53 protein-coding genes (1 of these 53 running past the window's edge) are annotated in these 57,671 nt (G+C 43.5%); 52 read left to right on the top strand and 1 reads right to left on the bottom strand.

Annotation, left to right across the window (positions count from 1 at the left end):
• The 12 genes from AC1DBT_RS04145 to AC1DBT_RS04090 all read left to right on the top strand — a co-directional run.
• A protein-coding gene (locus tag AC1DBT_RS04145) for an SGNH/GDSL hydrolase family protein (protein ID WP_480018709.1) crosses the window boundary here: on the top strand, positions 1-1,622 show its 3' portion. Its footprint begins 376 nt before the window's first position; only the last 1,622 of its 1,998 coding nucleotides appear in the window; the start codon falls outside the window, past its left edge; the stop codon is at positions 1,620-1,622.
• Complete coding sequence (locus AC1DBT_RS04140) at positions 1,582-2,820, top strand: deoxyguanosinetriphosphate triphosphohydrolase family protein (RefSeq protein WP_480018708.1); 1,239 nt, start codon at positions 1,582-1,584, stop codon at positions 2,818-2,820. The genes AC1DBT_RS04145 and AC1DBT_RS04140 overlap by 41 nt, the downstream gene beginning before the upstream one ends.
• 29 nt (positions 2,821-2,849) lie before the next feature.
• Positions 2,850-4,277, top strand: coding sequence for a replication-associated recombination protein A (locus AC1DBT_RS04135; RefSeq protein ID WP_480018707.1), 1,428 nt, complete (start codon positions 2,850-2,852; stop codon positions 4,275-4,277).
• A gap of 68 nt (positions 4,278-4,345) precedes the next feature.
• A complete protein-coding gene (locus tag AC1DBT_RS04130) occupies positions 4,346-5,074 on the top strand; it encodes a hypothetical protein (protein WP_480018706.1) in 729 nt (242 codons plus the stop codon).
• Positions 5,075-5,175: 101 nt separating this feature from the next.
• Positions 5,176-5,553, top strand: coding sequence for a hypothetical protein (locus AC1DBT_RS04125; protein ID WP_480018705.1), 378 nt, complete (start codon positions 5,176-5,178; stop codon positions 5,551-5,553).
• Positions 5,543-6,403: a SigB/SigF/SigG family RNA polymerase sigma factor gene (locus tag AC1DBT_RS04120; protein WP_480018704.1), complete on the top strand. Its 861-nt coding sequence runs from the start codon at positions 5,543-5,545 to the stop codon at positions 6,401-6,403. The genes AC1DBT_RS04125 and AC1DBT_RS04120 overlap by 11 nt, the downstream gene beginning before the upstream one ends.
• A 220-nt stretch (positions 6,404-6,623) precedes the next feature.
• Entirely contained in the window at positions 6,624-9,272 is a 2,649-nt protein-coding gene (gene alaS, locus AC1DBT_RS04115; RefSeq protein ID WP_480018703.1) for an alanine--tRNA ligase, read from the top strand.
• A 5-nt stretch (positions 9,273-9,277) separates the two neighbouring features.
• A complete protein-coding gene (gene ruvX, locus AC1DBT_RS04110; protein ID WP_311431082.1) occupies positions 9,278-9,703 on the top strand; it encodes a Holliday junction resolvase RuvX in 426 nt (141 codons plus the stop codon).
• Positions 9,694-10,974: an endolytic transglycosylase MltG gene (mltG, locus tag AC1DBT_RS04105; RefSeq protein WP_480018702.1), complete on the top strand. Its 1,281-nt coding sequence runs from the start codon at positions 9,694-9,696 to the stop codon at positions 10,972-10,974. The genes ruvX and mltG overlap by 10 nt, the downstream gene beginning before the upstream one ends.
• Entirely contained in the window at positions 10,975-11,475 is a 501-nt protein-coding gene (locus tag AC1DBT_RS04100; RefSeq protein ID WP_480018701.1) for a YqeG family HAD IIIA-type phosphatase, read from the top strand. It abuts the gene before it with no gap.
• A 4-nt stretch (positions 11,476-11,479) separates the two neighbouring features.
• Entirely contained in the window at positions 11,480-12,754 is a 1,275-nt protein-coding gene (locus tag AC1DBT_RS04095; RefSeq protein WP_480018700.1) for a 3-dehydroquinate synthase, read from the top strand.
• A gap of 409 nt (positions 12,755-13,163) precedes the next feature.
• Positions 13,164-14,297: a M24 family metallopeptidase gene (locus AC1DBT_RS04090; protein ID WP_480018699.1), complete on the top strand. Its 1,134-nt coding sequence runs from the start codon at positions 13,164-13,166 to the stop codon at positions 14,295-14,297.
• Positions 14,298-14,469: 172 nt separating this feature from the next.
• On the opposite strand, the gene AC1DBT_RS04085 is transcribed toward AC1DBT_RS04090, so the two are convergent.
• Positions 14,470-15,243 carry a glycyl-radical enzyme activating protein gene (locus AC1DBT_RS04085; RefSeq protein WP_480018698.1) on the bottom strand — a complete coding sequence of 258 codons (774 nt, stop codon included), beginning with the start codon at positions 15,241-15,243 and terminating at the stop codon, positions 14,470-14,472.
• A gap of 128 nt (positions 15,244-15,371) precedes the next feature.
• Between AC1DBT_RS04085 and AC1DBT_RS04080 the strand changes: the two genes are divergently transcribed.
• The 40 genes from AC1DBT_RS04080 to AC1DBT_RS03885 all read left to right on the top strand — a co-directional run.
• A complete protein-coding gene (locus AC1DBT_RS04080) occupies positions 15,372-16,118 on the top strand; it encodes a DeoR/GlpR family DNA-binding transcription regulator (RefSeq protein ID WP_480018697.1) in 747 nt (248 codons plus the stop codon).
• Between the two features lie 11 nt (positions 16,119-16,129).
• On the top strand, positions 16,130-17,110 hold the full coding sequence (locus tag AC1DBT_RS04075; protein WP_480018696.1) for a sugar-binding transcriptional regulator: 981 nt from the start codon (positions 16,130-16,132) through the stop codon (positions 17,108-17,110).
• Positions 17,111-17,418: 308 nt separating this feature from the next.
• Complete coding sequence (locus AC1DBT_RS04070; protein ID WP_006302593.1) at positions 17,419-17,745, top strand: PTS lactose/cellobiose transporter subunit IIA; 327 nt, start codon at positions 17,419-17,421, stop codon at positions 17,743-17,745.
• A gap of 41 nt (positions 17,746-17,786) precedes the next feature.
• The gene (locus AC1DBT_RS04065; protein WP_303871338.1) at positions 17,787-18,095 is read left to right on the top strand and encodes a PTS sugar transporter subunit IIB; all 309 of its coding nucleotides are present in this window, start codon (positions 17,787-17,789) and stop codon (positions 18,093-18,095) included.
• Positions 18,096-18,127: 32 nt separating this feature from the next.
• Positions 18,128-19,435, top strand: coding sequence for a PTS sugar transporter subunit IIC (locus tag AC1DBT_RS04060; RefSeq protein WP_311431069.1), 1,308 nt, complete (start codon positions 18,128-18,130; stop codon positions 19,433-19,435).
• Positions 19,436-19,706: 271 nt separating this feature from the next.
• Complete coding sequence (locus AC1DBT_RS04055; RefSeq protein WP_480018695.1) at positions 19,707-22,163, top strand: glycyl radical protein; 2,457 nt, start codon at positions 19,707-19,709, stop codon at positions 22,161-22,163.
• Positions 22,164-22,178: 15 nt separating this feature from the next.
• Positions 22,179-22,847 carry a fructose-6-phosphate aldolase gene (locus tag AC1DBT_RS04050; protein WP_061102889.1) on the top strand — a complete coding sequence of 223 codons (669 nt, stop codon included), beginning with the start codon at positions 22,179-22,181 and terminating at the stop codon, positions 22,845-22,847.
• A 381-nt stretch (positions 22,848-23,228) separates the two neighbouring features.
• Positions 23,229-24,203 carry a PTS sugar transporter subunit IIB gene (locus AC1DBT_RS04045; RefSeq protein ID WP_480018694.1) on the top strand — a complete coding sequence of 325 codons (975 nt, stop codon included), beginning with the start codon at positions 23,229-23,231 and terminating at the stop codon, positions 24,201-24,203.
• Between the two features lie 11 nt (positions 24,204-24,214).
• On the top strand, positions 24,215-25,030 hold the full coding sequence (locus AC1DBT_RS04040; RefSeq protein WP_480018693.1) for a PTS mannose/fructose/sorbose transporter subunit IIC: 816 nt from the start codon (positions 24,215-24,217) through the stop codon (positions 25,028-25,030).
• Between the two features lie 19 nt (positions 25,031-25,049).
• On the top strand, positions 25,050-25,967 hold the full coding sequence (locus AC1DBT_RS04035) for a PTS system mannose/fructose/sorbose family transporter subunit IID (RefSeq protein ID WP_480018692.1): 918 nt from the start codon (positions 25,050-25,052) through the stop codon (positions 25,965-25,967).
• Between the two features lie 90 nt (positions 25,968-26,057).
• A complete protein-coding gene (locus AC1DBT_RS04030; RefSeq protein ID WP_006302622.1) occupies positions 26,058-26,450 on the top strand; it encodes a DUF956 family protein in 393 nt (130 codons plus the stop codon).
• A 264-nt stretch (positions 26,451-26,714) separates the two neighbouring features.
• On the top strand, positions 26,715-27,278 hold the full coding sequence (efp, locus tag AC1DBT_RS04025; RefSeq protein ID WP_480018691.1) for an elongation factor P: 564 nt from the start codon (positions 26,715-26,717) through the stop codon (positions 27,276-27,278).
• A gap of 252 nt (positions 27,279-27,530) precedes the next feature.
• The gene (locus tag AC1DBT_RS04020) at positions 27,531-27,893 is read left to right on the top strand and encodes an Asp23/Gls24 family envelope stress response protein (protein WP_006302624.1); all 363 of its coding nucleotides are present in this window, start codon (positions 27,531-27,533) and stop codon (positions 27,891-27,893) included.
• A gap of 8 nt (positions 27,894-27,901) precedes the next feature.
• A complete protein-coding gene (gene nusB / locus AC1DBT_RS04015; RefSeq protein WP_480018690.1) occupies positions 27,902-28,612 on the top strand; it encodes a transcription antitermination factor NusB in 711 nt (236 codons plus the stop codon).
• Between the two features lie 9 nt (positions 28,613-28,621).
• Positions 28,622-29,014, top strand: a complete 393-nt coding sequence (locus tag AC1DBT_RS04010; RefSeq protein WP_480018689.1) for an exodeoxyribonuclease VII small subunit — start codon at positions 28,622-28,624, stop codon at positions 29,012-29,014.
• An 18-nt stretch (positions 29,015-29,032) separates the two neighbouring features.
• On the top strand, positions 29,033-29,887 hold the full coding sequence (locus AC1DBT_RS04005) for a TlyA family RNA methyltransferase (protein WP_480018688.1): 855 nt from the start codon (positions 29,033-29,035) through the stop codon (positions 29,885-29,887).
• A 54-nt stretch (positions 29,888-29,941) separates the two neighbouring features.
• Positions 29,942-30,799, top strand: a complete 858-nt coding sequence (locus AC1DBT_RS04000) for an NAD(+)/NADH kinase (RefSeq protein WP_480018687.1) — start codon at positions 29,942-29,944, stop codon at positions 30,797-30,799.
• Complete coding sequence (gene recN / locus AC1DBT_RS03995) at positions 30,792-32,429, top strand: DNA repair protein RecN (RefSeq protein ID WP_480018686.1); 1,638 nt, start codon at positions 30,792-30,794, stop codon at positions 32,427-32,429. The genes AC1DBT_RS04000 and recN overlap by 8 nt, the downstream gene beginning before the upstream one ends.
• A 119-nt stretch (positions 32,430-32,548) precedes the next feature.
• Complete coding sequence (locus AC1DBT_RS03990; protein WP_480018685.1) at positions 32,549-33,034, top strand: N-acetyltransferase; 486 nt, start codon at positions 32,549-32,551, stop codon at positions 33,032-33,034.
• Between the two features lie 207 nt (positions 33,035-33,241).
• Positions 33,242-34,897: a CTP synthase gene (locus AC1DBT_RS03985; protein ID WP_048596914.1), complete on the top strand. Its 1,656-nt coding sequence runs from the start codon at positions 33,242-33,244 to the stop codon at positions 34,895-34,897.
• A 177-nt stretch (positions 34,898-35,074) separates the two neighbouring features.
• Complete coding sequence (locus AC1DBT_RS03980; protein ID WP_480018684.1) at positions 35,075-36,034, top strand: tyrosine recombinase; 960 nt, start codon at positions 35,075-35,077, stop codon at positions 36,032-36,034.
• Positions 36,035-36,340: 306 nt separating this feature from the next.
• Positions 36,341-36,772, top strand: a complete 432-nt coding sequence (locus AC1DBT_RS03975) for a division/cell wall cluster transcriptional repressor MraZ (protein ID WP_480018683.1) — start codon at positions 36,341-36,343, stop codon at positions 36,770-36,772.
• Positions 36,773-36,792: 20 nt separating this feature from the next.
• A complete protein-coding gene (rsmH, locus tag AC1DBT_RS03970) occupies positions 36,793-37,752 on the top strand; it encodes a 16S rRNA (cytosine(1402)-N(4))-methyltransferase RsmH (RefSeq protein ID WP_480018744.1) in 960 nt (319 codons plus the stop codon).
• Between the two features lie 157 nt (positions 37,753-37,909).
• Positions 37,910-38,359, top strand: a complete 450-nt coding sequence (locus AC1DBT_RS03965; protein ID WP_480018682.1) for a cell division protein FtsL — start codon at positions 37,910-37,912, stop codon at positions 38,357-38,359.
• A 132-nt stretch (positions 38,360-38,491) separates the two neighbouring features.
• The gene (locus AC1DBT_RS03960; RefSeq protein WP_480018681.1) at positions 38,492-40,249 is read left to right on the top strand and encodes a peptidoglycan D,D-transpeptidase FtsI family protein; all 1,758 of its coding nucleotides are present in this window, start codon (positions 38,492-38,494) and stop codon (positions 40,247-40,249) included.
• Between the two features lie 136 nt (positions 40,250-40,385).
• Positions 40,386-41,834, top strand: a complete 1,449-nt coding sequence (locus AC1DBT_RS03955; protein ID WP_480018680.1) for a UDP-N-acetylmuramoyl-tripeptide--D-alanyl-D-alanine ligase — start codon at positions 40,386-40,388, stop codon at positions 41,832-41,834.
• A complete protein-coding gene (gene mraY / locus AC1DBT_RS03950) occupies positions 41,828-42,859 on the top strand; it encodes a phospho-N-acetylmuramoyl-pentapeptide-transferase (protein ID WP_480018679.1) in 1,032 nt (343 codons plus the stop codon). Before AC1DBT_RS03955 ends, mraY begins: the two co-directional genes overlap by 7 nt.
• 24 nt (positions 42,860-42,883) lie before the next feature.
• Entirely contained in the window at positions 42,884-44,365 is a 1,482-nt protein-coding gene (gene murD / locus AC1DBT_RS03945) for a UDP-N-acetylmuramoyl-L-alanine--D-glutamate ligase (RefSeq protein WP_480018678.1), read from the top strand.
• A gap of 1 nt (position 44,366) precedes the next feature.
• Positions 44,367-45,938 carry an FtsW/RodA/SpoVE family cell cycle protein gene (locus tag AC1DBT_RS03940; RefSeq protein ID WP_480018677.1) on the top strand — a complete coding sequence of 524 codons (1,572 nt, stop codon included), beginning with the start codon at positions 44,367-44,369 and terminating at the stop codon, positions 45,936-45,938.
• The gene (gene murG / locus AC1DBT_RS03935) at positions 45,928-47,049 is read left to right on the top strand and encodes an undecaprenyldiphospho-muramoylpentapeptide beta-N-acetylglucosaminyltransferase (RefSeq protein ID WP_480018676.1); all 1,122 of its coding nucleotides are present in this window, start codon (positions 45,928-45,930) and stop codon (positions 47,047-47,049) included. Before AC1DBT_RS03940 ends, murG begins: the two co-directional genes overlap by 11 nt.
• 126 nt (positions 47,050-47,175) lie before the next feature.
• Complete coding sequence (murC, locus tag AC1DBT_RS03930) at positions 47,176-48,588, top strand: UDP-N-acetylmuramate--L-alanine ligase (protein WP_480018675.1); 1,413 nt, start codon at positions 47,176-47,178, stop codon at positions 48,586-48,588.
• A gap of 9 nt (positions 48,589-48,597) precedes the next feature.
• On the top strand, positions 48,598-49,764 hold the full coding sequence (locus AC1DBT_RS03925; RefSeq protein WP_480018674.1) for a cell division protein FtsQ/DivIB: 1,167 nt from the start codon (positions 48,598-48,600) through the stop codon (positions 49,762-49,764).
• A gap of 370 nt (positions 49,765-50,134) precedes the next feature.
• Positions 50,135-51,268, top strand: coding sequence for a cell division protein FtsZ (gene ftsZ, locus AC1DBT_RS03920; RefSeq protein ID WP_006302644.1), 1,134 nt, complete (start codon positions 50,135-50,137; stop codon positions 51,266-51,268).
• A gap of 15 nt (positions 51,269-51,283) precedes the next feature.
• Entirely contained in the window at positions 51,284-52,093 is an 810-nt protein-coding gene (locus AC1DBT_RS03915) for a purine nucleoside phosphorylase YfiH/LACC1 family protein (protein ID WP_061102910.1), read from the top strand.
• A gap of 18 nt (positions 52,094-52,111) precedes the next feature.
• Complete coding sequence (locus tag AC1DBT_RS03910) at positions 52,112-52,891, top strand: YggS family pyridoxal phosphate-dependent enzyme (protein WP_480018673.1); 780 nt, start codon at positions 52,112-52,114, stop codon at positions 52,889-52,891.
• 60 nt (positions 52,892-52,951) lie between these two features.
• The gene (locus tag AC1DBT_RS03905) at positions 52,952-53,662 is read left to right on the top strand and encodes a cell division protein SepF (protein ID WP_480018672.1); all 711 of its coding nucleotides are present in this window, start codon (positions 52,952-52,954) and stop codon (positions 53,660-53,662) included.
• Between the two features lie 22 nt (positions 53,663-53,684).
• Complete coding sequence (gene proC, locus AC1DBT_RS03900; protein WP_480018671.1) at positions 53,685-54,611, top strand: pyrroline-5-carboxylate reductase; 927 nt, start codon at positions 53,685-53,687, stop codon at positions 54,609-54,611.
• A complete protein-coding gene (locus tag AC1DBT_RS03895) occupies positions 54,611-54,895 on the top strand; it encodes a YggT family protein (RefSeq protein WP_480018670.1) in 285 nt (94 codons plus the stop codon). Before proC ends, AC1DBT_RS03895 begins: the two co-directional genes overlap by 1 nt.
• A gap of 91 nt (positions 54,896-54,986) precedes the next feature.
• Complete coding sequence (locus tag AC1DBT_RS03890; RefSeq protein ID WP_480018669.1) at positions 54,987-55,640, top strand: DivIVA domain-containing protein; 654 nt, start codon at positions 54,987-54,989, stop codon at positions 55,638-55,640.
• Positions 55,641-55,819: 179 nt separating this feature from the next.
• Positions 55,820-57,671: N-acetylmuramoyl-L-alanine amidase family protein (locus AC1DBT_RS03885; RefSeq protein ID WP_480018668.1), on the top strand; the 1,852-nt coding region annotated here is incomplete at its 3' end.

Below are 57,671 nucleotides of genomic sequence, written 5' to 3'. Positions count from 1 at the left end.
ATGATGGCGTGTCTGTTGATATTGATGGACGCCATATTCCACCTGTGAATGTTGCTGACAATAGCTACATCAATCTATTACTTGAAGATCCGCAGGATATGCCACTTGTTGGGAGCGTGCAGCTTCCAGGCTTTGGTGGCGTACATAAAGTTTGTATCCACTTACCTGCGCTTCGTGGTTGTATTATTCGTTCGATATATGCAAACGGAACGTTCGTGCGCCCGCTTGAACACAAGCCGCAACTTTTAGTATTAGGCGATTCCATTTCGCAAGGTTTTATTACAGGTGATCCAGCACGTGTGTGGGTACATACATTTGCGCAAACTCACAACTTAGAAGTTATGAATCAGTCTATTGGCGGTCAGGTGTTTCAGCCGGGTTTGCTCTACGGTTTATCTCAGTTTATAAATCCGCAGGTTATTATTGTTGAGTTGGGCGCCAACTATCGCTATGAGCCGTGTTTAGCGCGTTTGGTTCATAAAGACATTCACGCGTATTTTGTTGAGCTCACTCATGTATTCCCGCAGGTTCCAATCTTTGTGCTTTCGCCTATGTGGCATACGCCCGATATGTATCCTCCTCATAAGTTGAGCTGTTTTAATCAAGTTTCGTCCTGGATACAGGCTCAGTGTAGGTGCTATGACAATCTGGTGTTTGTTGATGGTTTGCGCCTGCTTTCTCATAAAAATACGATGATGGCCGATTATTATGGTCATCCTGGTGTGCATGGTTCTCGTGAGCTTTATGAGCGCTTTTCTTTGGTGTATTCGTCTTACCAGTTGAGCTCTACACCTTCATTGCAAGCGTCCGCGCGTTCGCGTGCTCTTACTCTCTTAGATGAAGTTTGTGCTGGTACGACCAATAAAAAAGATCGCTCGTGCGCAGTGCAAGGGGTTCTAGGTCTGCGCGAAGCGCTCAGGCGTGGCTTAGGTGTCGTAAAATATGTTGACGATGATTGCGTTTTATTGGGCCTATCTAATGGCTGTGATATGTTGTGGTCAAGTAACGCCCAGCGTGCGCGCATGCTTATGCAGGTGATTGGCTCTACACGAGCCGTCTGCTTAACAAATTATCATCTGTTAGAGGCACTCTCGTCGCTTGATTCATACGAGAGTTCAAACGTTTATTATATTGGCGTGTATACCTCTTCAAAAAAGCGACGTATGAGTGCTCATCGCGTGATAAAGCCTTTAGACGAAAGCTATCTTGACACTATTAAGAAAACGTATAGGTATGCCGATTCGTATACTGATGAGCAGTATATTCAACTTTTGCGCCGTGGCTGTATTGTGGGTGCATTTGATCATGATATGCTGGTTGGCTATATTGGCGAGCATGAATATGGTGCAATTGGTATGCTAGAAGTGTTTGAGCCCTTTAGACGAAAAGGTTGGGGAAAGGCGTTAGAATCGTACAAAATCAACCAATTTTTAGATCGTGGCGATACAGCTTGGCTTGAGATTAAACAGGGAAATACAGAAAGTATTGCGCTGCAAAGAAGCCTTGGCGTAGAAGTTTGCGATGATGCTTTGGAAGTTTGGATAGAATTAAAAGATCAAGACGATAATAAGGAGTTCTATCGTGATACAAACAAACCCGTATGCACCTCATCTAACAGGTGAGCTTACGCGCGCTTGCGCGGATCAAATTAAGGATATGCACAAAAACCATCGTGTGAGTGCGTATGCAACACCTGATACGGCGGTTATTCGTCGCGACGTTGATGAGGATCACGAAAGCATATTACGGCCAGCATTTGTTCGTGATGTAGAGAAAATAATTCATACTCCTGCATATAATCGTCTTGCAGGTAAAACGCAGGTTTTTTCGTTTCGTTCTAACGACGATTTAACACGCCGCAATCTTCATGTACAACTGGTAGCCCGTGTTGCGCGTGATATTGGACGTGCGCTTGGACTTAACCTCGATTTGATTGAAGCAATTGGATTGGGTCACGATATTGGTCACACCCCGTTTGGTCATATTGGAGAGCGCTATGTAAGCTCAATCTATCATGCATATACCGGAGGTTATTTTTTTCACAATGTACAAAGTGTTCGCTCGCTTGACACGCTTTACAAGCGCAATCTTTCTTTACAGGTGTTAGACGGTATTATTTGTCATAACGGCGAATTTGAGCAGCAGGTTATTAAAACCAGTAATCTTTCATCTTTTGATGCGTATGACCATATGGTGGCGCGTGCGTGGCACGAAGGCGAAACATATATTAATACGCTTCGTCCGATGACACTTGAAGGTTGTGTCGTGCGCCTGTGCGATATTATTGCTTATGTAGGTAAAGATCGCCAAGACGCTATTTTAGCTGGTCTTTGTGACGAGCGTAGTTTTTCCGATGGTCTTGGTGGAACATATAACTCGTGGGCGCTCAGTGCTTTTGTTGCCGATTGTGTTGAGCATAGTTTAGGAAAAGATCACATTGAGCTTTCTGATGAGGCGTTTTGTGAGCTTGCTCGGGCAAAAAAAGAAAACTATGACAAGATTTACATGACAGCCGAGGTTGACGGCAAATTTGGCCAACATATACAGCAGCTGTTTCAACAGGTATTTGAACACGAATTGGATGCTGTGGAGCGCAATGATAAGCACTCAATTATTTATCGTCACCATATTGAGCCTGTCTCGCAGCATCTTTCCCATTATGGATATGAGTATGCATGGCAAAAGAATCCTATACAAACGGTTACCGATTTTATTGCGTCGATGACGGATTCGTATTTTATAGATTTGTGCAGGCATTTGTTGCCAGATTCGCAGGATATATTTCCCTCATATCCTCGTTTTCACCGTTTTGAATACTAGCAGCTATCTTTACGGTTAGGGCTTAGGCTATGCAAACGCTTTTTGATTTAATGAACGATTCAAATAATTCATCGCAGAGTGCAACTGCTGCGAAGCCAGCGGATATGAGTTCGTCTGCTCACAAGCCACAGGTTATGTCTTGTAACAGTAATGCTCCGCTTGCTGTGCGTATGCGTCCGCGTACGCTTGATGAGTTTGTGGGTCAAAAAGCGTGTATCGGTAAAGATTCGTGGTTACGACTGGCAATTGAGCGCGATATTTTATCATCCATCATTTTATATGGACCTCCTGGAACTGGTAAAACCACGCTTGCTCAAATTATTGCTCATACAAGTTCGGCGCATTTTGTAGACTTGTCGGCACTGCTTGCGCGCGTAAAAGACGTTCGCGAAGAGCTTGCACAAGCGCGCAGTCGCCTTCTCACCACAAATGTAAAAACAATTATGTTCATCGATGAGATACATCGTTTTTCTCGTTCGCAACAGGATAGTTTGCTTAAGGGCGTAGAAAATCGCGACGTTATTTTAATTGGCGCAACAACCGAAAATCCTTATTTTGAAGTGAATTCGGCACTTATCAGCAGAAGCAAAATTATCGAGCTTACCCGCCTAAGCGATGATGACATTGCCTGCATTATCGCGCGTGCCCTAACGGATTCGCGCGGTTTGAATAATTGCTTTACGCTTGATGAGAGTGCACTACAGGCTTTGATTTATATGTCGGCAGGCGATGCGCGCGCAGCGCTTACCTCGCTTGAACTTGCTTCTCAAGTAGCGCGCCCCAATGCATCAGATATTCATGCGCAAGACGGGTCAAAACCTATTCTTATTACGTTAGAGCACGTTAAGCTGGCTAATCCAGCGCGCGGCTTACCTTATGATAAGCAGCAGGATATGCACTACGATATTATTTCGGCATTTATTAAGTCGATGCGCGGCTCAGATCCCGATGCAGTGCTGTATTGGCTTGCACGTATGATTGACGCAGGTGAAGATCCTATTTTTATTGCGCGCCGTATTTTGATTTGCGCGTCAGAAGATATTGGCAATGCCGATGCAGGAGCAATTTGCGTGGCAGCTGCCGCTATGGACGCAGCTCGTACCATAGGTTATCCCGAATGTCGCATAAACCTTGCGCAGGCAGCACTTTATTGTGCACTGGCGCCTAAATCTCACGCTGCTGAGGCAGGTATTGATGCGGCTCTTGCCGAGGTAAAAAAAGGCCCCTATCGAGAAGTGCCTTCATACCTGCGTGATCGTCACCGCGTGGGTTCACAAACCTACGGCGAGTATCTTTATCCTCATAATTATCCTGATGGTTGGGTGAAGCAAACATATTTACCTGAAGGTTTGCACGAAGGGGCTTTTTATGCGCCGTCCGCGCGTGGGTGGGAAGCATGGAGAGATAACGAGCTTAAACGCATTAAAAAGAATGCGCGCGCCTCACATGACAAATAATTGGTACAATAAACATAGTAAACATGCCAAATTTGATGTGGCTGTACCTTTGATCGAACGGATGCACTATGGATACAAATATACTGATTATAGTGGCGATATGCGCATGTGTGCTTGTCTTGATACTTGCGCTTATCGAGGCAATTTTAACCCTTCGTCGTATTAGAAGTGATATAGGTCGCCTTGTTGATACTACGTGCGAAACGTGCGAGCAGGTGCAGCCTGTTGTTCAAAAGCTTGATGCTGCACTTGATGATTTGCATCCAACGATTGTTCAGCTTGAGCCACTTGCACTTAAATCAAGCCAAACGCTTGATACTATTAACCGTCAGCTTGAAGCAACCGAGGATATTCTCAGTGATGTTTCAAAAATTTCTGCGCAGGCTGCGGGCGTTTCAACCACACTTGACCAAGCTGCAAAAACCGCGATATCAGGCATTGCAAAAGCAACGTCTTCGGTTGCAAGCAATTTTTTGCAGGGCTATACATCTGCAAAAAATGCCATCGAAAAAGGCCTTGCCTCGCCATCTGACGACGAAACGCCAGATCTTCCGCTGCCAACTCACCAAGAGCCGGCTTCCTCGTCGCATGCAACAACGTCGTATATTTCTTACGCTGCAGTTTCAAAGGCCGATGTACAAGCCTCACACGAAAAGAATGTATCATCTACTTCTAACACGGCGTCTGATTCTACGAGCACGTCAGCTGCGCAAACGCAGGCTACCTTAGGTAATTCTGAAGCAGTTGCACTTGATGATATAGATGAACTTGCCAATTCACAAGCATCGCAGTCTTAAAACTGTTAGATGAGTGCATTCAATTAAGTAAGGTTTTGAAACTATACGTCTACAACGAATATAAGTTGTTGTATGAAAAAAGAAAGTAAGGGGAACTTTTCATGCCCACAACACAAGTTAACGTAACCGTACCCGCCTTGCCAGAGTTTGCACGCAGCGTACGCATGATGGCAGCTAATTTAGCAGTTGTTTGTCATATGAGCGTGGACGATGTAGAAGATGTTCGTATGGCAGCCGAAGAAGGTTTTGTATATACGTGCGCCACACGTCCGCAAACTTGTGACATTACATTTACACTTGAACCCCATTGCATGTCGATGGATTTTTGTCTAGGAACTGGTGATTTTAAGGAAGATACGTCACAGCAAGATTTTGAACTGGTGAATTTAATGCTTAACGCAGTGTGCGATGCGTGCTACGAAACCGATGAACATACGCTTCATTTGGAAAAGTCATTTGGTGGTGTCCATGTCGAATAATGAGCAATCACCGCGAGCTTCCTCACGTCTGCGCACGCAAATTCCTTTAAAAAAATCTAAGCGCAGCATACGAGACAAGCAAAAAACAAAAGAACTTTTTAAGCGATACAAAGAAACGGGTGATGAACAAGCACGTGAACAGCTTGTTTTAGCACATCTGAATCTTGCGCGTTTTTTGGCTTCAAAGTTTAAGAATCGTGGCGAGTCATTGGACGATTTAGTCCAAGTTGCTACGATTGGCCTTATCAAGGCTATAGATAGATTTGATATAAGTCGCGGTTTGGAATTTACCACCTTTGCTACACCAACCATCATGGGGGAGATCAAGCGTCATTTTCGTGATAAGGGGTGGTCGGTTCGTGTGCCGCGCCGTTTGCAAGAGCTTTCGGCAAAAGTTACCCAGGTAAGCGATAAACTTACCGAAAAACTTCAGCGTAGCCCTTCAGTCGATGAGATAGCGCAAGCCTTGGGAGTAAGTGTTGATGAAGTTCTTGAAGCTATGGAATCGGCTCATGCGTACACTTCGGTTTCTTTGGATGTTCCTCAAGGTGATGATGATGACGGCACGCAGTCGAGTACCGTTATTGATAAATATGCTTTGGTTGATGAAGACCTTGAATCATCTGATGATCGTATTGTTTTGGAGCAGGCAATTAAAGACTTTTCAGAACGTGAACAACAGATTATTCGTATGCGCTTTTTGGAAGGCTTTACGCAGGTTGAGATTGCGCAGAAGTTGCAGATTTCTCAAGTTCAAGTATCGCGCCTCTTGCGTAAAACGCTGCAAAAGTTTCAAGAAAAGCTTGATCCAAATCATGTGATGGAACATGCAGATTCGCAGAGTAGTTAAGTGCTTGGCGTGCGCTTGCGCTTTTGATGCAAGATCTCATATATCATATTAATATTGTTATTTTGTATAAGAAGTTTGCTAAAACGGTAGACGTTTAAAAAAGAGCCTGCCTTAAATGCAATATCAACGTATCATACATAGAGTGTATGTTTATAGCAAGTAATAAAAACTCGTACCTCGGTACGTTTATGGCAAACGTTACTAGTAACCAAGGAGAATTATGGCAACCGGCGAATATAAAACAATGACAACAGCAGAAATCCGCGAAGACTTTTTGTCATTTTTTGAGTCAAAAGGTTGTAAGCGTTATGAATCGTCTTCTCTTATCCCCGAAGATCCTTCGCTTTTATTGGCAAACGCCGGTATGAATCAGTTTAAGGAATACTACCAAGGCACTAAGACCATGCGCGAAATTGGTGCTACATCGTGCCAAAAATGTCTTCGTACCAACGATATCGAAAATATTGGAGACGCGCGCCATCTTTCATTTTTTGAAATGCTTGGTAACTTTTCGTTTGGTGGATATACCAAAGCGCAGGCAATAGCTTGGGCATGGGAGTTTATTACCTCACCTGCTCATTTAGGATTGCCGCAAGATCGTTTATATGTAACCGTATTTACCGACGACGATGAAGCAAGCGAGCTGTGGCAACAACAAGGCGTTGCACTTGACCACATTTCGCGCTTGGGCGAAGAGGACAACTTCTGGGCAGCAGGCCCTACAGGTCCATGTGGTCCGTGTTCAGAGATCTATTTTGATCAAGGTCCAAGTTTTGAAGGCGAAAAGCCTGGTGACGATGGTGATCGTTACCTTGAATTTTGGAATTTGGTCTTTACCCAGTTTGATCGCCAAGAAGACGGTTCTATGCCCGAGCTTCCACACCGCAACATTGATACGGGTATGGGCCTTGAACGTATGGCAGCCATTATGCAGCACGAAGGCTCAAATTACGAGGGAGATGTATTGCGCAGCCTTATAGGCGTTGGCGAAGAGCTTTCTCATAAAACGTATCACAGCTCTGAACGCGTTGATACATCACTGCGTATTTTAGCCGATCATGCTCGTGCGGTAACCTTTATGATTGGTGACGGTATTTTGCCTGGTAACGAAGGCAGGGGCTACGTGCTTCGTCGTTTGTTACGTCGTGCAATTTACCATGGACGCCTTATGGGAATTGAAGGTTCATTCCTTACCAAGTATTCCGCCGAAGTTATGCGTCTTATGGCGCAAGTATATCCTCAACTCCTGCAAAATAAGGCACTTATTGAAGGCATTATTTCTGCCGAAGAGCAACGCTTTACTGCAACACTTGATGCTGGTGAGCAGGCGCTAAAAGATGAACTGGCGCATTTGGACGCAGGAAGTGTATTACCGGGTGAAGTTGCATTTAAGCTTCATGACACCTACGGTTTTCCTATCGACTTAACGCGCGAAATTGCACTTGGGCTCGGCCACGATGTTGATATGGATACCTTTGAAAAGCTGATGGAAGACCAACGCAGTCGCGCTCGTGCTCAGGCAACACGCGACGCATGGGGAACATCTAACAGTGTGTGGGCAAAGCTTTCTGACTCACACGAAATGACTACCTTTGTTGGATATGATCATAATACGCTTGACGGAGCTCATGTAGTTGCGCTGGTAGTTGATGGTGCATCTGTAGATAAGGTACAAGCAAACACACGTGTAGAAGTTGTTTTGGACGCCACGCCGTTTTATGGTGAACGTGGAGGTCAGGTAGGAGATACCGGGTATCTTTCTAATGAGAATGTTAAGCTTCGTGTTGAAAATACGCTTCACCGTGAAGGCGAGCTTCTCTCGCATGAGTGCGTGCTTGAAGAAGGTACGCTTGCAGTGGGAGATACGCTTAATTGCGCAATTGACGTGCATCGTCGCGAGTGTATTCGCCGTAATCATACCGCAACGCACCTTTTGGATGCAGCACTTATTAAAGTATTGGGTGACCACGTAAGCCAAGCAGGTTCATTGGTCGCTCCCGATCGTCTTCGTTTTGACTTCACGCATTTTGAAGCACTCACGCCTGCACAAATTGCTCAGGTAGAGCAGCTGGTAAATGACGAAATATTTGCGGCCGAGCCTATGGTAACTCGCATTATGTCACGCGAAGAGGCAAAAAATTCGGGCGCCATTCAACTGTTTGAAGATATGTATGGCGACGATGTCCGCGTGGTTTCTACGGGCACGTCTGATCATCCATATTCTCGCGAGCTTTGTGGTGGTACTCATGCACGTAATACGGCTGATATTGGCTGCTTTAAGATTATCTCCGAAACTTCAGTAGGTTCTAATGTTCGTCGTCTTGAGGCACTTACCTCTCTTGGCTATATTGACTACATGAAAACGCGTGAAGATGAGCTTTCGCAAATTGCGTGCCTGCTTAAATGCCGTCCACAAGATGTTGTAAGTCGTGTGGAAGCACTTAAAGACGAAAAGAATGTGCTGGAGAAAAAAGTTAAGGAAGCGCTTACGGGTTCGTCTTCGCAAAAGGTTTCTTCTGCGCTTGAAAACGCGCTTGACTTAGGTGATTATAAGGTTGTTCTTGCTCACCTTGACGGCGTAAGTGGAAAAGACTTACGTAGTGTGTGGGATGGTATTCATCAGCGCTTAGGCGAGAAAAGCGCGTGTGTCCTTCTTTCTGCAACCGCAGATAAAGTTCAGCTTTTAGCAGCAGCAACGCAAGCGGCTGTAGACGCTGGATTTAACGCTGGAGCCCTTATCAAAAACATTGCGCCTTGTGTTGATGGGCGCGGCGGCGGTCGTCCTGTAATGGCCCAAGCTGGAGGAAACCGCGTTGAAGGCATTAACGACGCACTTGCTTTGGCAAAGCAACTGCTTACAACCAAGTAATTTCTATGAGAGTTTTAGCGCTTGATATCGGAGAGGTTCGTGTAGGCATTGCGGTAAGCGATGCCTCAGAAACGCTTGCTATGCCGGTGAAGGTTTTGCCCTTTCAAGAGGTTTATACGCATGCGCGCACGTTTCGTCGTGTGTTGGAAGACTATGAACCCGATCTTTTGGTCTGCGGTCTTCCTCGAACGCTTGCAGGCGAAGTGGGTGCTCAGGCTCAAAAACTTATGGAACAGGCACAAACAATTGCGCGTGCTTGCAATTTGGACGTAACGTTTGTTGATGAACGTCTGTCTTCTGCACAGGCAAAGCGTATTTTGCGCGAACAAGGTTATAGCGAAAAACAAATGAGGGGGCATATTGATATGATTGCCGCCTCTCTTTTTTTACAAGCATGGCTGGACGAGAGGCGGGGACGCTCATGCCACTAGATTCTTTTGGATCTTCTTCAAAACATTTTGCAAAACATGTACATCCTTCTTCTGCAGGAAACGATGCAACTCCAAGCGCTCAAAAGCATAATTCACAAGGTGGGGCGCACAAAACAGCGAGTGCATCTGCAACTGGATTTACTCCACATGTAAAGCGTGTGCGCAATCATACCAGGCTCAAATCCACGCATTCATCTCGCGGATTATCTGCAAAGAGGCCTGAAAACAGGCGGGTTAAACCCTACGTTATGGCAGCTCTTGCCGTGGTTGCGCTTCTTGTTGTAATTGCCACGGTTATGGCATACCTTAATTCTCGCTCACAAGATACTGCGCAGACCGCAAGCATAACGGCAGGTGAACACATAAAGGTAACTATCCCTTCAGGCGCCAATGCTGCTCGCATTGCACAACTTTTGGTGCAAGAACACGTAATTTCAGATGGTAAAGCGTTTTTGTCGGCAATTCAAAAACAAGACGTTGCTTCAAAAATTAAAAGTGGAACATACGAACTGGTAGCAGGAAGTGATTATCAGCAGCTTATAGATCGACTCATTCAAGGGCCAAATTCGTCGGAAAATGCCTTGGTTGTTCCCGAAGGATTTACCGTAGATAAACTAGCCGATTTAGTAAGTCAGCAGTTTGGTATTTCGCGTGACGATTTTCTCGCGCAAGCAAAAGCATCTAACTATGTGGACGAATTTCCATTTTTAAAGGACGCACAAAATGATTCGCTCGAAGGATTTTTGTGGCCTAAAACCTATGATTTCTCCTCGACTACACCTACAAGTGACGCCATTATTAAACTGATGCTTACCCAATATAAAACCGAAACCGCAAATCTTGACTTTGAGGGCGCTCAGCAAAATATCAAACAGCAGTACGGTATTACTATGAGCCGCTATGATTTTATTAAGCTCGCGTCAATTATCGAAAAAGAAGCGCTGATAGATGAGGATAGGCCGCTTATTGCCTCGGTTATGTTTAATCGTCTCAAAGCCGATATGCCGCTGCAATCGGACGCAACTATGGGATATGTGACAAAAGGCAAGGTCACGCCTCAAGATTTGAAGTCGGATAGTCCATATAACACGCAGTACAAAAAAGGATTTCCGCCCACTCCAATATGCTCTCCTGGAATGGCATCTCTTTCCGCGGCGATGCTGCCTGCAACAACGGATAATTATTATTTTTGGATTACCAAAGACGAACATAAGTTCTCAAAGAACTACGATGAACATTTGCAGGCAATAAAAGAGGCAAAGGAGAAGTAAGTGAGCCTGTTTACTCCCGATGATTATTATAAACGCGTTGATTGTATTCCCTTTGAGTATATGCTTGAGCATGATGTTCGATGCATTTTAATAGATCGAGATAACACGTGCGTTCCCCGTACAACTAAACGTGTTCCCCCCGAAATTTTAGCGTGGTTTAATCATGTACAGCACGAACTACATATTCCTATCTATGTTGTTTCTAATAATGTACATGTCCGTCAGGTGCAAAAATCGGCGCGCGAACTTGGATGTCAGGCACTCTCACATGCGATGAAGCCCTCGCCGCGTGTGCTTACAGCGCTTTTGCGCAAGCTTAATATAAAGCCACAGCATGCGCTTATGATTGGCGATCAGATTTTTACTGATATCGTTGCTGGTAAATTAGCTCAAACTCAAACTATTTTAGTTAGACCTCAGTCCAGACGGGATTTATGGTATACCTATTTTTTACGCGTACTTGAATTTTTTATCGTAAGAAATAAGAACTTCAAAGGATAAAGTTATGGCAACACAAACAACATCAGAAACAACGCCTCAAGCAGCACAAGAAACGGCACTAGAAACGGCACTAGAAACAGCACCCCAAACAGCACCCCAAACAGCACAAGAAACGGCACAGGAAGCAGCGTCCCAAACAGCAACCCAAACACAAGAGCAAACTTCAACGCCCAACGCCGCCAGCGAGCAACCCCAGCCGCTTATTCGTCAATGGATTGCTCTTAAAGATGGTTCTTGTGATGTACGTTATGGTCAGCATGCAATAGGTCAACTTGGCGCAATTTTACGTACTGCAGTTGGTGTGCCATATAAACTTGCGCTTGTTCGTGATTCTTGCGTCTCTGATGAAGTGTTTGAAGAGATACAACGCAACCTTACCTCGCAAGGCTTTAGAGTTACGTGTGTGCACCTTCAAGACGCAGATGAGCCTTCTTTGTCGTTGGTTGAAACGCTTTGCACGTCGTTTTTAGATATGGGCTTAACTTCTGATGATTATATCTGCGTTGTGGGAGATGTAACGCTTATTGCGCTCGTGGGAGCAGCCGCGCGCGTGTGGTGTCAGGGAACGCCTGTATGTGCGGTACCGCTTTCGTTCCACGCCCTTATTGATGCTGCTACCTTACCCCAGATGCTTACCCTTAACAAGGTTCCTGCAATGCTTTCGCTGTCGGCTCACTATGATCAGGTTGTGTGTGATACTTCACTCATTCATTTTGATTTGCATGACCAAGACGCTCAATACGCGCGTTTGATGATGATCGCAACGTGTATGGCCGAATCATCGCAGGCATTTTCTAAGCTGTGGGATGCTTCGTATGACCTTATGGATACAAACTTTGAAACGTTTTCTGCGCAGTTGCTTGAAACGCTTAAAATTCGCGGACGTATTATTTCTTCATCTGCACTTGCGGTGCGTAATGCAGCAAGTTATGGGGTAAGTTTTGCGCGCGCATTGCAAAAGGTAAGTCATGCCACGTATACGGCGTGTTTTGCCGAGTCGCTGCGTTTTTGTGCGCGTCTTGCATGTGCGCTGGAGCATTTAGAAATCGACGATGTACTTGCGCAGGACGAGCTTTTAGATCGTTTTGAGTGCGGATCGGTGTGCGAAGATATTGATCCTCAACAACTATTTTGTGCGCTCAAAGACGAATTATTTTTACGTTCGCATAAAGCACAACTACCTTTGCCACAAGCGTTGGGCCGCGTGCGTATGACTTCGGTAACCGATGAGCTTTTACACGAGCACATTGACGCATGGTGCATGGCTCATAAAGAGTAAAGCTGTTAGGCCTCATCGTCAGTGTTTGGCATGTAACCGAGATTTTTTATAAATTTGGAATGTGGTTGTTTGTATTAACGTAATACATAAGCAATTATTGTATTTAATTCAACATGTAATCTAGCTGATGATAAAGAATGAATGCCGCACGCATGCATCGCCTGCAAAACATTCGTTTCAACTTGTACATCCGTTGTACTTTTGTTGCTGTATTTTGTCGATGGTTACCAATCTTTCGTTCTATTCAATAACCAACTTTACGTGTAATGCTCATATAGTAATGCGTGATACGGGCTTTTAAGCAGCCGCCTAACACATTAACCTCAAAGAATTTGTGTACAGTTGCAAATATGTGATAGCCTAAAACCATAACATAATTGCCTACATTACCATACAAGCGGAGGTTTACATGGATACTATGGATGCAACAGTTGACGATGTGTGTAGCACGCGCGTTGCGCGTTTTCGCGCGCTTATGGACGAGCGCGGCTACGATGGTGTTATTCTTAGGAATAACCCCGACCTACGTTGGCTTTTGGGTACCGAACGCACGTTTGATTTTGAAATAGCTCACACAGCTTTTATCACGCAAAACGGGCTTTGGCTTCACACCGATTCAAGATACTACAATACGTTCATTACTAAACTTGGTCCCAATACTTCTTGGGTTATTGATATGGACGATATTAACCCTGCTGATTGGGCTGCTCAACACGCCTATCAAACGCGCTCGCACATTGTTGCGCTTGAAGATACCTGTGACATTGCGTTTTTTGATAGCTTTGTAAGCTTTGCTCACGCACATTCAATTTCTGTTGATATACCTCGTATGCATGGTGATATTGCCGATCTGCGTATGGTAAAAGATCAGGCCGAAGTTGACGCTATGAAACACGCTCAAAGCATTACCGATGCTGGTTTTACGCACATGCTCAATTTTATGAAGGTTGGCATGAGCGAGCTTGAGCTTAGAGTTGAGCTTGATAATTACATGTTAAGCCACGGCGCGGATGCGCTTGCGTTTGATACCATCACCATATCAGGACCCAACGGTGCAAATCCTCATGGTCAACCAAGCGAACGCAAGCTTCAACAAGGCGATATGGTAGTTATGGACTTTGGTGCCGCATGGCATGATTACCACACCGATATGACGCGTACGGTTTGCATGGGCGCGCCAAGCGAAGAGCAGCAGCTTGTCTACGATACGGTTCGTCGTGCACAAAAGACGGTTGAGGACAGCATTATGCCTGGTGATTTGGGTAGCGATATGCACAATCGTGCGCTTGCGATTATTGCCGAACAAGGTTACGGTGACTACTTTAAGCACGGTCTTGGTCACGGTGTAGGTTTGGAAATTCACGAGCGTCCCTATTTGCGTCCACAATACACCAAGCCGCTTCCTGAAAACTCGGTGGTAACGGTTGAGCCAGGTATTTACCTTCCAGGTAAGTTTGGAGTTCGTATTGAGGACTTTGGTTTGGTAACAGCTCACGGTTTTGAGCTCTTTACAGGCTCAACGCACGAGCTTATGTGCTTATAAACTTATGCGCTTATAAGTGCTTTTGCTTGTTCAAACGCTTACTCAAGCATTTACACAAGCGTTTACTCAAACATGGTGTTACATAAACACTTACACAAACGTGGCGTATATCGTAAGGTATGCGCCACGTTTTTAACGTTTTAACTAGAGTTTTCGCGCAGTCAGCCATCTGCTATAAATAGCAATCAATACCTTGCTTACATAAAACATCGCGATAATCGTATAAGTCTTCAGGATGAAGCGGCTTGTACTTACCCATTTGATATACGCGTTTGAGCAGCTTATATTTGTTTTCACCAAACTGATGAAAAGGAAGCAACTGCACTTTATTAACGTGCATTTTCTTAAAGAGTTGCCCAAATTGCGCCGCGTCTTCCAATGAATTATTAAAATCGGGAATCACGGGAATACGCAACACAATATGAATATTATGCGTAAAAGCATAGCTAATATTTTTTATGATAAGCTCATTGTCCACAGCAGTTATGCTGCGATGTTTCTGAGGATCATAATGTTTAAGATCGGTGTAAATGAAGTCTACATAGTTTAAGATCTCAACGAACTTTTGATGATCAACATAAGCTGTTGTTTCAAGCGCCGTATGAATGTGTTCTTGCTTTGCACGCTTTAAAATTGCACGCGCAAAATCAAATTGCGCAAGCGGTTCTCCACCCGAAAGCGTAAGGCCACCGCCTGATTCTTCGTAAAAATCTATGTCTTTTACAACGTCTTCTATAATTTCGTCCACGCTTTTTTCTTCACCAACGCACGAAGGCTTTTTAGTTTCGGGATCAAGCATGGGTTCTGGCTTAAATCTTTGCGATTCTGGATTTGAACACCACGGACAGCGCAGGGGGCAGCCTTTGAGAAAAACGGTCGTGCGAATGCCAGGCCCGTCATGAATTGAAAAATGTTGTATATTAAAAATATAGCCTTTTTCTTGCATTATGCGCACCGCCTTCCTACGTAATACCACTCTAGCATAAAACGAAACAAAATCAATTACGAGTGCAATTATTCTATTTCCTTTTGTTTTCCTTTTAATCTGATAAAATAACTTACGAGGTGATAAACATGGATAGATTAGACCAAATAATTAGCCTGGTTTCGCAAGAAAAAAAGATAGATGTAAATACGTTATCCGAAAAACTAAACGTTTCAAAAGTTACCATTAGAAAAGACCTTAACAAGTTAGAGCATAAAGGCTTGCTTCATCGTGAACACGGTTTTGCTGTGCTCAATAGCGGTGATGACTTAAATATTAGGCTTTCTTATAATTACAACATTAAAAAACGTATTGCTGCCGAAGCGGTAAAGCTTGTAGAAGACAACGAAACAATTATGATCGAATCGGGCTCTACCTGTGCACTGCTGGCGGAGGCTATTTGTCGGCATCGTCACAACGTGCGCATTATTACTAATTCATGTTTTATTGCAAACTTCACACGCAAGTATTCGTCTTGTCAGGTTATTTTGCTTGGGGGTATCTACCAGCAAAATTCCGAGGTAACGGTTGGGCCTTTGCTTAAAGAAATGATTAAGCTTTTTCATGTCAAAACGCTTTTTGCAGGTACAGACGGCTTTGACGAAGCCTTGGGCTTTATGGGCGTTGATATGATGCGTTGCGAGGTTGTCCAATACATGTGTGATTCGGCTGATCACCTGGTAGTACTTACAGATTCAAGTAAATTTAGCAAGCGAAGTTTAGTGCACCAGTTTTCGTTTAATCAAGTTTCACAGGTTATTACCGATTCAAATTTAACGGTTGAACAGCAAAAACTTTTATCCTCTCATGGTATTTCCGTTACGTGTATTGATTAATCGAGGCATACATGAACAACGAAAAGCGTCGACTTCTTGCAAAAATTGCATACCTTTATTACATTGAAGGTAAAAATCAAGCAGAAATTTCTACTGAGCTGGATATTTATCGTACAACGGTAAGTCGCTTAATTAATCGCGCGCGAACCGAAGGGATTGTGCATATAGATATAAAGGATTTTGATCCTGCTCTCTTTGCATTAGAAGAATATGTGCGTACGAAATATCATTTAAAAAAGATCGAAATCATTGCCGATCAAGTTGGAGAATCCAGGCAGACACGCATGGAGAATGTTGCGCGCGCAGCAGCTGAATTAGTAAAAAATGTTATTAAAGACAAAGATGTGGTGGGCATTTCTTGGGGGTCAACGCTTAGTAAACTTGTTGATAACATTGGTACAAAAACGTTGGAAAACGTAGAGTTTTGTCCGCTTACAGGAGGACCTAGTCACGTAAATCTTTCCTATCATGTAAATACCTTGGTGTATCGGATTGCCCGCGCATTTCATGGACGAGGGACGTTTATTAATGCAATGGTTTTGCAGGAAAATGCAGATATTGTTCAGGGAATATGCAAGTCAAAGTACTTTAGAACCATCTCAAATGTTTGGAATCGTCTTAACGTTGCAATTGTAGGTGTAGGCGATGAACCCAATCAGATACACGATAGTCAATGGCGCGATTTGCTCACGCAAGATGACTTTGCAGCTTTGGGTAAAGCTCATGCAATAGGGGAGGTATGCTGCAGATTCTTTAATGCAGACGGTGAAGCTGTATGTCAAAATCTGCAGGATCGTACTATAGGTGTGCGCCTTGATGAGTTTGCTCGAATTCCAAAAACAGTGGCTGTTGCCTGTGGTGAAAATAAAGCGCCAGCTATTCTGGCCATTTTAAGAAAAAAATATATCAATCATCTGGTAACCGATAAAACAACCATTCTTAAAGTCCTAGAGCTCGATAATGACGAAAACGTTGCAGACTTGTTATGTTAAAAATACGTATAAACGCATGAGTTCGTTTATAACCATATAAGAATCACCTCAAAAGAAGATACATACGTTTAACGTGTTGTGGTATGGCGCATGAATGTGCTCCATACCATATTTTTGTTTCAGAATGATGAACAAAATGCACAAAAGTGCAACTACCATAAAACAAGCAATAATGTATTGAAAAGAAATTCATGAGGCCATATAATCGTGATAGTGAGAGAAACAAAAATACTTTCGAACAAAAGTACCTTGATAATTTTTATATGCGTGGTAGTTGGTAAACACAATACAAAAGGAAAGGAGCATGTATGGAATTACTCGAACCAGAGCAAATTATCATGGGTCTCATCATTAATGCAGGAGATGCTAAACAGCATAGCTATCAGGCGTTGCATTTGGCAAAGGCTGGCAAATACGATGATGCTGATATCGAAATGAAGCAAGCTGATACCGCTCTTTTGGAAGCGCACAACTTACAAACTAAGTTTTTGACGCAGGAAGCGCAAGGGAATCAAATGCAAATCACGGCTTTATTTGTGCACTCTCAGGATCATTTGATGACAACCCTTACAGAAATAAACCTTATTAAAGAGCTTATTGAAGTTCACAAAGAGTTAAACGTTCTAAAAGGTTAAATATTCAAAAGTACAAAGTTTAAGCAGGTAAGGAGTCGATCATGGTAAAGATTGGACTTTTTTGCGCGGCAGGATTTTCAACGGGAATGTTGGTTAAGAATATGAAAGCCGCTGCAGAAAAAAGAAATATTGAGGCTGAAATTGATGCGTATGGCCAGGTAAGTCTAGAAAACCATGTAGAGGGTTTAGATGTGGTTTTGCTTGGACCACAGGTTGCATACACCTTGGATAAATCTGAAGCAATCTGCAAAGAGCATAACGTTCCTATTGCAGTGATTCCTATGGCCGATTACGGCATGCTCGATGGTGAAAAAGTTTTGGATCTAGCACTTAGTTTACACAGCAGCTAATTTTTATAAGCACCTTAATGAAAGGACTGAAAATGGCAAAGTTTGATCCTCAAAAAATTATTACGCCGATCATGAAGTTTGTTAACATGCAAGGTATTATTGCACTTAAAGACGGTATGCTTGCAATTTTGCCTCTTACCGTTGTGGGTAGTATTTTTCTTATTATTGGCCAGTTGCCGTTTGAGGCTCTCAATCAGGCAATTGCATCGGTGTTTGGTAAAACATGGACCGAACCATTTATGCAGGTATATTCTGGTACATTTGCAATTATGGGACTTATATCGTGTTTTGCTATTGGTTTTTCTTATGCAAAACACAGCGGAGTAGATCCTCTGCCAGCTGGTGTTCTTTCGGTATCGTCTTTCTTTATTTTGCTGAAATCTTCCTATGTTCCAGCAAAAGGGGAAGCTATTCCTGATGCAATCGCAAAAGTATGGTTTGGCGGACAAGGTATTATCGGTGCAATTATTATTGGACTTACCGTTGGAGCTATATATAGTTTCTTTATTAAAAGACATATCGTTATTAAAATGCCCGAGCAGGTTCCTCAAGCAATTGCAAAGCAATTTGAAGCAATGATTCCTGCATTCGTTATCTTTTTGCTTTCGATGTGTGTATACATTTTGGCACAAATTCTTACTGGTGGCGGAACATTTATCGAGCTTATCTATCGTGTTATTCAAATTCCTTTACAAGGCCTTACCGGAACATTATGGGGTGCTATAGGCATTGCATTTTTCATTTCGTTCTTGTGGTGGTTTGGCGTTCATGGACAATCGGTGGTCAACGGTATTGTAACTGCGCTGCTGCTTTCAAATCTTGACGCAAACAAAGCGTTGCTTGCTGCAGGCAATCTTTCGTTAGAAAACGGAGCTCATATTGTAACACAGCAGTTCCTCGACAGCTTTTTACTTATTTCGGGTTCGGGTATTACCTTTGGTGTAGTTGTAGCTATGCTTTTTGCCGCAAAGTCTAAGCAATATAAGGCACTGGGTAAAGTTGCTGCATTCCCTGCACTTTTTAATGTAAATGAGCCTGTTGTATTTGGATTTCCTGTTGTTATGAATCCACTTATGTTCTTACCATTTGTACTTGTTCCTATCGTAGCGGCAGTTGTGGTGTATGCTTCTATTGCAATTGGATTTATGCAGCCATTCTCAGGCGTTACGCTTCCATGGAGCACGCCAGCTATTATCTCGGGATTTATGGTTGCCGGATGGCAAGGTGCACTTGTACAGGTTATAATCCTTGCACTTTCGACCCTTATTTATTTCCCATTCTTCAAGATTCAAGATAAAATTGCCTGCGATGCAGAAGCTCAAGCAGCAAAGGCTCAATAGGCACGTGTTGAGCAGTGTACATGAGTTTAGTGTATATTACATACACTAAACTCATTTTTTATAGGTTTTAATGGTTGGATGTTCAGAAAATTAAGCAAAAGACCTGCAAAGATGTGTATGAGTAGGCAGCGAAGATGCTTTGTTTTCACGGGTAAAATTGCCTCATAAAAAATGTACAACCATTTACTACAAAACTTGTTGTATTTCGTTTGAAACAATGATATTATAGTTACGAAAGAAAAGATGCGCTTTACGAACGTAAGGGGGAGAAATGGAAGTTCCGCGTTTAACACAGAAGTACTCCAACGATGTACAGAAAGGTTCTCAACAGCATTTTGGGTACTTAACAGAGCGTATGTATAAGTATCGTGATAGAGTTCTTGATAAAAAACCCTATATTGATGCGCAACGTGCAATTCTTGCAACGCAGGCATATAAAAAGTATCAGGCAGAACCAGTTGTACTCAAACGTGCATACATGCTCAAAAATATTTTGGAACATATGTCGTTATACATCGACGACGAAACGCTTATCGTTGGTAATCAGGCATCAGGCGATAAAGACGCTCCTATTTTCCCTGAATATACGCTTGAGTTTGTGATGAACGAGCTTGACACCTTTGAAAAGCGCGATGGTGACGTCTTTTATATTACCGAAGAAACTAAAGATCAATTGCGCAAAATTGCTCCTTTCTGGGAGAACAACAACTTACGCGCTCATGCTGGCGCTATGTTGCCAAAAGAAGTTCAGGTATATATGGAAACTGGATTTTTTGGCATGGAAGGTAAAATGAACTCCGGTGATGCTCACTTGGCAGTCAATTACCAAAAGGTTCTGGAATTTGGTTTGCAAGGCTTTGAGCAGCGTACGCGCGAGGCAAAAGCCAAGCTCGATCTTACCGAGCCTTCAAGCATTGATAAATATCACTTCTATGATTCCATTCTAATTACCATTGATGCTGTTAAAACGTATGCACATCGTTTTGTGGAACTTGCACGCAGCATGGCAGAAACCGCAAACGAAACGCGTCGTCGTGAGTTGCTTGAAATTGCCGATATTTGCGAGCGCGTTCCTTATTATCCTGCGCGTACATTTGCTGAAGCAGTGCAATCGGTATGGTTTATTCAGTGTATTTTGCAAATTGAGTCCAATGGTCACTCTCTGTCGTATGGCCGTTTTGACCAATACATGTATCCTTACGCCAAGGCCGATCTAGAATCAGGACGCGAAACCCAAGATTCTATCGTTGAGCGCTTAACCAACCTGTGGATTAAAACGCTTACTATCAATAAGGTTCGTAGCCAAGCTCACACGTTTTCTTCGGCAGGGTCTCCTTTGTATCAAAATGTTACTATTGGTGGCCAAACGCGCGATAAAAAAGATGCGGTTAACCCCTTGTCGTACCTGGTACTTAAGTCGGTTGCACAAGCGCATCTTCCTCAACCTAACCTTACTGTTCGCTATCACGCAGGTCTTAATCCAGACTTCATGAACGAAGCAATCGAAGTTATGAAGCTTGGTTTTGGTATGCCAGCATTTAATAACGACGAAATTATTATTCCTTCTTTCATTGAGAAGGGTGTAAAAGAGCAGGATGCATACGATTACTCGGCAATTGGATGTGTTGAGACCGCTGTTCCTGGTAAATGGGGTTATCGTTGTACTGGTATGAGTTACATGAACTTCCCCAAAGTTTTGCTTATTGCTATGAACGATGGAATCGATCCGTCTTCGGGTAAACGCTTTGCACCAGCGTATGGACGCTTTGTCGACATGCAATCCTATGATGATCTTAAAACTGCATGGGATAAAACGCTTCGTTATCTTACGCGTATGAGCGTTATTGTAGAAAATTCTATCGACTTAAGTCTTGAGCGTGAAGTTCCCGATATTTTGTGCTCTGCGCTTACCGATGACTGCATTGGTCGTGGAAAGCACCTTAAAGAGGGTGGAGCGGTATATGACTACATTTCTGGTTTGCAAGTAGGTATTGCTAACCTTTCAGACTCTCTTGCTGCTGTAAAGAAGCTTGTATTTGAAGAAAAGCGTATATCAACCTCTGAATTATGGAGTGCGCTTCAAAGCGACTACGCAGGCGAGCGTGGCGAAGAAATTCGTCAGATGCTCATCAACGATGCGCCAAAATACGGTAACGATGATGACTATGCCGACAAATTGGTACGCGATTGTTACGATGTGTATGTCGACGAAATTGCAAAATATCCCAATACGCGCTATGGTCGTGGCCCCATTGGTGGTATTCGCTATTCGGGAACATCTTCTATCTCGGCAAATGTAGGTCAAGGTCGTGGAACTCTTGCAACTCCTGATGGCCGTCATGCAGGTACGCCTTTAGCCGAAGGATGCTCACCTGCCCACAACATGGATAAGCATGGTCCTACCAGCGTTCTTAAATCGGTATCAAAGTTGCCTACCGATGAAATTGTTGGTGGCGTGCTACTCAACCAAAAAGTTAACCCTCAGACGCTTGCAAAAGAAGAGGATAAACAAAAGCTCATCGCGTTGTTGCGTACGTTCTTTAACCGTTTGCACGGATATCACATTCAATATAATGTGGTTTCGCGCGAGACCCTAATTGACGCACAAAAGCACCCCGAAAAACATCGTGATCTTATTGTGCGCGTTGCGGGATATTCGGCCTTCTTTAATGTATTATCTAAAGCAACGCAAGACGACATTATTGCGCGTACCGAACACGCGCTCTAAAAGAAAGAAGCACTTATGGAATTTATGCTGGATACTTTAAATTTACACGATATCGAAGACTGGGCACGTGTTTTGCCTTTAGCTGGAATAACGTCTAATCCCTCTATTGTAAAAAAAGAGGGGAATATCGATTTCTTTGCTCAAGTAAAAAAGGTGCGTTCCATTATAGGTGAAGAACCCAGTTTACATGCTCAAGTTGTTGCAACCAGCGTTGAAGGCATTTTACAAGATGCTCGTACGCTTCGCGAAAATATCGGTGGAAATTTTTATGTAAAAGTTCCTGTGTCGCCCAACGGTCTTACGGCTATTAAACAGCTCAAAAAAGAAGGTTTTCGTATTACCGCAACGGCAATTTACACAATTTTCCAAGGTCTTTTGGCAATTGAAGCAGGGGCCGATTATTTAGCACCGTACTACAATCGCATGGAAAATTTAGGAACCGATCCTATAGAAGTTATAGGCCAGCTTGCCTTGGCATGTAGCAATTCGGGTGCGCACACCAAGATTTTGGCAGCCAGTTTTAAGAATGTATCGCAGGTTACCAATGCATTGGCCGCAGGCGCACAGGCGGTTACCGCTGGTGCGGATATCTATGCGGCAGGTTTTGCAAATCCCTCTATTCAAAAAGCAGTGGATGATTTTGCTGCAGACTGGCAAAGTACGCAAGGTCGCACTACCATTTAGGTATAAGATCATACGAAGAATTTTGGCTTACGCAAAGCATGTACCGTGAACGCATGAGTTTACGGCGCATGCTTTTTTAGCTTATTTCGTTTGGTTTCCTTTCAGGGTAAAAGAGCCTTTTTTCAGGTAATACCTATGTCAATAGGTAAAAAGAAATAATCAAAATAAATTCGGTAAACGGTAGAATATCAGCGGTAGAAATAAAATTGTTGTTTGTGAATAGTTTATGACGTATCATAGTCAGAGTTGTTATGTATAAACGATGAAGTTCATAGGATCTTTCGTTTAGCTTACGTTATGTGTCTTGTGCACATGTGAAACGTCTTTTGCGAGAGCTTTCATTGAGCTTTTTCACGGGACATAAGAAAGTGAGGTAAGGCAGTGGTTAGTATTGTGTTAACCAGTCATGGCGGTTTAGCCGAGGGCATTATGCAATCAGGTCAAATGATTTTCGGACCTCAAGAAAATGTAAAGGCCGTTTGTTTAAACCCCGACATGGGTCCTGACGACCTTAAAGCTCAGTTGCTTGCTGCCGTATCGTCTTTCGAAGATCAAAAGGAAGTTTTGTTCCTGGTCGATCTTCAAGGTGGTACTCCTTGGAATCAGGTTTCGCTGTTACTTGATTCAAACGAGCATCCTGAGTGGACTGCAGTTGCAGGCTTAAGTCTTCCGATGCTTGTTGCTGCATATGGCGCTCGTATGGGCGCTGATACCGCAAAAGCTGTTGCTGCTGAGGCAATCAGCGAGGCAACTGCAGGTATTAAGGCTAAGCCCGAAGACGTTATGCCTAAACCTAAAGCAGTTAAGCAGCAAGTCCACGGAGCTATTGCGCCTGGTACCGTTTTGGGTGACGGTCATATTAAGATTGGCCTTGCTCGTATCGATACGCGCTTGCTTCATGGTCAAGTTGCTACCTCTTGGACAAAGGAAGTTAAGCCCGATCGTATCATTGTTGTTTCCGATAAGGTTTGCAAAGACAGCCTGCGTAAACAAATGATTATCGAAGCTGCTCCTTCTGGAGTTCGCGCTCATGTTATTCCTGTTTCAAAAATGGTAGAGCTCACCAAAGATCCTCGTTTTGGTGCCACACGTACCATGCTTCTTTTTGAATCTCCTGCCGACATGCTTCAAGCTGTTGAGGCTGGCGTTGAAATCAAAAAAGCTAACTTGGGATCTATTGCTCACTCAGTAGGAAAAGTTGTTGTTAACAATGCAATTGCAATGGGTAAAGACGACGTCGAGGCCCTCGAGAAACTCGTTTCTTTGGGTGTTGAGTTTGATGTTCGTAAAGTTCCTGCTGACGCACCTGAAAACTTTAATGCTTTGCTCCAAAAAGCAAAGTCTGAGTTGGCATAAAGGAGGATTTCATGCCTATCATTAGTTTGATTTTGGTGGTGATCGTTGCCTTTTTTGCAGGTATGGAAGGTATTTTGGACGAGTTCCAATTCCATCAACCACTTGTTGCCTGCACCTTAATTGGTATCGTAACTGGTCACCCCACCGAAGGTATTATTTTGGGCGGTTCTTTACAGATGATCGCTCTTGGTTGGGCAAACATCGGTGCTGCAGTTGCTCCTGACGCAGCTCTTGCTTCTGTTGCTTCTGCTATCATCATGGTTCTTGCACTTAACGGTGGTGCACAAGATACTCAAACCGCTATCAATACCTCTATTGCTTTGGCAATTCCTCTGTCAGTAGCTGGTTTGTTCCTTACCATGATTGCTCGTACCATTGCTATTCCTATCGTTCACGCGATGGACGCAGCCGCCGATAAGGGCAACATTGCAGCTATGGAAGCATGGCAGGTTATTGCAATTGCTATGCAAGGTCTTCGTATTGCTATTCCTGCAGCTGCTTTGTGCTTTGTTCCGTCCGAAGCTGTTAAGGCAGTACTCGACCAAATGCCTGCATGGCTTGCAGGTGGTATGGGCGTCGGCGGCGGAATGGTAGCTGCCGTTGGTTACGCTATGGTTATCAACATGATGGCTTCTAAAGAAGTTTGGCCTTTCTTCATTCTTGGTTTTGTTATTGCCGCGCTTAAAGGCCTCACTCTTATTGCACTTGGTGCAATTGGTGTTTCTCTTGCAATCATTTACCTTGGCCTCAAAGAAGTTGCTTCTCACGGCTCTGGTAATGGTGGATCGCAAGATCCTTTAGGCGACATTATTAACGACTATGAATAACGAAAGGAGCGAAAACATAATGGCAGATCAAATTAAACTTTCTCAGTCCGATCGTATGGCTGTTGCATGGCGCCATCAGTTCCTTCAAGGTTCATGGAACTTCGAGCGTATGCAAAACGGCGGTTGGTGCTATTCCATCATCCCCGCCATTAAAAAGCTCTATCCTGCAAAACAGGATCAGATTGCTGCTTTAAAGCGTCACATGGAATTCTACAACACGCACCCTTATGTATCAGCTCCTGTAATGGGTGTTACTCTTGCACTTGAGGAAGAGCGTGCTAACGGAAACCCCGTTGACGACGCAGCTATCCAAGGTGTAAAGGTTGGTATGATGGGTCCTCTCGCCGGTGTTGGCGACCCAGTATTCTGGTTTACCCTTCGTCCTATCTTGGGTGCTTTAGGTGCTTCTTTGGCATTAACAGGAAGCATTGTTGGACCTTTGCTCTTCTTTATTGCTTGGAACGTTATCCGTATGGCATTCCTTTGGTACACGCAAGAGTTTGGTTACAATCTTGGTACCTCAATTGTTAAGGACGTTTCTGGTGGTCTTTTGAGCAAAATCACCGAAGGTGCTTCGATCCTTGGTATGTTCATCATTGGTTCTTTGGTTCAGCGTTGGGTTTCCATCAGCTTTACCCCGGTTGTCTCTAAGATCAACCAGGCTCCTGGTGCATTCATCGACTGGTCCAAGATCGAGCCAACTGCAGATGGTATCAAGAGCGCTATTACTCAATACAACGCTTTAGGTGTAAACGGCCTTGACCAAGTTAAGGTTACAACCCTTCAACAAAACCTCGACCAGCTTATTCCTGGTCTTGCAGCTGTATGCCTTACGCTTTTATGCTGCTGGTTGTTGAAGAAGAAAGTTTCTCCTATTGTTATCATCCTTGCACTGTTCTTGGTTGGTATTGTGGCTCGTTTAGCTCACGTTATGTAATGCGTATAAGCAATAACTGAGTGTTTGAAATAGCGCGCGCATGTAGTATGCTACGTGTGCGCGCTTTTACTACAAAATGAAAGAGGAAAAATGGTTTCTTCTCAAAATACAAAAGTTGATCTTACTATCAAGGCGGCATCGTTTTTAGGACTTACCACCTACGGCCACGTTATGATTGGTGATAAAGCCTTTGAGTTTTATAATGAAAAAAATCCTGCTGACTTTATTCAAATACCTTGGGAAGAAATCGATTCGGTAGCCGCTTCGGTGCTGTTTAAGGGCAAAATTATTCCTCGCTTTATGATCCAAACTAAAAAGACGGGAAAGTTTTCTTTTTCTACCAAGGACAATAAAAAGACCTTGCGTGCTATACGTACCTACATTTCACCAGATCGCATGTATCGCTCGCTCTCTTTTTTGGATGTAGTTAAACTAGGAATTACAAGAATTTGTAAGATGCTTACTTCACCGTTCAAAAAATAATTGTGTTTGGGCAGGGAAGTACGTGCTATGCACACCATATGATGCACTACATGCTGCACTATATGGTGCGCTTTTTTATATAAACGTCCGTTTTATGTGTCTTTGCAGAGTATAGCTATGAGGCGCGTCCATGATTTGAATACGATGTGTTTTTCTCAGGGTAGTCTCGTGCAAAATGTAGAATTACATGGTAACCTAATTTAGTTATACAAAATCTATTCTACTTGCTTCTTGGTGCAAGTTTTAACAGAAAGTGAGTGCATCGTGGCAGCAATTTCAACTGCAGACTTCCGTAACGGAATGGGTCTTAAGATTAATAACAAATACTACACCATTGTTGAGTTTCAGCATGTAAAGCCTGGTAAGGGCGGTGCTTTTGTTCGCTATAAGATCAAAGACCTTAAAAGCGGTCGCGTTATCGATCAAACATGTAATGCAGGTTCTAAGTTTGAAAGCGTTCAGCTTATCACGCGTGAAATGCAATATCTTTATAACGATGGCGATTCGTTCTATTTTATGGACAATGAAACGTACGAACAAATTCCTGTTGCTGCTGCTTTCATTGGCGAAAATAAAAAATGGTTAAAAGAAAACGATAACTGCCAGCTTTTGTATGCTGATACCGAGCTTTTAGGTGTTAATCCTCCTATGTTCATTGAGGTAGAAATTACCGAAACTGACCCTGGCTTCAAAGGTGATACCGTACAAGGAGGAACCAAGCCTGCAACTATCGAAACTGGCGCGGTTATTGCTGTTCCTATGTACCTTAATCAGGGCGAAAAAGTTCGCGTTGACACACGTGTTGGTAAATTTGTAGCTCGCGTATAGGTTGTTTACGTTTAAAACTTTTAATTCCGTGGAATGTTGTATCATTTCACGGAATTTTTTGTCGCGCTTTTGTTTAGAGCTATTCTCTACTATACTTGATAGTAGTGGTTTGATTTCTGTAGAGGCAGCCGCGCTTGTGCTTGGTACATGCTATGTTGGTAGTACCTATCATTGCGTGTAACAGATATTGCACAAAGATCCGTTGGCGCACCTATCAGAAATATCAATCAAAACGTATTGAAGGGATATCCTATGAGTACACATGAGCTTTTTATATCTGGCTTGGGTATTTCACAAAATGTTCTCCGTGCAATAGTGGTAAAAGCAGTAAGCCATATCGAAGGCGTTGCGCAGGTAGGCGGCAACGATATTACGTCTAACCTTATTTCGGTGTTTACGACCAAGTCTTTGCCAGAGGATAAAGCTGTTGAGGCTCGTGTCGAAGACGATAAACTTTTTGTGGATGTCCATGTTGCCGTTTTTTATGGATATCCTTTTGTGGGTCTTGCACAAGAAATTCGTTCATCTGTTGCAACAGCTTTGCAAGAACAGCTTTCTTGCGAAATTGGTGCTATCGACGTATATATTGACAGTTTAGTATTTCCCAAGGAGTAGTGAATAACGTGCCAAAAAAGGTACAATTTGCAGGAAGAACTCTTGCGCGCAGCCAAGCGCTTCAATTGATGTTTCAGGCTGAATCAAGGAACATGCAAGTTTGTGATGTTCTTGCTACAAGCTATTTATTGTCCGAAGGTCCCCTTGATGACTTTGGGAAACGCTTAGCTCTTGGCACTGATGAGTTGCGTGACAAGCTCGATGCGCTTATTTCTCGTGTAATTACCAACTGGAATCTTAATCGTTTACTTAGTGTTGATCGCAACATTTTGCGTCTTGCACTCTATGAAATGATAAAAGTAGACGACGTGGATATTGCGGTAACTATTAACGAGTCGGTTAATTTAGCAAAGGCTTATGGTACCGATGAATCCTCACATTTTGTCAATGGTGTTTTAGGACAGGTTGCACGCATGATGGAAAACGGGCGCGATGTATTAGAAGATGTTTCTACATCTGATGAGTCTGTGTCCATGTCCTCTGATAGGGATTCAAGCGCTGCTCAGAACACTGCTGATAATCATGTATCCACGCCAACCACAGAAAATGCTTTAGCAGAAGATGCTGATAGTGGTGTGGCTTGCGCGCACGATACAAGCGCATCTCATAAAACACAGCTTACTGACGATGATATAACAAGTGATTCTGATGTTCGCGCATGTGTACGCAGCGCTGTTGATGAGTTCTTATCGCACAAAGATAACGTCTTAAAACTCTAAGGTATGTATATGGCACAGCTTTCATCACAAGATTACACAAGCTTTACCGATATAAAAGCACGTCTTGAACAGATTATTACATCGGTTAAAGACAAGGAAGTTTCTTTGGAAAACTCGCTTGATTTGTTTGATGAGGCAATTAAGCTTGGTTCGCGCGCGGTAGATATGGTTGACGCGGTGGATTTGGATGATAGTGAGCTTTTAGCTACGGATGCCGATGCTTTGTCTCATAAAAATACCTCTACAACCGATGCTGAAAATTGTGCTGAAAACAGTGCTGAAAACGATACTGAAAACAGTGCTTCTGAAACCGATACGTCTTCAAAGGCGCAGCCCCACTCATCTGAGGATGAATCTTCTCAACATGATGGCAACCAAGCGGCTGCTACGTCTGAGCACTAGTTTCAAAAAGAGCAGTGTATGAAGCAACGTCTTGACACAGAGCTTGTTCAGCAGGGTTTTTTTGCAACGCAAAAGGAAGCATATGCTGCTGTTTTAGCAGGGGAAGTTTCATCAGAACACGAACGCCTTACTCATCCAGGAAAACAAGTGCCAGCTGGCATATATCTCCACGTTAAAAGTCATATTCCATTCGTAAGTCGAGGTGGTTTTAAGCTCGTTCGTGCTTTGGAAGCGTTTGGCATAGATGTTCGAGGCAAAAAATGTTTGGATGTAGGCGCTTCAACGGGGGGATTTACCGACTGCCTGTTACAAAATGGCGCTGCTCGCGTTACTGCGGTTGATGTAGGCTATGCTCAATTTAGCTGGGAATTGCGCAATAACCCCAAGGTTGAACTCATCGAAAAAACCAATATATGTGCTCCTTCGCTTCAAACACCTGATCATCTTTTTGATGTGGTAGTAAGTGATGTTTCGTTTACTTCCATTCAGACTATTATTGCTGCTGTGAATGCGCTTATGAAGCCGCGTTCGCTCTTTGTTACGCTTGTTAAGCCACAATTTGAGGTTGATAAAGCAGAAGTTGGATCAGGTGGTATTGTTCGCTCTAAGCGCCTGCATATAAAAGCCATTGAGCGTGCTTTACATGCATGCACATCGGTGGGTCTTATTCCTTTAGCTTTATGTCCAAGTCCTATTTATGGCCATAAAGGTAATCGCGAATTTTTACTTGCCGCTGGTAAAGATGCGCGTCAACCTTCGCCTTCTTCTGATGTATCAGTACTTGACGCATCTTCTTCTTTAGACATTTCATCTGTTGTTGATTCTGCAGAAGTTTCTGCGCGGCTATATCCATTATCGGCTTGGTTAGAGTAAAATAACAACAGGCTATACGGTATAATCCAACGTTATCAGGGAGGAGGGCGCGCGATGGTTAAGGTGGCAATTGTCCCTAATTATTCACGTCAAGAAGCCGTTTTAGATGCTTCTCGTCTTACAGAATTTCTTGAAAAACAATCAATTGAAGTTGTGTGGGCGCCCGATAAGAAGAAAACCAATGTTATTCCTCTTAATGTTGATGATACCGATTTAGTTATATCGTTAGGCGGCGATGGCACGCTTTTGCGCGCGGCACAAATTACAGGTTATCGTGAGATTCCTATTTTGGGTCTTTCATATGGACATTTAGGATTTTTAACCAGTGCAGGTCCAGATAAGCTGCAAACCATGGTTCAGCGCGCGCTTGCAGGCGAGCTTCATGTTTCGAGACGTGCAACGCTGCAAATTACCTCGCTATTTTTGGATGAGCGTGGACAAGAAATTGAGCTGCATAATTTTGCGCTTAACGATTTTTCGCTGAGTCATGGTAGTAAAGGTGACATGATTGTTTTTAATGTTGACGTATCAGGTCATCATATTGACACGCTTCGTGGAGATGGCTTTGTGGTGGCAACTGCAACTGGATCTACTGGCTATGCACTCGCCGCTGGAGGTCCTATTGTTACGCCTACCTTTACAGGCATGCTGTGTGTCCCCGTTGCGCCCCATACTATTCTAGCTCGTGCATTTCTTACCGCGTCTTCTGATGTTGTAGAAATTTCCATTTCAACCGAGCGCAACGTGGAGCGTCTCTTTTTTGCAGACGGCCAGCCCTTAGGGGCGCAGATGACTCCACTTTCTGCAAAAATAACACGTGGTCAAGGCGATATTTTATTGCTCGAAGCATCTCCTTCAAGCTTTTATCAATCAGTTTCTCGTGTTTTTTACGGACAGGCATCCCATGATTGACGAACTCCATATTCAAAATCTTGCATTAATTAAAGATGTACGTCTTCGCCCAGCTTGTGGCCTTACCGTCCTTACCGGAGAAACAGGAGCAGGTAAAACGGCACTTTTGTCCGCAGTTAAGCTTATAACAGGAGAGCGTGCAAATTTTGCTTCTATTCGCGAAGGAAGCACCGATTTACGTGTGGAAGCGCGTTTGATTTTTGACGACAATACCGATAATGACATTGTTATTGTTCGTACGCTTGATACATCGGGCAGAAGTCGAATTACCCTGAATGACCATATGGTTTCTCTTGCAGGATTAGCCAAGAGCGTTGCGCCATCAATTGATATATGCAATCAACACGAGCATCAAAAGCTCTTACAACCTCGCTATCAAGCCCAAATCCTCAACGAATGGGCAAGTTCTAACATTTTGCCTGCGCAACAGCACTATCAAGAGGCGTATGCTCAATATAGTATGCTTGCAAACCAATTAGCCGAGCTCACCAATCAAACCAGCGAGATACAAGAAAAACTTGATGCGCTGCAATTTATGCTTGCGCGCGTAGCCGAGCTTAATCCGCAGCATGGTGAATATGAGCAGCTCCAACAAGATTGTGCACGCGCAGAACATGCTCAAGATCTTATGGAAGCACTCTACACGGCTCGAAGCGAGCTTATCGATGAAGACAAAGCGCGCGACAGTGCCTCAACGGCTCAAGACGCTCTTGCGAGCGCATGTGCGTACGACGAAACGCTTGCGCCACTTGCAGATAGGCTTGCTGCCTGCGTGGCAGAGATGGAAGATATTGCAGGCGAAATTCGTCATCATCTTGATGGTGTTGAGTGTAATCCCGAAGTCCTTGATGATATGCAACAGCGTTTGCGCAATTTTCAGCAGATTATGCGCTCGTATGGCCCGCGTATGGAAGATGTTTTTCAAAAAGTTGACGATGCACGCGCCTTCCTTGCTGCCCACGATAGGGGAGATGAGCACATTCGCGAACTTAAACGTGAGGTGCAATCTGCTCATGAGCGTCTTGTCCTGGCAGCTCAAGAGCTTTTTAACGCACAAAAGAAAAGTGCACCTCAGCTTGCGCAACGCATGAATGATATACTTGCTACACTTGCTATGGCTTCATCAAAAATTACGGTACGCGTTGCATTGCTCGACGAAAAATTCTGGAATGATACAAGTGCTACTTCTGTTGAATTTTTGTATCAAAGCGGAAAATCCCTCACGCCGCACCCCCTTAAAAAAATTGCTTCGGGCGGAGAGATTTCTCGTGTTATGCTTGCTTGTAAAGTTGTTTTGCAAGAGAGCGAACATACATCAACCTTAGTATTTGACGAGGTTGACGCAGGTGTTGGAGGAAGTACCGCGCAATCTTTAGCGCGACTTATTAAAAAGCTTTCGCGTGTTCATCAAATTATTGTGGTTACTCACTTAGCTCAGCTCGCGGTGTATGCCGATAAGCATTATGTGGTATCAAAAGAAGGAACAGATTGCCCACAAACGCTCATAACTGAGGTAAAAGACGAGGCACGTGTCCTGGAAATTGCACGCATGCTTTCTGGTGATGTGTCTGATATTTCGTGTGAACACGCACGTCAAATGATTAAAGACGCTTCTGGCGACAAAGATTAAACCGTTCTGGCTGGCAAAGATTAAAGCTTTAAAGTGTTTGGTGTGTGTAAACCCACCGTATTGTTTTTTGTATGGAGCACTCTTCCATGCATCGTATGACTTGAATAAGAGGTGAAGATATGGAAATTATAAAATCCACTCCTATGATGCTCGATGAAATTATGCGCGTGTATGCTGCTGCTCAAGATTTTATGATTGCTCACGGCAACCCTTCGCAATGGGCGCATAGGTATCCAACACGTGATCTCATTTTATCTGACATGGCGCTTGATCATGCTCACGTGGTGAAAGAAGGCGGAATGATTTGTGGCGCATTTTCTATTCAAAAGGAGCCCGAGTCTGTATATGCGCATATCGACGGGCAATGGCTTAACAGTGATCCATATCTTACCATTCATCGCGTGGCAAGTGATGGACGCGTGCATGGTGTTTTTGATGCAATTGTTGCGTATTGTGAACAGCGTTATCACAACTTGCGCATTGATACGCATGCCCAAAATCTTGTTATGCAGCATTTAATTGCCAAACATGGCTTTGTACATTGTGGAACTGTGTATGTGGCCGATGGCTCTGCTCGTCTGGCGTATCAGCGTTGTATAAACTAGAACATATGTACGTATTATGAACGATTATACTTTTTAAATCATACATAGTTAAAAGGTGTAAACTATCTATAGATATAGCTTAGTAAATGTAGTCCTTCGGTGTATAACGAAATATGTCGTGTATTACATGCTACTTGTGTTGTAATATGGAGTCCCGTAGGAATTATTATTCGTAAATTTCAGGTATACGGGAAGGCAAAAATCATTATGACAAAGCATATATTTGTAACCGGTGGTGTGGTTTCATCATTAGGAAAGGGCATTACTGCTGCTTCCTTAGGAAGACTTTTGAAGTCTCGCGGTTATAAAGTGATGATGCAAAAAGCAGATCCGTATTTAAATGTAGACCCTGGTACTATGAGCCCATTTCAGCACGGTGAAGTTTTTGTTACCGAAGACGGCAAAGAAACCGACCTTGACCTTGGTCATTACGAGCGTTTCATTGATGAAAACCTTACCGCTAATTCCAATTTTACAACTGGCGTCATTTATCAGTCACTTATATCACGCGAACGCGCTGGTGACTTTTTGGGGGGAACGGTTCAGGTTATTCCTCATGTTACTAATGAGATTAAAGAACGTTTTAAGCGCATCGAAGAGCAAACTCAAGCTGATGTTGTTATCACCGAGCTCGGAGGAACTATAGGTGATATAGAAGGACAGTCTTTTGTTGAAGCTATTCGTCAATTTAGAAAAGAAAAAGGACCAGGTCAAACACTTGTTATTCATGTAAGTTTGGTTCCTTATATTTCTGCTGCTCACGAAGTTAAAACTAAGCCTACTCAACACTCGGTTAAAGAGCTTCGCTCCATGGGTGTACAACCCGATTTAATTGTATGTCGTGGAGATCACGAGATAAACGCTGCTATTCGTGCTAAGATTGCGCATTTTTGTGACGTTGATGAGGATTGCGTTTTTGAAAATTCCGATTGTCCGTCTATTTATCAAGTTCCTATGCATTTAGCAAAACAACACTTTGACGAAAAAGTATGCGAAAAATTAGGTCTTGAAGTTCGCGAAAGCCATATGGAAGCGTGGAACGACTTTACCCGCGCCATGGAAAAGGCAAATGCCCATAAAGATACAACCGAGATTAAAGTAGTTGGAAAATATACGCAACTACCCGATGCATATCTTTCGGTTATCGAGGCATTGCACCATTCGGGCGTGTATTTTGGTCGCCATGTTAATATTACGCTTATCGACGGAGAAGAGCTTGATGCTTCTAACCTCGACGAAGTTTTTGAAGATGCAGATGGTATTTTGGTTCCTGGTGGTTTTGGACGCCGTGGTGTAGAAGGAAAGATTCTTTCTGCTCAACTTGCGCGTGAACGTAAGATTCCGTACTTGGGAGTTTGTCTTGGATTGCAAGTTGCTGTTTCTGAGTTTGCTCGCCACGTTTGCCATCTTGAAGATGCAAATTCGTCTGAATTTAATCCTCAAACGTCTCATCCTGTTATCGACCTTATGGCATCGCAAGAAGAGGTCACCGATAAAGGTGGTACCATGCGTTTAGGCACCTATCCTTGCAAGGTATTAGGTCCTTTGGCACGTGAGGCTTACGGTCAAGAGTTGGTATACGAGCGTCACCGTCATCGTTATGAAGTCAATAATGCATATCGTAAACAACTGGTAGATGCTGGCCTTATTATTGCTGGTCTTTCGCCTGATGATCGTTTGGTAGAAATGGTTGAATTGCCCGAAAACGTTCACCCATGGTTTGTTGCAAGTCAGGCACATCCAGAGTTTAAGAGCCGTCCAACTAATCCTGCACCGTTGTTTAGAGAGTTTGTTCGTGCCTCTATTGCTCGTCACGAAGGTGTTGAGCGCACAAGTGTGGTAGCTCCTCGCGACATGAATTAAACAAAAAGCTCAAGTGCATCTGCACTTGAGTTTTTTTGCACCGTGCACATGTTTTCGTTTTTATGTTTTGTGTTTTATGCTTTGTGTCTTGTGCCTTGTGCTTTGTACTTGTGCTTTGTACTTGTGCTTTGTACCATACCTTTTTATTGCCGTGCTTTTGTGTGTGAGCTGATACCTATGGATACTTTTGACACCATTAAAGAAGAATATCTTAACTACGTGCTTATCGAGCGCGGCTATTCGGTGCATACACTACATTCGTATAATCACGATTTAACATTGTATCTTGCTTTTCTTCGATCTCATGGTATTAAGGAGCCAGCAGCTGTTACGCGCGAGATCATTGAAGCGTATATTGCACATCTTTTCCATGAGGACATGTCTTCTTCTACGGTTCAACGTGCTGTTTCATCAATTAAAGGTTTTCATAAATTTATGGTTGTTGAGCAAATTTGTGAAAATCATCCAACCACCAATTTAAAACTTCCCAAAAAATCGTTTCATTTGCCCGATGTGCTCACTCAAGATCAAATTATCCATCTGTTAGACGATCCGTTTAAGCCGACTCTTTTGCCAGCCCCAAAACTTACAGCTCGAAAAGCACTTTCGCTGAAACCACAAGCATGTTTTTATCGCGATAAAGCAATATTAGAAATGCTTTATGGCTGTGGTCTTCGCGTTTCGGAACTGTGCGGTCTTAATCAAGGCGATGTTTTGGTTTCAGATGAGCTGGTGCGCGTGTTTGGAAAGGGCTCTAAAGAGCGCCTGGTTCCATGCTTGGGAACGGCGCTTGAAAGCTATAAAAATTATTGCGCCAAGTGGCGTGCTCTTTTAGCATGCGGCACTAAAACAACAGACGCAGTTTTTTTAAGCGTACGCGGTACCCGTATTTCTCGTCAGGCGGTGTTTGCACTGGTAGAGCGCTATGGTAGGTACGTTGGCATTAAGGGTTTACATCCTCATACCTTGCGCCACAGTTATGCCACGCATATGCTCGAAGGTGGCATGAATTTGCGTATTGTTCAAGAGCTCTTGGGACATGCATCTATTTCTACAACGCAGCTCTATACACATATTGATTTAACGCATATTCGTAGTGAATATATGGCGGCTCATCCACGCGCGCGGATAAAATAGTCAAAAAACTCTCATGCCTCAGCATTTACACCTCTGAGCTGTAGGTCCATAAAAAACACATATAAAATTCATAGTAAATAGTACAAGATTTCTCATAATCTGCAAATGATTGTGTGCACAAACATGTGTACCCCCTATATATCCAAAAATGCCTCACCTTTTAGATGGGTTTAATCGGTTTTTGTCATAAAAATCAAATTGTGTGTCAAAAAATGTAACAAAGTGTTGCGAAGTGTTAAGGAAGTGCGTATAGTTGAAAGCGTAATCCGCGGGAGAGTTATCTCTAAAGGTTGAAAGGAGGATCACATGTATTTGACTGGTACCTACAAACATACGCTTGATGCCAAGTCACGCATTATGCTTCCTTCTGCTTTTAGAAAACAACTAGGCGAGACTGTTTGTCTTGTTCCTCTCAACGATTGCATTTACGGTTTTACTCCTGAAAGCCATCGCGCGTGGATAGAGAGTTTTTTCCCCGGAGGAATCAACCCTCGTAACAGAAAAGACGTCGCTCTACGTGCAGGTCTTTTATCGCGTACACTCACGCTCGAATTAGACGGTGCAGGTCGTCTTGCATTGGGCAAGCTTGATGCAAGCCGTCTTAGTGCATGCAATATCGAGCGCGAGGTTGCCATCGTAGGCGTTGATGATCATTTTGAAATTTGGAATGCTTCCAAATTTGAAGATCAGACAAAAGCATTTGATGACAATCTTGAGAGCTTGATGTTTGAAGACTAGGTCGTAAGGATATGAGCAGTTTGACATCTGAATATCGGCATGTTCCCGTGATGCTCACCGAGGTAGAACAGGCGCTATCGCTTAAACCTGGTGATGTTATCTGTGATTGCACCCTTGGCGGTGCTGGTCACACGGTAGCTTTGGCACAACACGTTGCGCCTGATGGTTTATCACTTGGTATAGACCAAGACGACGCGGCTCTTAAAGCTGCATCTGCGCGCATGGATCGTCTTGCGCCTTGCGTAACGTATAAGTTTTTAAAGGGCAATTTTTCTCAGCTCGACAACTTATTAGTGCAAGCGCAGGTAATAGGCGTTGATGCTTTTTTGTTCGATCTTGGTGTTTCGTCACCGCAGCTCGACGTGGCCGAAAGGGGCTTTTCGTATCACGAAGATGCTCCGCTTGATATGCGTATGGATCCGAGGAATAACACTTTAACTGCAGCAGAGGTCATACAAACCTATAACGAAGCCGACCTCACTCGGATTTTACGAAGCTATGGTGATGAAAAGTTTGCCGCGCGTATTGCTCGCGTCATTGTAGAGCAGCGCAAACTTTCGCCCATTCGAACGACCTTAGAATTAGTTGAAGTTATCAAGCGCGCAATTCCTGCCGCGGCACGACGTCATGGAAAGCATCCGGCACGTAAAACGTTTCAGGCGCTTCGTATTGAAGTAAACCATGAGCTTGACGTGCTAGAAACAGGACTTAAGCAGGCAATTCGCTGGCTTAATCCAGGCGGAAGAATTTGCATCATTGCCTATCATTCGCTTGAAGATAAGCTAGTAAAACACATTTTGAGTGAATACGCACAAGGTTGTGTGTGTCCTGCCGATTTTCCCGTGTGTGTATGTGGACGTAAGCCGGTATTGGATATTCTTACGAAAAAACCGCTTGTTGCAACACCTTACGAGGTTGAGCGCAATCCTCGTGCTCGCAGTGCGCTTCTGCGCGCGGCACAGCGCACAACATATCTGTAAGTAGGTGATTGCCCGCGTGTGCGCGCAAGCGTATACGCATATGCAGATGACCTTTATGGTATGTGCTGCAGGAACTTAAAACGAAGCAGTAAACGAACTACAAACAAAAAACGAACTACTCACGCACTACGTGCAGCACAATTTAGAAGGGGTTTTCATGGGGTACCGAGACAATGTCGCAGTTGATTATGAGGCTTTAAGCCCCGAGCGACAAGCTCGTGTGGCGCCTAGGCTCCGTCCGTCATTTGGAGTTGTAGAAGGTGGAGGTCTTGACGCTTCCGTTCGTCGTGGCGTAAGCCTGCAATTCCTCTTTAACGTAAAAGTTGTAATAAGCATTGTGATGCTTTTTGTGGCAATCGGTTTTGTGCGCGTTGCCCTTTTGAGTGCCTCTGTTTCTGCACTTCAACACAATAAAGTGCTTACCTCAACAATTGAGCAAGCGCAAATGCAGAACAGTGAACTAAAGGTTGAGCGTTCTATTCTGGCTAATTCTAATCGTATCGGAAGAATTGCAACGCAAAGCTACGGTATGGTGTTGCCCGAGAAAGTGGACACCATAAACATCGCCGAGCCTTCTTCAGATGTAAGCGAGAATTCTCAACAATAGTGGAAATATTCACCAAAAATTATGTGTGCTTGCAGACAATCTTGTATCATAGAATGTACTCTTATGTTTATTTCTTTGTTGGAATACATAGATAAATTTAGTACGGCTAATTTCTAGTATGTAAGGTATGTTATGAGATCCGGACGTGATTTTGTACGAGGTGCATCGTATGACGAAAGACGCTCATCAGCTCAAGCGTCTGCTCATACTTATAATGATGCCTATTTTTCGAGAACTACCTTTAAACTTGTTGCAATTTTTGTCTTTTTTACCTGTTGTGTAGTAGCGCGTCTTGTATGGCTGCAAGTAGTTGATGCTCAACGGCTTACTCATATGGCGCAAACGCAGCGCACTAATGTGGTAAAGCTTTTTGCTCGACGCGGCACGATTTACGATCGAAATGGTAATGTGCTTGCCATTAGTCGTGAATGTAAAACGCTTTATTGTAATCCTCAACAGGTTAAAGATCCAAGTGGCGCGGCACACATTATTGCCGATGTGCTTGGCGGTTCTGCTGATGATTATGTAGATTCGCTTAATGGCAACACAACGTTTTCTTATGTTGCTAAAAAAATTAGTAACGAAGATGCAAAAACAATCAAAAAGCGTCTTGCAGATGCAAAGATCGAAGGCGTTTTTCTCCTTCCCGATATTAAACGTGAATATCCTTATGGTAGTGTTGCTGGACAGGTTTTAGGTATGGTTGGCGCCGATGGTGATGGTTTATCGGGTCTTGAGCTTTACTATAACGATACACTTAAAGGTACAGACGGTGAGATGATTTTTGAAGCAGGCGCACAAGGAACGCCTATTGCGGGGGATCACCCTCACGTTGTTCCTGCTCAACATGGAAACGATATTGTTATTTCTCTAGACATTAATATCCAGAAAAAAGCAGAAGATGTTATAGCACAAGGAATTAAAGATTATCACGCAAAATCGGGTTCTGTTGTTGCAACCGATCCGCAAAATGGTGAAATATTGGCTATGTGTTCAACACCTTTGTTTAATCCTACTGATGCCAATGATATTGCTGAGGGTTCGCTTAATCTAAAATCTGTTTCATCGTTATACGAGCCGGGTTCAATTTTTAAGATTCTCACTATGTCTATTGGTTTGGATAGTAAAAAGATTTCGCCTACTCAAATTTTTGATATACCTGCATCCATAAAATCGGGTTCTGATACCGTTACGGATGACGATCACCGCCGCGTAGCTGCATATATGGACATTCGCGAAATTTTACGTCGATCTTCTAATGTTGGTTCGTCCTATGTTGCACAAAACTATATTGGCTCTGACACCTTTGCCGCTGGTTTGGATAACTTTTTAATAGGTCAGCCAACTGGCATTGATTATCCTGGTGAAATAAAGGGTCTGGTAAAGCGTCGAACAGAATACGACGGCGCCTCACTTGGAACAATGGCTTTTGGACAGTCGCTTGCAATTCCTCAGATACAGATGGTACAAGCAGTAGGTTCTGTTGCAAATGGGGGAACTTTGTATACACCGCACTTTTTATTGAGCACGGCAGGTGAAGAGGCAAATTGGCCAGCAAAGGGCACGTCTATTTCCAAGGGAACTGCAGATATCATGACTGATTATCTACAAACCGTTGTCAAGGAAGGTACCGCAAGAAAAGCGCAGGTACCTGGTTATGATATTGCTGGTAAAACAGGTACGGGTGAGCAGGCATCACCTAACGGTGGATATATTCATGACAGTTTTATGAGTTCTCTTATTGGTTATGCACCGGCGAAATCCCCCAAAATTTTATTGTATGTAGGCCTTGATGGAACGCCGCATTTGGGCGCAACATCTTCGGCATATCTGTTTTCTGAAATTATGAGGGAAGCGCTAACCGATTTAAATATTTCCGAGCAAAAATAACCATAGTCAATTACTATAGATAAGGTATAAGTAAAAAATTTACCGTACTATTTTATGCTCAACGTAAATGGATAGGATAAAAATTGCAGGAAGACTGTGCAATCCATCCTTTTGCGGCTCAACAAAAGAAGGTACTATGATAACGTGTACGACAGATGAAATCGTGGAAGTCACGCGTGCGTATGTATGTAGTCATGCAGAAGTCACGAGTATAAGCAGCGTCACGATCGATTCTAGAACTGTTGCGCCACAAGGTATGTTTGTGGCGTTTCGCGGTGAAAAAACGGATGGTAATTTATATGCCGCATCTGCTATACGAGCAGGTGCTGCATGCGTTGTTCTAACCTCTGAGGCTCCTGAAGAGCTTGTAGATCTTGCGTCCGAACATTCGTGCTTGCTCTTGCGCGCTGCTTATGACGACGCACAAGAATTTTTGCTCGACCTTGCTACGTTTTGGAGAGATCAAAACACTTCGTGGGTAGTTGTAGGAGTTACCGGATCGTGTGGAAAAACTACCACAAAAGATATGCTTATAACAGCACTTTCAACCACATTTCGCACGTATGGAACAAAAGGAAATCTCAATAATCTTATTGGGCTTCCGCTTACCATTCTTAATGTTCCCTCAGACGCCGAAGTTATTGTAGCCGAGATGGGCATGAATCATCAAGGCGAGATTGCACGCATGTCTTTTGTTGCAAAGCCTACGATTTCTATCATTACCAATATTGGTACCAGTCATTTAGGCCTTTTGGGTTCGCGCAAAGCAATTGCTGAGGCCAAAGCAGAAATTATAGGGCCGATGTGTCCGCAGAGATCGCGTCGTTTGCGTCCAGAACTTATTTTGCATGACACGGATGATTTTACGCAATTTATCTCCGAAGCTTATGCTCAACCAGCAGATGTTGCAGTTTCTTTGGTGGGAGAAACCTCAGATTCGGCTATTAACATTATGTATGTCGATTTAGACGAAGTGGGCAAAGCTTCGACAAGCTTAATCTGTTCAGATGGATGTGTACGCGATTTGACCCTTCCTGAGGCTGGTCGTGCATCCGTTATGGATGCAGCTTTTACCTTGCGTGTCTGTGAAATACTTGGCGTCTCATACGATAAAGCAATTGCAGCGCTTGAGAATATGCAGCAGGTACATATGCGTATGGAAGAAATAAAAAAACCTCATACGCCGCTTATTATTGACGATAGCTATAATGCTGCTCCTGCAAGTATTGCACAGGCCTTAAAGACGCTTGAACATTGTGAGTGCGCTGGTAGACGCATTGCAATGCTTGGCGAAGTTGGCGAGCTGGGTATTCATGCTCGTCGTTTACATGGCTATATTGGCGCATATGTTGCTGCATGTAAGGTGGATTTGATTATCTTTGTTGGTGGCGAAAATGCACGCGAGATGAGAGAAGCTGCTTCTACTATGGGCTATCCTGCGCTGCATATGATATATGTAAAAGATGTTGACGAAGCTCTTAAAGAAGTGAAACCTTTGTTGACCGAAGATGATGTTATTTTGGTAAAAGCATCTAGAAGTGCTCAGTTAGATAAATTTGTGAAAGGAGTGAGCGCTTCATGCTAGGAAATCCTATGTACCCCACATATCAGGTCTTCTTAGCTGTGGGGATAGCTGCTTGTATGGCAGCATGTTTAATGCCACTGTTCATTCGTCTTATGAAGATAGAAGGTTTTGGACAACAAATTAGAGCCTATGGTCCCAAGGGTCACTTAGTTAAGCAGGGAACTCCTACTATGGGTGGCGTCGTTATTTTATGTTCCATTCTCATTACGTCTGTTTTGTTATCAGGTTGGTCGATGCGAGCTTCTTTGGCTATGTTTGCTCTGTTTGCAACGGGTTTGTTGGGATTTTTAGACGATATGGAGTCGGTTTCTCATCAACGCTCACTTGGACTTACTGCATCGCAGAAAATGCTTGGCTTGGTTATTATTTGCATTGTTTTTTGTCTTGCAGCAGTTAATTTCTGTGATGTTTCGCCTGTTATTTCATTTCCGGGTCACTTTTCACTCGATTTGGGTGTGCTTTCTACTACGTTTACTATTCAAGGCACGCTCATAAGTGTCCCATGGCTTTATTTGGTATTTGTCTTTTTACTTATGGCTGGTATGTCAAACGCCACCAATTTAACCGATGGTCTTGACGGCTTGGCTGGTGGATGCTCTCTTGTGGTTATGCTTTGTATGTCTATGGTTGCATTTTTATGCAATGAGGTTGATTTAGCTATTTTTGCTGCGTCAATTGCGGGCGCTTGCATTGGATTTTTGTGGCATAACTGTTATCCAGCGTCCATTTTTATGGGCGATACAGGATCGCTTGCACTTGGCGGTGCGCTTGCAGCGTTAGCGGTTCTTACCAAAACCGAAGTTATATCTCTCATAATGGGTGGTTTGTTTGTTATCGAAGCTATTTCGGTCATTATTCAAGTAGTTAGTTTTCATTTTTTCAAAAAACGTGTATTTCTCATGGCTCCCATTCATCATCATTTTGAAAAGCTTGGGTGGGGAGAAACCAAGGTAGTTATACGTTTTTGGATTGTTTCGTCTGCGTTTGCTGCACTTGGATTTGCACTGTATTTTCAGCTTCGTTAAGTGCTCATAGGGGGATAAAAAACTATGTTGGATGTCGTGCAGCCCAAGTCGTTGGGTTCTGTTTGTATTCTTGGTGCTGGAAAAACTGGTTTGGTGGTTGCGGCTTACTTATGCGCACACCCTGGATATGCTTCAAAGCTCGTGTTGTATACCGGAAGCACTCATATGCCTTCATCGCCTCAGTTGGATCATCTCGCTCAACAAGGGCTTAGCATTGTTGCTTCTGAGCAGGTAACAGAAGATTTTGATCTATGCATTGCATCACCTGGAATTCCTCCACATGCTCTTTTGTATACCTCAGCATGTGCGCATTGTCGCGAAGTAATTGGCGAGCCCGAATTTGCGTGGCGTTGTCGTCCACAAAGGTGGGTAGCAATTACCGGAACAAATGGTAAAACTACCACAACAACCCTTATTGATCACATGATTCGCGCCGATCATAAGCAAGCCTGTGCGGTTGGTAATATTGGTCGTGCTTGTTTAGGCGAAGTGGATCATCATCTAGCTGATACATGGTTTGTGGCAGAATTATCAAGCTTTCAGCTTGCCGAAACAAATCTGCTTCATCCGCACGCCGCAATTTTACTTAACATTACACCTGATCATATTGAATGGCATGGATCGATGCAGGCATATGCTGCAGCTAAAGAACGTATTTTTGCAAATCTTACCACAGATGATTTGGCTATAATTTCTCGTGATGACCTGTATTGTAAGGCTATTTATAGTCGTCTTGTTGAGCGAGGATTAAACCCTGTCTGCATAGATACCTCGCAGGATCCCAAAACTTTGCAGGCAGCATATTGTAGTAATTCCATGCTTTACGTTCGCTTAAATGGTACTACTACGCCTCTTATCAAAACATCAGAAGCCGCACTTAAAGGCATCCATAATATACAAAATATGCTTGCCGCCGCCGCGCTTGCCTTATTTATTGGGGTATCAGTTGACGCCATTCGTCAGGTTTTACAAACGTTTACCACGCTTGAACATCGTCTTGAATATGTTGCAACGGTACATGGCGTTTCATTTGTCAACGATTCCAAGGCCACCAATACCGACTCGGTTGAAAAAGCACTTACTGCATTTCCAAATGGATCAACAATTGTTTTATTGGGTGGTCATGATAAACAAACCGATTTAAGTTCGCTTGTTCATCAAGTTGTGCGAAAATGTAAAGGTGCCATATGTTTTGGAGAAGCAGGGCAGCGGATCTATCATGAGCTTGTATCGGTACAGCATGCACAAGGAGCGCCTGATACACATGATGTATCTGACACGTGCAACGTTACAACTACAACTGCGTTGCCATTTGTGACGTGCGTTCCACATCTGCGCGATGCATTCGATTGCGCTGTTGCACATGCAAAGCCACATACAACCGTTTTACTTTCTCCTGCGTGCTCTTCGTTTGATGAATTTCATAATATGGAAGAGCGTGGCACATATTTCAAAAAACTTGTCCACGAATTGCGTGCGACATCTGATAACGAGAAATTGAGTTAAGGTGCAAAGAACAAACGAATCCGCTCGGCGTCGCAAACGTGCATATACCAAAAGAGGCGCATCAGCAGACCGATCTCATCCTCAAGATCACGTGCAAACTTCACGCGTACGCCTTGACCGCCGCGCGCAAGCACACGTTAGCGCTGAGGCAGGTAAAACACGCAGTCCACAGCTGAGCTTTGCCGATAAGCTCAGAAGCGTTCCTGCACGTTTTATGCAGCCACGCATTTTATTTGTAACTGCGGTTGCTATTTTAACAGCCATAGGAATTCTTATGGTGTTTTCTGCATCGTCTATTGTGGCGCTTACTAATAGCGTGCAGGGCAATAATCCTGCATTCTATTTGTTCCGTCAGTCGATATTTTTAGTAATTGCGCTCATTCTTGCTTTTGTGATTTCGCGTGTTGATTATCATCTTTTGATTTTTCAGCTTTTACCAGCAATTGCTTGTATTGTCTTTGGTTTGCTTTTGATGATTTTTGTTCCTGCAATCGGCCACGGTTCGGGAGGTGCGTCGCGTTGGATTTCTCTTGCCGGCTTTACGCTTCAGCCGTCAGAGTTCGCAAAATTTGTTCTCATCCTTATTTTTGTGCGTTTAACCGTAGATTATGCCTACAAAAAATATGATATGTACGCCTATGTTAAACAGCTCGTTTTGTTTATAGGTATTCCTATGATCTTTATCCTTTTTCAGCCCGATAAAGGAACAACCTTGGTTCTTTGTTGCACGTTTATTATTACGGCGTTATATGCAGGGATTTCTGGTCATTCGTGTCTTGCGCTTATTGGTTTAGGTATAGTGGGATTTATTGGTCTTTCGCTTAAAGACGAATATTCTAAGCTACGCCTTTTAGGAATGTTGGATCCGTGGAAAAGCCCTGATAAATTTGGTTACCAGCTTATTCAGGGATTTTATGCCTTTGCACATGGTGGCCTTTTTGGCGTAGGCGTTGGAATGGGAAAACAAAAATACGGCTATTTACCTATGGCATATAACGACTTCATTTTCTCTGTTATTGGCGAAGAATTAGGCCTTGTAGGTGCACTTGTTGTGCTATGTTGCTTTGGGATTATCTTATATGCTGGTCTTAGAATTGCCGAGCATGCTCCCGATTTACACGGCCAACTCATAGTTATTGCTTGTACGTTTTTGTTTGTGGTTCAAACGTTATTGAATATTACAGGCGTGTTGGGTCTATTTCCGCTTTCTGGTAAACCAATTCCGTTTGTTTCCTATGGTGGTTCATCCATTATTTCAAGCTTTATGCTGGTAGGACTTATACTTTCTGTTTCAAGAGCTTCGCATCTTCCAACAACTTCTTACGATCGTGCTCGCGCTGATCTCAGCCTTGCACCCGATTTCTTGGTGGATGCTCCAAAGACTGCTTCATCAGAACAAGGACGTGTGCAACAATTATCCTATCGACAAAAATTTGGTCAAAAGAATATGCACGACGAACATATGCATATAACTACCAATGCACGTGGGTTTCAGCGCATTAGCATTGCTCCAAGCGCACGTGAGCGTTTAAGAAATGATTCATCACGAAGGAGTGATAGACGTGGCAGATAAATTATATGTTGCTCTTGCCGCGGGTGGTACTGCAGGACATATTAATCCTGCTCTTGCTCTTGCAGAAGAATTACGCGCGCGTGGACACCGCGTGGTATTTGTAGGACAGCCTACACGACTTGAAGCTACCTTGGTTCCAGCAGCTGGCTTTGACTTTATCCCTATTCGTGTAAACGGATTTAATCGACGTCATCCCTGGACGCTTGCAAGTGCGCTGTGGCATATCTATCGAGCAGAGCATGTGCTAGCTACGTATTTTAAGCACGATACGCCAGATGTTTGCGTAGGCTTTGGCGCATATGTTGAGCTTGCGCTTGTTTCGTGGTGTAAAAAACATACAGTTCCTTTGATTATTCACGAGCAAAACAGCATTGCTGGGCTTGCGAATAAGCTTTCTGCGCGTTATGCAAAAAGTGTCTGCGTTTCATTTCCTGCTGCTATTGATGCATTTAAGGGTAAAGTTGGCGCTGATACACAAATTGTTGTAACGGGCAATCCTGTACGATCAAGCGTTTTGCATGCTGATAGTACACGCGCACGTGCCACCTATCATATTCCAGAAGATGCGCTTCTTTTGGTTATTTTTGGTGGATCTTTGGGCGCTAAGCATCTTAACGAACAGATTGCCGCACGAAAAGCCGAGCTTTTGGCTCATGATAATCTTTATATTATCCACGCTACTGGAAAAGCTGATTATGAGCAAACATGTGCTGCACTTAATTTAACTGAAGAAGAGCAAAAACGCTGGCATGTTCTTGAGTATATTAACGATATGGGCGAAGTTCTTGCCGCTTGCGATGTGGTTGTTTCTCGTGCAGGCGCATCTTCTATTGCCGAGCTTGCCGCCCTTGCAAAGCCTTCTATTTTAGTTCCGTATCCTTTGGCAACAGCCGATCATCAAACAATCAATGCTCGTGGTTTGGTAGATGCAGGCGCCGCTTTTATGGTTTGTGATAACGATCTGGACAGCACATACTTTACCGACCGGCTTAATTCGCTGCTTGAAAGTGAAAGTTTGCGCCAATCCTTAACCCTTGCCGCACGAGGACTTGCGCAAGATAAAGCCGCCTGTGCTCTTGCTGATCAGGTGCAGCGCGCAGCAGGGATGTAAGTTGGATCACGCTTACTGGCTTTAGATGATATGTCATCTATATACAAAAGTGTATGCTTAGAAAAAAATATGCCTATAATACGGTAAAATTACGTGAACGCACGCAATAACAAAGGAAGAAAACCTATGATTACACCAAGTTCATCAATCAAACGCGCACATTTTATCGGGATTGGTGGTGCTGGTATGAGCGGAATAGCGCTTGTACTGCACGAACGGGGGTGCTTTGTAAGTGGCTCAGATCTCAAAATGTCGTCGTATGTTCGTGGTTTGCAAAACGCTGGCATTGATGTGCACATTGGTCATCATGCTCAAACAATTGATGAAGTTGAGCCTGAGGTTGTAGTTATTTCATCGGCTATTCCTGCTACAAATTCCGAGGTTGTACGTGCTCGTGAGCTCAACATTCCTGTGTGGCCTCGTGCAAAAATGCTGTCGTATTTATCTCACCATGCAACAACGGTTGCCATTGCAGGTACGCATGGCAAAACAACCACCTCATCAATGGTTGCAACCATGCTTGATCATGTAGGTAAAGACCCTTCATTTTTAATTGGTGGAATCGTTGAAGAATACAAAACCAATGGTAAAAATGGTAACGGTGGCTATTTTGTGTGCGAAGCTGATGAGTCTGACGGTTCTTTTTTGTATCTTCACCCCAATGTGGTTGTTATTACCAACATCGAAGCCGACCATTTAGATCATTATAAAACTATGAACAACCTCGAACATACGTTTTGTGAGTTTATGGATTTGGTGGGCGATGCTGGTACCATTATTGTGTGCGGCGAAAATCCCCACTGTGTAGAGCTTGCGCGCTCAACGCATCGACGTGTTGTTACGTATGGTTTTGATGAGTCTTGTGATTACGTTTGCAAACAAACTGTTCAAACTCACAAGATTCGTAATAATTTTGACATTAGCGTGCCAGATGGCTCACAGTTTTCAATAAGTTTACCTGCTAATCCAGGAAAACATAACGTTTTAAATGCTACAGCAGCTCTGGCGGTTGCAGATGTTTTGGGCATTAACTTACAACATGCGGCGCAAGCATTGAGCAATTTTAAGGGCGCGCATCGTCGTTTTACGCATGTAGGTGATATCGACGATATATGTGTGGTTGATGATTATGGACATCATCCAACCGAAATAAAAGCAACGCTCGCTGCTGCTAAAAACCTCCAATTTAATCGCATTGTTTGCGTATTTCAGCCGCATCGGTATAGCCGTACGCAAAATTTGCAAGACGAATTTGCTCATGCGTTTGAAAACGCTGATGTTTTGATAGTAACTGAGGTTTTCTCTGCAGGTGAAACTCCTATTCCTGGTGTAAATGGCATGATGCTCGCCGAAAAAATTCAGGCTTCAACAAAGCATTGCAATGTAACATTTGTGTCTCAAAAGAAAGACGTTGTTGCGCATTTACTTTCTATTGCGCGTCCTCACGATTTGATTATTACACAAGGTGCTGGCGACGTAACGGTAATAGGTCCGGCATTTATCAAAGCAAAGCAAGAGCAAGACGCAAACGGAAAGTAGTTGAGATACGTGTCTGATAGGGTTCAAAGAAAACCAACGCCGCGTTCAAAAAAGCCGCGTTCACTTGCGTCTTCTCGCACGTCAACTACTTCAACTTCTGAGGGTAGGCGCAGTTTTTCAAAGGGATCTGGTTTGGTTTCTCACAAAACCTTTTTCACTCGTATTGCTTCTAGATTTATATCATCTTCTAAGCGCACAACAGGTGCTACTGCATCATCGGACGCTTTAGGTTCGGATTCTTCGGTTCCTTCCTTTTTGACTTCGTCTGCTTCCAATAGGGCAGGTCAAATACCGCGCACTCGGGGATCACGCGCGTCAGTTGCTTCTGCAAGCAAGCCGTTTAACTTGTTGTCATGGCTGCGCAGCTTAAGTATTCACCATATAATTCATCTTTTCAGTGCGCTTGTTGCTCTCTTGGTTGTTATAGGTATAGGCTATTTTGTTCTTTTACATGTGCCAATTTGTACGATTACTTCTGTTGTAGCTCATGATTCTGAGCACGTTTCTGCACAAGATATAGCTCAGCTTGCACAGATAGAGGACGGGACAACGCTTTTTAATCTCGACGAAAAGAAAATCGCAGACAGAATCAAGAAAAATCCTTGGGTTTCACAGGTTCATTTTACGCGGAAGTTTCCTGCTTCATTGGACATTTCTGTTGATGAAAAAGCGATCGATGCCTACGTTTTAATTGGTTCAAGCAATGTTGTGTGGACCCTTGGCAATGATAATGTATGGATTGAGCCTATCTCGCTTCCTAAATCAGATGATAATATTTCGCTTAAAGAGAAGACGCTTACTAAAGCTCACGAAGCAGGTACCGTTGCGTTTTGTGACTTGCCAGCAAGCGTAAATCCGCAGCCAGGTGCTGCTGCAACCGATGAAACGATTGCTATGATTCAGTCGTATCGTCATCAGTTTTCACCTGAATTTTCGCAAATGGTAGCAAGTTATAGCGCTCCAACCCCTGAAAGCATAACGTTGACCCTTACTTCAGGTGTAGAAGTCTCGGTTGGTAGTGCAACACAAGTACCCACCAAAGAGCGCATTATCCGCGAAATTTTAAGTAAATACGAGGGGAAACTTACCTATATTAACGTGCGTGTTCCATCCAAGCCGTCATATCGCATGGTACAATCGGACAGCGTAAAACAAGGTCGAGGCGTTAACTCCTAAGCGTATCGCATACGTACACTATATATTTCAGTATCGCATGGATGTATTTATATTGCTGGTTCCTATGTTTTAAGTTTCTTGTTGCATAATAATTGTGCACGTAATACGCATCTAAGGTAGCGCCTATGTGCATAAACCCTCAACTCTCAAGTAAACTTTCTGTATCGGCGTCTTTATTTTCTAATCGTTTTACCTGCACGCTTCATCTAACGTACATATATGTTGACAAAGCGATTTTAAGTGTGCAATTATAACGCGCTTGATATAAACACTGTATGTTAACAAGAGGTTTAGACTTTAGTATGCAGCATACGTTATGTCACGCACTAACTTGTCTATGTTTAACTCATGGCAATAACAAGGAGGAACCATGCAAGACACTGATATTTCAAGTAACTACCTTGCTGTTATTAAGGTTGTAGGCGTTGGCGGTGGCGGTACAAATGCAGTTAACCGCATGATCGAAGAAGGTATTCGCGGAGTAGAGTTTGTAGCCGTTAATACCGATGCACAGGCTTTGGCAATTTCTGATGCCGACATCAAAGTTCACATTGGCCAAGATATTACGCGTGGCCTTGGCGCAGGTGCAAACCCTGAGGTAGGAGCCGAAGCTGCTGAGGACTCTCACGATGAAATTAAGCAGGCATTAGCAGGCGCCGATATGGTATTTATTACCGCAGGCGAAGGCGGCGGAACTGGTACAGGCGCAGCCCCTGTTGTTGCTGATATCGCAAAAAATGATATTGGTGCTCTAACCGTTGGTGTTGTAACCAAGCCCTTTACCTTTGAGGGTCGTCCTCGTGCAAATCGCGCTATCGATGGTATTCAAGCACTTTCTGATAATGTTGATGCGCTTATCGTAATTCCTAACGATCGTTTGCTAGACGTTTCCGAGAAAAAGACCTCATTTATTGACGCTTTCCGTATGGCAGATGATGTTTTATGTCAAGGTACGCAAGGTATCACCGATCTTATTACCGTACCTGGACTTATTAACCTCGACTTTGCCGACGTTTGCACCACCATGCGCGGTGCTGGTACGGCAACTATGGGCGTTGGTTTAGCGTCAGGCGATAATCGTGCAGTTGACGCTGCGGAAGAGGCAATTTCTTCTCGTTTGCTTGAAAGCTCTATTGACGGCGCAACACGCGTTTTGCTCTCTATTGCAGGTAATAAAGACTTAGGCATCCAAGAGATTAACGATGCTGCCGATTTTGTAGCTAACGCGGTTGATCCCGAAGCAAATATTATCTTTGGTACCGTTGTTGACGAATCTTTGGGCGACCAAGTTCGCGTGACCGTTATTGCAACTGGTTTTAAAGATGTTAACTCGGCTCAAACTATGCCTACACTTACCATGGGTTCTCGTACGCAGACCTCTTCACGTCAAAAGCCTGCTGCTTCTACTCGTACGTCTGCGCCGGCTCCTGCTCCGTCGCGTAACGCTTCTAATAACGACAAAGAATTTGACATTCCCGAATTCTTAAAACACTCCCGTTTGTAAAAAGGGGAAGCGTTTATGGCATTAGCTCAGTTGGTTCGTCATACCTCTCAAGGCGTTACACTGCTTGAGGATCAAAATCACCCTTATGGTGTGCACCTTGCTTTTACCGAAAGAACAGGTGGATGCTCTAAGGGTTGGTATGAGTCGCTGAATTTAGGCAGCAGAACGGGTGACGATATGGCTCATGTCAGCGAAAATCGTCTTCGTGTTCTTAAAGCCATGGGTGCTGAGCAGATGTGTTCGCGTCTTTTGGTTCCTCATCAAGTGCACGGTACGTCTGTTGTATGTGTGCGTTCGTGGAGCGAACAAGAAAGTGCGCGTATTAGACGTGATATTGCACAGGGTTGCGATGCAATTATCTGTAGCGTTCCAGACGTTGCTGTTATGCTGGCTTTTGCCGATTGTGTTCCTTTAATTTTTGTTGCGCGTACTGCTTTTGCCGTTGCTCATTCAGGTTGGCGCGGTACGCGTGCACGCATTGCGCGTGTTGTTCTTCATAAACTCTGCGAACAGGCACATTGCGGGCCTCAAGACGTTTTGGTGTATGTGGGTCCACATATAGCAGCTGCAGATTACGAAGTATCTTCAGAGCTCATTGCAGACTTTGTAACCGAGTTTGGTGATCAGGTTAAAATGGGTACGCGCAATCTTAATATGTATGCAGCTATAAAAGCTACGCTTTTAGAAGATGGTGTTGCGCCTGAGCATATATGTAATGCTGGTGTTTCCACCTATTCTCATGTTGATCGCTTTTTCTCGTATCGTAAAGAGCATGGAAAATGCGGTAGACATGCAGCGTGCGCCTATTTAGAACAACCCAAGTGAACGAGGCAAGTTTCAATTATGACGCTTGAAAATTGTGAACAACATACAGCTCACAGCCGTGCACAAGACGTTTTGGCAGAAGATGCGTATACCGCTTTTTTGCGTGAGCGAAAAGCATATTTAAGTGAACGCATAACAAATGCTGTGCAAAAATCTGGCCGTAGTTTAGATGACATACAGCTTTGTGCTGTTTCAAAAACGGTTGATGTGCCTGAAATTTTAGCAGCATCGCGCGCTGGCTATACGCTTTTCGGCGAAAATAGACCACAAGCACTTCGTGATAAAGTATCAGCACTTACTTCAGCTATCCAACAAGGCACGCTGCGCTTTGATATGATTGGCAATTTGCAACTTAACAAGATCAATATGGTTTTAGATAATTGTTGTCGCATACAATCGGTTTCATCATTGGAACTTGCGCGCGCGCTTAATAAACATGCATGTACAAAGGGCTTACATGTTTCTTGTTTGCTTGAGATTAATGTAGTGGGCGAGCTTTCTAAATCGGGCTTTTCAAGCAAAGACTTATACGAATGTCTTGATGAGCTTATGAGCATGGAGCACATTCATATTGAAGGCTTAATGAATATGGCTCCTCGCAATGACCCCGACACTGCTCGTCGATCATTTGCTGGACTTTTTGCGCTGCGCGAAGCATTGAGAGCGCAAACAGGGCTTGAGCTTTCTACGCTTTCATGTGGCATGAGCGACGATTTTGAAATTGCGCTTGAAGAAGGTTCAACACTTATTAGATTAGGTAGGATTGTGTTTGATAAAAACTACAAGGTTACCGCATAGCGTGTAACTTTGTAAACATGAAAAAGGTATGCTCCATTAGTGGAGAAAGGTGGATATACCATGAGTTTATTTGACGAACTAAAAGATAGAATTAGAACTATTCGCACCGGGCATGACATGGATAACATCGATGATTATTACGACGATGAGGCAGAGGCTGCCCGTCGTGAAAATTCATCGGGCGTGTTGGGCAATACGCGTCGTCCCGAGGCCGAAAGCGTAAACGTTTTTACTCGTTCGGGTAGGCCACTTTCGCAGGCTCCTCGCGCCGATTATTATAATGGACAAAGAATGCGTACATCTCAGGAAAGCTATGCCGGTAATACTTCTGCGTATGCAGGACAAGATAGGTATTATCCTGCAGATCAAACAACGCAGATGCCCGAGACGCACGCTTACTCTCAAACTGCGCATTCGGTGCTTGGCAATACAACGGGTGGAAAAACGCCAGGTGACTTGGGTCTTCGTTCCATTCCTCGTCCGCAAACCTCGGGTCAGCTTCCTCCCTATATTTTAAAGCCTGCGTCTTATGACGATGTTCAGATGGTTGTGCGTCGTGTTCGTACGAATCAGCCGGTTGTTTTGGTATTTAAGAACACCAATATCGAAACTGCTAAGCGTATTCTCGATTTTTGTTTAGGTCTTACCTGCGGTATTTCAGGCCGTGTTGACGAAGTATCAGATCGTGTGTTTGTGGTACTTCCTCAAGGTGTTGAGATCTCAAAAGATGAGATCCTTAAGTTGATTTCTCAAAGCACGATGTCGCGATAATGGAATAGTGCAGGTATATTCATTGATAGATCAAAACATTCATACTTCTAGCAGCACTGATAGAGACACTCATACCAGTGCACCAACAGAAAACGTTGCGCGCAACCAGGCTGCGACCGCAACCAGCAATCAAAAAGCCGCACAGCCTTCTCCTTGCTCTGTTGCGCTTATTGGTGCGGGCGCTATGGGATCTTCTATAGCTTCTGCACTGCTTGATAGTCAGGTTGTGCAGCCCCATAATTTAGCAATTGCCGATATAAATGCGTCTGCGCTTGATGCATTTGAACAAAGAGGCGCACACGTTTATACAAACGCGGCTGATATGCTCAAGTCTTCTTATGATTGCGTTATTGTAGCTATAAAGCCTCAAGTATTAACGCAGGTTATAAGCCCGCTTGCGCCCTCGCTTGCTCAAAAACTTGTGGTAAGTATTGCTGCTGGTGTATCGCTTGATACGCTTTCAAAACTTTTACCGCAAGCTCGTTTGGTACGCGTTATGCCTAATATTTGCGTTAAATCTTTAAGCGGAGCGTGCGCTGTATGTCCTGACGTATCGGCTACGCACGAAGATGCGTCTTTGGTGCACAACATGTTTTCTGCATTTGGTTGCGCCTACCTTATGAGCGAGCAACAACTCGACGTTGCAGGCGTTATCTCGGGATGTGGACCGGCATTTTTTGCACTTATGATAGATGCTGTTGTTCGCAGTGGTGTTGAATGGGGTATTCCAGCTCATGTGTGTCGTGATTTAGCCCTCTACACGATGCAAGGTACCGCGCGTCAACTGTTAGATGAGCATGTTCATCCTCGTCAATTTATGGAACGCGTTACATCGCCAGCAGGTACCACGGCTCAAGGCTTGCGCTTTATGGAAGGCGGTCTTATGGATGCTGTTTCGTGTGGTGTTGACGCTGCAATGAAGAAAACATACCAGCTCAAGGAGCACTAATGGGATATCATTCATTCATGATTGTGTACATACTCGACCAGCTTATAGAAGTGTATTCATGGCTTATCATTATATCGGCGCTCATGTCGTGGGTACCAATTATGTCGCGTAGTCAAAATTCGCTTCTAAGTGATATAGCCGAGGTTTTGCGCAAAATTACGGAGCCGTACTTGCAACTTTTTCGTAAATTTATGCCTTCGTTGGGCGGTGTGGATTTTTCGCCCGTTATTGCACTATTAGTTCTACAAATTGTTAAAGATTTAATTCTAAAGGTTTATAATTAGGTTATACTAAAAAAGCATGGATAAGTTGCTTAATACCTGATATGATGATTGTATCTTTGTACATCATTGGCATAGTTGAAAGGGAACAAAGATGGCCATTACTCCAGCTGATATAGAACATATGACGTTCTCAGAGGATAAAAAACACGGTTACAATACTGATGAGGTTGATAACTTCTTAGATCAGCTTTCTGTTGAAGTAGACGCAATGCTCAAGAAAATTGCCGATCTTAAAGGTCGTCTTACCAATTCCGAGCAGCAGCTTGCAGCAAGTCAAGCACAGCTTGCAAGCCTTAAGCAACAACAAGCTTCGCATGTTGAAGCACCTGTTGCCCCAGAGTCGCCCACTATTTCTGCCTCTGAAAAGCAAATTTCACAAGTCCTTATTGTTGCTCAACAAAGCGCCGATAAGCTCTTAGCCGAGGCTCGTACCAATGCAGACGCTATTCGCAACGAGGCCGATCAAAAAGCACGCGAGGTTATTCGTCAGGCATTGGCAGAAAAGCAAACCGAGCTTGATGAGATCGATCGTCTTAAGCAATCTCGCGAAAGCTTCCGCGGTGCGTATAAAAAGATGTTGCAGCACTTTATCGACGATGCTGATTCTGTATTTCCTCAAAAGGATGCTTCCACCGAAGACGCTTTGAATGCATTGGATAAAAACGCACAAGCGGTTCAGTCTTTAAACCAGGATGTTTCTAAGTCCGCAGTTGCGCTCTCAGGAGATTTTTCCGACTTAGATTAGAAATCTTAAGTTCGTTATAAATGTTATGCCATAAGAGTAAAGCGAAATCATTTTGCTTTACTCTTACGTATAGATAGTCAACAACACTATGCTTATCATGAAAAGGTTAGTGAACAAGTATCACGTAAACGCGCTGTACGTAAGCGCTTTTATTAATTTTTTTTAGGTTAGGATGTGTTTTGAAGAAACTAGTATCTAGTAAAGCGCATAAGCACATGGCGTCACAGCGTACTTTTGCACCCATGCATATTGCTTGCAGTGCAATTACATTAGGATTATGTCTTACGGGAGCTTCGATTGGCGCATCATATGCCTATGCCGCGCCAGTTCACAAGCCCTTTATGCAATCTAATGCTCAAACGCGTACTCTGCCCGATGCGCACGATTTACAGCGTACCGTAAACGCTCATAACACTTCTGGTGAAGCCTTTGACAGAGCTGCTCAACAACAGACTTCTGATACATCCAAGACACGCTCAACAACGTTACCAGGTGCATCACAAGAGCTCAATAATGCTTCTGCCGTTTTAGATGCTTCAGATGCGCAAACTTCAGAACAGCCCCTTGTAAAGCACCTTAAAGCTTCCGATCGTGCAGCACAAGATGTTAGCAAGAACGATCTTTTGAAAAACAACGTAGCAGATTCATCTCAAGAACAACACTCGCGCGAGGCGCTTACTTCAGTGGTGCGTAGCGCCGCAAATTCTTATGATGTTCCTTTTGCTTTACACTATAAGTCATTTCCTTCAGAAATGACTTATTTTCAAAAGTGGGAGAGTGGCCGCAATTACGATCATGGCTTTGGAGCGGGCGATTCGTATAACGCGCTTGGCGCGTATCAGTTTGATCGTCGTTATGGTCTCGAAACGTTTATGAAGCAAGTATACAATTACGATCCTCAAACGTTCAAAATGCTTGCTACCGTAGGCGAAAAATACAACTGGGATTTTTCGACGCCCGATGTTTTTGATAAAAATACCTCAACATTTACGCAATTTGGAAATGATCTTAATCAAGCCTGGCACAGCGCGTACGCGGCTTCGCCCGATACATTCTCACGCCTGCAAGATTACTATGCCTATCACAATTATTATGCAGGATCAGATGGTGTAAAGAAGAGTCTCTCCTTTTTTGGTATTAACGCAGATGAACGCTCAGATAGCTTTAAGAGCTTAGTTTGGGGTATGGCTAACCTTTTTGGAAAAGGTGGCGGTATTTCAAGCCTTAATGCAGGTCATTATTGGGGTTGTAATAAATTCTTCAAGCGCGCCAATATCAACAATTCTATGAATGATGCGCAATTGATTGCTGCAATTTGTGATGCTGTTATAGATAATGTAAAAAATATTTACTCTGATAAGCAGATATATTGGCAGGGTTACATTAACCGATACACCGACGAAAAAGCTCATTATCTAGGATTTAGTATTGGGTCTTGGCAGCTGGATTCACATGGATGGTATTACGTAGATTCTACGGGCAGAACTGCAAAAGGTTGGTTTAACGCCATAAATGGCAGACGTTGGTACGCGGATCCGTCAACTGGTTATGCTATTTTCGGCGATTGTGCTGTTCGTGGACGTCATTATTGGATAGATAGTAATATTGGTCTTCTGTATAACTCTTGGGCAAAAGATGCACAAGGTAATTGGCTTCGTACCGATGGTAACGGCTGTCTTGTTACAGATTGGTATTTTTCGCCTAGTGGTAAATGGTTCTACTTTAATAAAGACAGCTACAGGATGGTAGTCGGTAAACTAATCGATGATAATAAAGACTACTGGCTTGATGAGAATGTAGGTCTTCTGTATAACTCTTGGATAAAAACAAAAGATGGTTCGTGGATGCGTACCAATGACAAGGGCATTCTGGTAACAGGCTGGTATCAAACCGTATATAACGGTAGGTGGTGGTACTTTAACCAAGATCATAAGATGGTAACAGGCAAAGTTACCGATGATAATAAAGACTACTGGCTTGATGAGAATGTAGGTCTTCTGTATAACTCTTGGATAAAAACAAAAGATGGTT

This window comes from Fannyhessea sp. C0108B2, from assembly GCF_056583915.1.
This window is presented reverse-complemented; position numbering and strand designations above follow the sequence as displayed.

What these genes read in the sequence shown, in the direction of transcription:
- AC1DBT_RS04135 (WP_480018707.1), top strand. Translation starts at nt 2,850, where the DNA reads ATGCAAACGCTTTTTGATTTAATGAACGATTCAAATAATTCATCGCAG.
- AC1DBT_RS04130 (WP_480018706.1), top strand. Translation starts at nt 4,346, where the DNA reads ATGGATACAAATATACTGATTATAGTGGCGATATGCGCATGTGTGCTT.
- AC1DBT_RS04125 (WP_480018705.1), top strand. Translation starts at nt 5,176, where the DNA reads ATGCCCACAACACAAGTTAACGTAACCGTACCCGCCTTGCCAGAGTTT.
- AC1DBT_RS04120 (WP_480018704.1), top strand. Translation starts at nt 5,543, where the DNA reads ATGTCGAATAATGAGCAATCACCGCGAGCTTCCTCACGTCTGCGCACG.
- alaS (WP_480018703.1), top strand. Translation starts at nt 6,624, where the DNA reads ATGGCAACCGGCGAATATAAAACAATGACAACAGCAGAAATCCGCGAA.
- ruvX (WP_311431082.1), top strand. Translation starts at nt 9,278, where the DNA reads ATGAGAGTTTTAGCGCTTGATATCGGAGAGGTTCGTGTAGGCATTGCG.
- mltG (WP_480018702.1), top strand. Translation starts at nt 9,694, where the DNA reads ATGCCACTAGATTCTTTTGGATCTTCTTCAAAACATTTTGCAAAACAT.
- AC1DBT_RS04095 (WP_480018700.1), top strand. Translation starts at nt 11,480, where the DNA reads ATGGCAACACAAACAACATCAGAAACAACGCCTCAAGCAGCACAAGAA.
- AC1DBT_RS04090 (WP_480018699.1), top strand. Translation starts at nt 13,164, where the DNA reads ATGGATACTATGGATGCAACAGTTGACGATGTGTGTAGCACGCGCGTT.
- AC1DBT_RS04085 (WP_480018698.1), bottom strand. Translation starts at nt 15,243, where the DNA reads ATGCAAGAAAAAGGCTATATTTTTAATATACAACATTTTTCAATTCAT.
- AC1DBT_RS04080 (WP_480018697.1), top strand. Translation starts at nt 15,372, where the DNA reads ATGGATAGATTAGACCAAATAATTAGCCTGGTTTCGCAAGAAAAAAAG.
- AC1DBT_RS04075 (WP_480018696.1), top strand. Translation starts at nt 16,130, where the DNA reads ATGAACAACGAAAAGCGTCGACTTCTTGCAAAAATTGCATACCTTTAT.
- AC1DBT_RS04070 (WP_006302593.1), top strand. Translation starts at nt 17,419, where the DNA reads ATGGAATTACTCGAACCAGAGCAAATTATCATGGGTCTCATCATTAAT.
- AC1DBT_RS04065 (WP_303871338.1), top strand. Translation starts at nt 17,787, where the DNA reads ATGGTAAAGATTGGACTTTTTTGCGCGGCAGGATTTTCAACGGGAATG.
- AC1DBT_RS04060 (WP_311431069.1), top strand. Translation starts at nt 18,128, where the DNA reads ATGGCAAAGTTTGATCCTCAAAAAATTATTACGCCGATCATGAAGTTT.
- AC1DBT_RS04055 (WP_480018695.1), top strand. Translation starts at nt 19,707, where the DNA reads ATGGAAGTTCCGCGTTTAACACAGAAGTACTCCAACGATGTACAGAAA.
- AC1DBT_RS04050 (WP_061102889.1), top strand. Translation starts at nt 22,179, where the DNA reads ATGGAATTTATGCTGGATACTTTAAATTTACACGATATCGAAGACTGG.
- AC1DBT_RS04040 (WP_480018693.1), top strand. Translation starts at nt 24,215, where the DNA reads ATGCCTATCATTAGTTTGATTTTGGTGGTGATCGTTGCCTTTTTTGCA.
- AC1DBT_RS04035 (WP_480018692.1), top strand. Translation starts at nt 25,050, where the DNA reads ATGGCAGATCAAATTAAACTTTCTCAGTCCGATCGTATGGCTGTTGCA.
- AC1DBT_RS04030 (WP_006302622.1), top strand. Translation starts at nt 26,058, where the DNA reads ATGGTTTCTTCTCAAAATACAAAAGTTGATCTTACTATCAAGGCGGCA.
- AC1DBT_RS04020 (WP_006302624.1), top strand. Translation starts at nt 27,531, where the DNA reads ATGAGTACACATGAGCTTTTTATATCTGGCTTGGGTATTTCACAAAAT.
- AC1DBT_RS04010 (WP_480018689.1), top strand. Translation starts at nt 28,622, where the DNA reads ATGGCACAGCTTTCATCACAAGATTACACAAGCTTTACCGATATAAAA.
- AC1DBT_RS04005 (WP_480018688.1), top strand. Translation starts at nt 29,033, where the DNA reads ATGAAGCAACGTCTTGACACAGAGCTTGTTCAGCAGGGTTTTTTTGCA.
- AC1DBT_RS04000 (WP_480018687.1), top strand. Translation starts at nt 29,942, where the DNA reads ATGGTTAAGGTGGCAATTGTCCCTAATTATTCACGTCAAGAAGCCGTT.
- recN (WP_480018686.1), top strand. Translation starts at nt 30,792, where the DNA reads ATGATTGACGAACTCCATATTCAAAATCTTGCATTAATTAAAGATGTA.
- AC1DBT_RS03990 (WP_480018685.1), top strand. Translation starts at nt 32,549, where the DNA reads ATGGAAATTATAAAATCCACTCCTATGATGCTCGATGAAATTATGCGC.
- AC1DBT_RS03985 (WP_048596914.1), top strand. Translation starts at nt 33,242, where the DNA reads ATGACAAAGCATATATTTGTAACCGGTGGTGTGGTTTCATCATTAGGA.
- AC1DBT_RS03980 (WP_480018684.1), top strand. Translation starts at nt 35,075, where the DNA reads ATGGATACTTTTGACACCATTAAAGAAGAATATCTTAACTACGTGCTT.
- AC1DBT_RS03975 (WP_480018683.1), top strand. Translation starts at nt 36,341, where the DNA reads ATGTATTTGACTGGTACCTACAAACATACGCTTGATGCCAAGTCACGC.
- AC1DBT_RS03965 (WP_480018682.1), top strand. Translation starts at nt 37,910, where the DNA reads ATGGGGTACCGAGACAATGTCGCAGTTGATTATGAGGCTTTAAGCCCC.
- AC1DBT_RS03960 (WP_480018681.1), top strand. Translation starts at nt 38,492, where the DNA reads ATGAGATCCGGACGTGATTTTGTACGAGGTGCATCGTATGACGAAAGA.
- AC1DBT_RS03955 (WP_480018680.1), top strand. Translation starts at nt 40,386, where the DNA reads ATGATAACGTGTACGACAGATGAAATCGTGGAAGTCACGCGTGCGTAT.
- mraY (WP_480018679.1), top strand. Translation starts at nt 41,828, where the DNA reads ATGCTAGGAAATCCTATGTACCCCACATATCAGGTCTTCTTAGCTGTG.
- murD (WP_480018678.1), top strand. Translation starts at nt 42,884, where the DNA reads ATGTTGGATGTCGTGCAGCCCAAGTCGTTGGGTTCTGTTTGTATTCTT.
- murC (WP_480018675.1), top strand. Translation starts at nt 47,176, where the DNA reads ATGATTACACCAAGTTCATCAATCAAACGCGCACATTTTATCGGGATT.
- ftsZ (WP_006302644.1), top strand. Translation starts at nt 50,135, where the DNA reads ATGCAAGACACTGATATTTCAAGTAACTACCTTGCTGTTATTAAGGTT.
- AC1DBT_RS03915 (WP_061102910.1), top strand. Translation starts at nt 51,284, where the DNA reads ATGGCATTAGCTCAGTTGGTTCGTCATACCTCTCAAGGCGTTACACTG.
- AC1DBT_RS03910 (WP_480018673.1), top strand. Translation starts at nt 52,112, where the DNA reads ATGACGCTTGAAAATTGTGAACAACATACAGCTCACAGCCGTGCACAA.
- AC1DBT_RS03905 (WP_480018672.1), top strand. Translation starts at nt 52,952, where the DNA reads ATGAGTTTATTTGACGAACTAAAAGATAGAATTAGAACTATTCGCACC.
- AC1DBT_RS03895 (WP_480018670.1), top strand. Translation starts at nt 54,611, where the DNA reads ATGGGATATCATTCATTCATGATTGTGTACATACTCGACCAGCTTATA.
- AC1DBT_RS03890 (WP_480018669.1), top strand. Translation starts at nt 54,987, where the DNA reads ATGGCCATTACTCCAGCTGATATAGAACATATGACGTTCTCAGAGGAT.